At 64.2% G+C, this 56,688-nt stretch carries 53 protein-coding genes and 1 tRNA gene (2 of these 54 cut by a window edge); 38 read left to right on the forward strand and 16 right to left on the reverse strand.

Annotation, left to right across the window (positions count from 1 at the left end; all coding sequences use genetic code 11):
* From ALVIN_RS07075 to ALVIN_RS07110, 8 genes are all read left to right on the forward strand, one after another.
* Positions 1–199: the 3' portion of an ABC transporter permease gene (locus ALVIN_RS07075; RefSeq protein WP_012970640.1), read on the forward strand. The gene continues 779 nt to the left of window position 1, outside the view; 199 of the gene's 978 nt are visible here — the last part of the coding sequence; its start codon lies off the left edge, out of view; its stop codon occupies positions 197–199.
* A gap of 13 nt (positions 200–212) precedes the next feature.
* A complete protein-coding gene (locus ALVIN_RS07080) occupies positions 213–1,625 on the forward strand; it encodes an ABC transporter permease (RefSeq protein WP_012970641.1) in 1,413 nt (470 codons plus the stop codon).
* A gap of 4 nt (positions 1,626–1,629) precedes the next feature.
* On the forward strand, positions 1,630–3,732 hold the full coding sequence (locus ALVIN_RS07085) for an ABC transporter ATP-binding protein (protein ID WP_012970642.1): 2,103 nt from the start codon (positions 1,630–1,632) through the stop codon (positions 3,730–3,732).
* Positions 3,733–3,808: 76 nt separating this feature from the next.
* Positions 3,809–4,018, forward strand: a complete 210-nt coding sequence (locus ALVIN_RS07090; RefSeq protein ID WP_012970643.1) for a DUF2061 domain-containing protein — start codon at positions 3,809–3,811, stop codon at positions 4,016–4,018.
* 43 nt (positions 4,019–4,061) lie between these two features.
* A complete protein-coding gene (locus tag ALVIN_RS07095; RefSeq protein ID WP_012970644.1) occupies positions 4,062–4,544 on the forward strand; it encodes a Dps family protein in 483 nt (160 codons plus the stop codon).
* A 754-nt stretch (positions 4,545–5,298) separates the two neighbouring features.
* A complete protein-coding gene (locus ALVIN_RS07100) occupies positions 5,299–5,511 on the forward strand; it encodes a cold-shock protein (RefSeq protein WP_012970645.1) in 213 nt (70 codons plus the stop codon).
* Positions 5,512–5,653: 142 nt separating this feature from the next.
* The gene (locus ALVIN_RS07105) at positions 5,654–8,230 is read left to right on the forward strand and encodes a DNA translocase FtsK (protein WP_012970646.1); all 2,577 of its coding nucleotides are present in this window, start codon (positions 5,654–5,656) and stop codon (positions 8,228–8,230) included.
* A gap of 70 nt (positions 8,231–8,300) precedes the next feature.
* Positions 8,301–8,960, forward strand: coding sequence for a LolA family protein (locus tag ALVIN_RS07110; protein ID WP_012970647.1), 660 nt, complete (start codon positions 8,301–8,303; stop codon positions 8,958–8,960).
* A gap of 36 nt (positions 8,961–8,996) precedes the next feature.
* On the opposite strand, the gene ALVIN_RS07115 is transcribed toward ALVIN_RS07110, so the two are convergent.
* On the reverse strand, positions 8,997–10,703 hold the full coding sequence (locus ALVIN_RS07115) for an FAD-dependent oxidoreductase (RefSeq protein ID WP_012970648.1): 1,707 nt from the start codon (positions 10,701–10,703) through the stop codon (positions 8,997–8,999).
* A gap of 179 nt (positions 10,704–10,882) precedes the next feature.
* Here ALVIN_RS07115 and ALVIN_RS07120 point away from each other — a divergent pair, with 179 nt between their 5' ends.
* Entirely contained in the window at positions 10,883–11,992 is a 1,110-nt protein-coding gene (locus ALVIN_RS07120; protein WP_012970649.1) for a glycosyltransferase, read from the forward strand.
* 68 nt (positions 11,993–12,060) lie between these two features.
* Positions 12,061–13,059, forward strand: a complete 999-nt coding sequence (gene cobD / locus ALVIN_RS07125) for a threonine-phosphate decarboxylase CobD (RefSeq protein ID WP_012970650.1) — start codon at positions 12,061–12,063, stop codon at positions 13,057–13,059.
* Between the two features lie 119 nt (positions 13,060–13,178).
* On the opposite strand, the gene ALVIN_RS07130 is transcribed toward cobD, so the two are convergent.
* Positions 13,179–13,610 carry a hypothetical protein gene (locus tag ALVIN_RS07130; protein ID WP_043795561.1) on the reverse strand — a complete coding sequence of 144 codons (432 nt, stop codon included), beginning with the start codon at positions 13,608–13,610 and terminating at the stop codon, positions 13,179–13,181.
* Between the two features lie 115 nt (positions 13,611–13,725).
* Positions 13,726–14,397 (reverse strand): DUF599 domain-containing protein, encoded by a 672-nt coding sequence (locus tag ALVIN_RS07135; protein ID WP_012970652.1) that lies wholly within the window; start codon positions 14,395–14,397, stop codon positions 13,726–13,728.
* Positions 14,398–14,811: 414 nt separating this feature from the next.
* Here ALVIN_RS07135 and iscB point away from each other — a divergent pair, with 414 nt between their 5' ends.
* The 7 genes from iscB to ALVIN_RS07170 all read left to right on the forward strand — a co-directional run bounded on the left by iscB (position 14,812) and on the right by ALVIN_RS07170 (position 22,675).
* Complete coding sequence (iscB, locus tag ALVIN_RS07145) at positions 14,812–16,161, forward strand: RNA-guided endonuclease IscB (protein ID WP_012970653.1); 1,350 nt, start codon at positions 14,812–14,814, stop codon at positions 16,159–16,161.
* A 141-nt stretch (positions 16,162–16,302) separates the two neighbouring features.
* The gene (locus ALVIN_RS07150) at positions 16,303–16,572 is read left to right on the forward strand and encodes a type II toxin-antitoxin system RelE/ParE family toxin (protein ID WP_012970654.1); all 270 of its coding nucleotides are present in this window, start codon (positions 16,303–16,305) and stop codon (positions 16,570–16,572) included.
* A gap of 10 nt (positions 16,573–16,582) precedes the next feature.
* Complete coding sequence (locus ALVIN_RS07155; RefSeq protein WP_012970655.1) at positions 16,583–16,915, forward strand: HigA family addiction module antitoxin; 333 nt, start codon at positions 16,583–16,585, stop codon at positions 16,913–16,915.
* 232 nt (positions 16,916–17,147) lie between these two features.
* The gene (locus ALVIN_RS07160; RefSeq protein WP_012970656.1) at positions 17,148–18,737 is read left to right on the forward strand and encodes a hypothetical protein; all 1,590 of its coding nucleotides are present in this window, start codon (positions 17,148–17,150) and stop codon (positions 18,735–18,737) included.
* Between the two features lie 3 nt (positions 18,738–18,740).
* On the forward strand, positions 18,741–19,766 hold the full coding sequence (locus ALVIN_RS07165) for an Rpn family recombination-promoting nuclease/putative transposase (protein WP_012970657.1): 1,026 nt from the start codon (positions 18,741–18,743) through the stop codon (positions 19,764–19,766).
* 47 nt (positions 19,767–19,813) lie between these two features.
* Positions 19,814–21,112: a hypothetical protein gene (locus tag ALVIN_RS17805; RefSeq protein WP_012970658.1), complete on the forward strand. Its 1,299-nt coding sequence runs from the start codon at positions 19,814–19,816 to the stop codon at positions 21,110–21,112.
* 69 nt (positions 21,113–21,181) lie between these two features.
* Positions 21,182–22,675: an AAA family ATPase gene (locus tag ALVIN_RS07170; protein ID WP_012970659.1), complete on the forward strand. Its 1,494-nt coding sequence runs from the start codon at positions 21,182–21,184 to the stop codon at positions 22,673–22,675.
* Between the two features lie 84 nt (positions 22,676–22,759).
* Here ALVIN_RS07170 and ALVIN_RS07175 read toward each other — a convergent pair whose 3' ends face one another.
* Positions 22,760–23,263 carry a hydrogenase maturation protease gene (locus tag ALVIN_RS07175; RefSeq protein ID WP_223295276.1) on the reverse strand — a complete coding sequence of 168 codons (504 nt, stop codon included), beginning with the start codon at positions 23,261–23,263 and terminating at the stop codon, positions 22,760–22,762.
* Positions 23,264–23,515: 252 nt separating this feature from the next.
* Between ALVIN_RS07175 and ALVIN_RS07180 the strand changes: the two genes are divergently transcribed.
* The 10 genes from ALVIN_RS07180 (at position 23,516) to ALVIN_RS17040 (ending at position 34,706) form a co-directional block, all read left to right on the forward strand.
* Positions 23,516–24,478 (forward strand): cytochrome c3 family protein, encoded by a 963-nt coding sequence (locus ALVIN_RS07180; protein WP_012970661.1) that lies wholly within the window; start codon positions 23,516–23,518, stop codon positions 24,476–24,478.
* Positions 24,475–25,122 (forward strand): cytochrome b/b6 domain-containing protein, encoded by a 648-nt coding sequence (locus ALVIN_RS07185; RefSeq protein WP_012970662.1) that lies wholly within the window; start codon positions 24,475–24,477, stop codon positions 25,120–25,122. Before ALVIN_RS07180 ends, ALVIN_RS07185 begins: the two co-directional genes overlap by 4 nt.
* Positions 25,119–27,317 carry a multiheme c-type cytochrome gene (locus ALVIN_RS07190; RefSeq protein WP_012970663.1) on the forward strand — a complete coding sequence of 733 codons (2,199 nt, stop codon included), beginning with the start codon at positions 25,119–25,121 and terminating at the stop codon, positions 27,315–27,317. The genes ALVIN_RS07185 and ALVIN_RS07190 overlap by 4 nt, the downstream gene beginning before the upstream one ends.
* A complete protein-coding gene (locus ALVIN_RS07195; RefSeq protein WP_012970664.1) occupies positions 27,314–28,153 on the forward strand; it encodes an MBL fold metallo-hydrolase in 840 nt (279 codons plus the stop codon). Before ALVIN_RS07190 ends, ALVIN_RS07195 begins: the two co-directional genes overlap by 4 nt.
* A gap of 98 nt (positions 28,154–28,251) precedes the next feature.
* A complete protein-coding gene (locus ALVIN_RS07200; RefSeq protein ID WP_012970665.1) occupies positions 28,252–29,211 on the forward strand; it encodes an HlyD family secretion protein in 960 nt (319 codons plus the stop codon).
* Complete coding sequence (locus ALVIN_RS07205) at positions 29,208–30,146, forward strand: ABC transporter ATP-binding protein (RefSeq protein WP_012970666.1); 939 nt, start codon at positions 29,208–29,210, stop codon at positions 30,144–30,146. Before ALVIN_RS07200 ends, ALVIN_RS07205 begins: the two co-directional genes overlap by 4 nt.
* Positions 30,143–31,246 (forward strand): ABC transporter permease, encoded by a 1,104-nt coding sequence (locus ALVIN_RS07210; protein ID WP_012970667.1) that lies wholly within the window; start codon positions 30,143–30,145, stop codon positions 31,244–31,246. Before ALVIN_RS07205 ends, ALVIN_RS07210 begins: the two co-directional genes overlap by 4 nt.
* Before the next feature lie 534 nt (positions 31,247–31,780).
* The gene (locus ALVIN_RS07215) at positions 31,781–32,860 is read left to right on the forward strand and encodes a DUF262 domain-containing protein (protein ID WP_012970668.1); all 1,080 of its coding nucleotides are present in this window, start codon (positions 31,781–31,783) and stop codon (positions 32,858–32,860) included.
* Positions 32,857–33,588 carry an MAE_28990/MAE_18760 family HEPN-like nuclease gene (locus tag ALVIN_RS07220; RefSeq protein WP_012970669.1) on the forward strand — a complete coding sequence of 244 codons (732 nt, stop codon included), beginning with the start codon at positions 32,857–32,859 and terminating at the stop codon, positions 33,586–33,588. The genes ALVIN_RS07215 and ALVIN_RS07220 overlap by 4 nt, the downstream gene beginning before the upstream one ends.
* On the forward strand, positions 33,588–34,706 hold the full coding sequence (locus ALVIN_RS17040) for a DNA cytosine methyltransferase (RefSeq protein WP_012970670.1): 1,119 nt from the start codon (positions 33,588–33,590) through the stop codon (positions 34,704–34,706). The genes ALVIN_RS07220 and ALVIN_RS17040 overlap by 1 nt, the downstream gene beginning before the upstream one ends.
* A gap of 251 nt (positions 34,707–34,957) precedes the next feature.
* On the opposite strand, the gene ALVIN_RS07225 is transcribed toward ALVIN_RS17040, so the two are convergent.
* From ALVIN_RS07225 to ALVIN_RS07240, 4 genes are read right to left on the reverse strand one after another with little or no spacing between them, the layout of a single operon-like run.
* Entirely contained in the window at positions 34,958–35,851 is an 894-nt protein-coding gene (locus ALVIN_RS07225) for an efflux RND transporter periplasmic adaptor subunit (protein WP_012970671.1), read from the reverse strand.
* Positions 35,848–36,057, reverse strand: coding sequence for a DUF1656 domain-containing protein (locus ALVIN_RS07230; RefSeq protein WP_012970672.1), 210 nt, complete (start codon positions 36,055–36,057; stop codon positions 35,848–35,850). The genes ALVIN_RS07225 and ALVIN_RS07230 overlap by 4 nt, the downstream gene beginning before the upstream one ends.
* Positions 36,054–38,072, reverse strand: coding sequence for an FUSC family protein (locus tag ALVIN_RS07235; protein ID WP_012970673.1), 2,019 nt, complete (start codon positions 38,070–38,072; stop codon positions 36,054–36,056). Before ALVIN_RS07235 ends, ALVIN_RS07230 begins: the two co-directional genes overlap by 4 nt.
* A 1-nt stretch (position 38,073) precedes the next feature.
* Positions 38,074–38,535, reverse strand: a complete 462-nt coding sequence (locus ALVIN_RS07240; RefSeq protein ID WP_012970674.1) for a MarR family winged helix-turn-helix transcriptional regulator — start codon at positions 38,533–38,535, stop codon at positions 38,074–38,076.
* Between the two features lie 312 nt (positions 38,536–38,847).
* Here ALVIN_RS07240 and ALVIN_RS07245 point away from each other — a divergent pair, with 312 nt between their 5' ends.
* Positions 38,848–39,897 (forward strand): NAD(P)-dependent alcohol dehydrogenase, encoded by a 1,050-nt coding sequence (locus ALVIN_RS07245; protein WP_012970675.1) that lies wholly within the window; start codon positions 38,848–38,850, stop codon positions 39,895–39,897.
* 74 nt (positions 39,898–39,971) lie between these two features.
* Here the strand turns inward: ALVIN_RS07245 and ALVIN_RS07250 are convergent, their stop codons facing one another.
* Positions 39,972–40,568 (reverse strand): YceI family protein, encoded by a 597-nt coding sequence (locus ALVIN_RS07250; RefSeq protein WP_012970676.1) that lies wholly within the window; start codon positions 40,566–40,568, stop codon positions 39,972–39,974.
* A gap of 222 nt (positions 40,569–40,790) precedes the next feature.
* Here ALVIN_RS07250 and ALVIN_RS07255 point away from each other — a divergent pair, with 222 nt between their 5' ends.
* Positions 40,791–41,360, forward strand: a complete 570-nt coding sequence (locus ALVIN_RS07255; RefSeq protein WP_012970677.1) for a nucleoside deaminase — start codon at positions 40,791–40,793, stop codon at positions 41,358–41,360.
* Positions 41,361–41,383: 23 nt separating this feature from the next.
* Here ALVIN_RS07255 and ALVIN_RS07260 read toward each other — a convergent pair whose 3' ends face one another.
* Positions 41,384–41,803, reverse strand: coding sequence for a hypothetical protein (locus ALVIN_RS07260; RefSeq protein ID WP_012970678.1), 420 nt, complete (start codon positions 41,801–41,803; stop codon positions 41,384–41,386).
* Positions 41,804–41,893: 90 nt separating this feature from the next.
* On the opposite strand from ALVIN_RS07260, the gene ALVIN_RS07265 reads away from it, so the two are divergent.
* From ALVIN_RS07265 to ALVIN_RS07295, 7 genes are all read left to right on the forward strand, one after another.
* Positions 41,894–42,565, forward strand: a complete 672-nt coding sequence (locus ALVIN_RS07265) for an ankyrin repeat domain-containing protein (RefSeq protein WP_012970679.1) — start codon at positions 41,894–41,896, stop codon at positions 42,563–42,565.
* An 18-nt stretch (positions 42,566–42,583) separates the two neighbouring features.
* Complete coding sequence (locus ALVIN_RS07270) at positions 42,584–42,877, forward strand: hypothetical protein (RefSeq protein WP_012970680.1); 294 nt, start codon at positions 42,584–42,586, stop codon at positions 42,875–42,877.
* A 45-nt stretch (positions 42,878–42,922) separates the two neighbouring features.
* Entirely contained in the window at positions 42,923–43,666 is a 744-nt protein-coding gene (locus ALVIN_RS07275; protein ID WP_012970681.1) for a UDP-2,3-diacylglucosamine diphosphatase, read from the forward strand.
* A gap of 55 nt (positions 43,667–43,721) precedes the next feature.
* Positions 43,722–44,273 (forward strand): DUF2760 domain-containing protein, encoded by a 552-nt coding sequence (locus ALVIN_RS07280; protein ID WP_012970682.1) that lies wholly within the window; start codon positions 43,722–43,724, stop codon positions 44,271–44,273.
* Positions 44,270–46,114: an Hsp70 family protein gene (locus ALVIN_RS07285; RefSeq protein ID WP_012970683.1), complete on the forward strand. Its 1,845-nt coding sequence runs from the start codon at positions 44,270–44,272 to the stop codon at positions 46,112–46,114. Before ALVIN_RS07280 ends, ALVIN_RS07285 begins: the two co-directional genes overlap by 4 nt.
* Positions 46,115–46,241: 127 nt before the next feature.
* Complete coding sequence (glgA, locus tag ALVIN_RS07290; RefSeq protein ID WP_223295277.1) at positions 46,242–48,365, forward strand: glycogen synthase GlgA; 2,124 nt, start codon at positions 46,242–46,244, stop codon at positions 48,363–48,365.
* A 76-nt stretch (positions 48,366–48,441) separates the two neighbouring features.
* Positions 48,442–49,710 carry an alpha-amylase family glycosyl hydrolase gene (locus tag ALVIN_RS07295; protein ID WP_012970685.1) on the forward strand — a complete coding sequence of 423 codons (1,269 nt, stop codon included), beginning with the start codon at positions 48,442–48,444 and terminating at the stop codon, positions 49,708–49,710.
* Between the two features lie 45 nt (positions 49,711–49,755).
* On the opposite strand, the gene ALVIN_RS07300 is transcribed toward ALVIN_RS07295, so the two are convergent.
* From ALVIN_RS07300 to ALVIN_RS07315, 4 genes are all read right to left on the reverse strand, one after another.
* Positions 49,756–52,362, reverse strand: a complete 2,607-nt coding sequence (locus tag ALVIN_RS07300; protein WP_012970686.1) for a DUF349 domain-containing protein — start codon at positions 52,360–52,362, stop codon at positions 49,756–49,758.
* Between the two features lie 98 nt (positions 52,363–52,460).
* Positions 52,461–53,093, reverse strand: a complete 633-nt coding sequence (locus ALVIN_RS07305) for an MBL fold metallo-hydrolase (RefSeq protein WP_012970687.1) — start codon at positions 53,091–53,093, stop codon at positions 52,461–52,463.
* A 10-nt stretch (positions 53,094–53,103) separates the two neighbouring features.
* Entirely contained in the window at positions 53,104–53,340 is a 237-nt protein-coding gene (locus tag ALVIN_RS07310; RefSeq protein ID WP_012970688.1) for a YdcH family protein, read from the reverse strand.
* A gap of 185 nt (positions 53,341–53,525) precedes the next feature.
* Entirely contained in the window at positions 53,526–54,041 is a 516-nt protein-coding gene (locus tag ALVIN_RS07315) for an OmpH family outer membrane protein (RefSeq protein ID WP_012970689.1), read from the reverse strand.
* 195 nt (positions 54,042–54,236) lie between these two features.
* Between ALVIN_RS07315 and ALVIN_RS07320 the strand changes: the two genes are divergently transcribed.
* Complete coding sequence (locus ALVIN_RS07320; protein ID WP_012970690.1) at positions 54,237–54,776, forward strand: DUF2058 domain-containing protein; 540 nt, start codon at positions 54,237–54,239, stop codon at positions 54,774–54,776.
* On the forward strand, positions 54,770–55,582 hold the full coding sequence (locus ALVIN_RS07325) for a TatD family hydrolase (RefSeq protein ID WP_012970691.1): 813 nt from the start codon (positions 54,770–54,772) through the stop codon (positions 55,580–55,582). Before ALVIN_RS07320 ends, ALVIN_RS07325 begins: the two co-directional genes overlap by 7 nt.
* A 1-nt stretch (position 55,583) precedes the next feature.
* Here ALVIN_RS07325 and ALVIN_RS07330 read toward each other — a convergent pair.
* A tRNA-Arg gene (locus ALVIN_RS07330) sits at positions 55,584–55,660 on the reverse strand.
* Between the two features lie 147 nt (positions 55,661–55,807).
* Positions 55,808–56,688 carry the end of a UvrD-helicase domain-containing protein gene (locus tag ALVIN_RS07335; RefSeq protein ID WP_012970692.1) on the reverse strand. Its footprint extends 1,129 nt past the window's final position, so the window shows 881 of its 2,010 coding nt (coding positions 1,130–2,010); its start codon lies beyond the right edge, outside the window — the gene reads right to left on this strand; its stop codon occupies positions 55,808–55,810.

Raw genomic sequence — 56,688 nt, forward strand, 5'->3', positions numbered from 1 at the left:
GCTGTTCATGGGCAGTCTGATCACCGAGTCCTTCTTCGGCATTCCGGGGCTTGGCAGCTATACCATCGATGCCATCAGCAATCAGGATTTCGCCATCGTGCGCGCCATGGTCTTCCTCGGCGCCGTGCTCTACATCCTTGGTCTGATCCTGACCGACATCTCCTATACCCTGGTCGACCCGCGCGTCAGATTGCAATGAGGAGGCCCGCGTCGTGCCATTGATCCCCGTCGTCCTCTGGACCGATGCCCTGGTCTTCCTGCTGCTGGCCGTGACGGCGCTGTTCGCCGTCTGGGCGGCGCGTCACGAGCATCTGCGCGCACCCTGGCGCCGGGTGGTGCGCTCGCGCATCGGGGTCGCGACCCTGGTGGTGCTGCTGGCTTATGCCGTGGTCGGGCTGCTGGATACCGTGCATCTGCGGCTCAAGCTCGACCGGGCGGACGCGTCTGGCGAGGTGCGTCATGCGCCCGAAGTGCTGAGTCTGCTGGATCTCGCCCTGAGCGGTCTGCGCGAACGGCAGGAGAAAACCTATTCGGCGCCTTTCGCCACCCATCTGCATACCAAGGAGGCGCTCGATCAGCCCGACGGCACGGTGATCCGCGACTATCCGCGTCTGCAACATGGCGGGGCGCATCTGGCCGATCCCGAGCGCGACCGCGCCTGGGACATTGCCTGGCGTTCACTGATCGGACTGATCAAGGGGCTGAGCCTCTGGGCGCTACTCGCCGCCGGCCTGGTCTGGTGGCTGGCGCGTCGTCACGGGCAGCCGTTCGACGCCGTCCGCGACCGCATTCTCCGGGGGCAGACCCAGATCCCCTGGCGCACCGTCCTCGGCACCCTGGCCTTGGTTCTGATTCTGGCCTTCGTCATCGGCGAGCTGGCGCTCAAATACCATGTGCTCGGCACCGACAAGGTCGGTGAGGACGTGCTCTATCAGGCGTTGAAGAGCATCCGCACCGGACTGCTGATCGGCACCCTGACCACGCTCATCATGCTCCCGGCCGCCATCCTGCTCGGCATCATGGCCGGCTATTTCCGGGGCTGGGTCGACGACGTGATCCAGTATCTCTACACCACGCTCAACTCGATTCCGGGCGTGCTCCTGATCGCGGCCACCATCCTCATGCTCCAGGTCTACATGAGCAACCACGCCGACGAGTTCGCGAGCCTGGTCGAGCGCGCCGATCTGCGCCTGCTGTTCCTGTGTCTGATCCTGGGCGTGACCAGTTGGACCGGACTCTGCCGTCTGCTGCGCGGCGAGGCGCTCAAGCTGCGCGAGATCGACTACGTCCAGGCCGCGCAGGCGCTCGGCGTCGGCCACTTCACCATCATCGCCCGCCACATCCTGCCCAATGTCATGCACATCGTCCTCATCACCCTGGTGCTCGACTTCAGTGGGCTGGTGCTGGCCGAGGCGGTGCTCTCCTATGTCAACATCGGCGTCGATCCGACCATGAATTCCTGGGGCAACATGATCAACAGTGCGCGACTGGAGCTGGCGCGCGATCCGATCGTCTGGTGGTCGCTGGCGGCGGCGTTCCTGTTCATGTTCACCCTGGTGCTGGCGGCGAATCTGTTCGCCGATGTGGTCCGGGATGCCTTCGATCCGCGCTTGAGAGGGGTTTGAGCCGATGACCGAACCGCTCCTGCACGTCACGGGGCTGACGACCGAGCTGGGTGATCCGGCCCGGCCCGCGCGCGTGGTCGATGGACTGACGCTCGACATCCGTAGCGGCGAGACCTTCGCCCTGCTCGGCGAGTCGGGCTGCGGCAAATCGATGACGGCGCTGTCGCTGATGCGTCTGCTGCCGCCGTCCGGGCGGATCACGGCCGGTTCGGCGCAGCTCGGCGGAACCGAACTCCTGACCCTGACCGAAGCCGAGATGCGCCAGATGCGCGGCGGCCGGATGGCGATGATCTTCCAGGAGCCGCAGACCTCGCTCAATCCGGTGCTGACCGTCGGCACCCAGATCGGCGAGGCGGTGCGGCTGCATCAGGGGGAGACGCGCCAACGGCTCGGGGCCGAGCGGGCCGTCGAACTCCTGCGCGCCGTCGGCATCCCCGACCCCGAGCAGCGGCTGAACGAGTATCCGCATCAGCTCTCGGGCGGGATGAAACAGCGCGTCATGATCGCCATGGCCCTGGCCGGCGATCCGCGACTCCTGATCGCCGACGAGCCGACCACGGCGCTCGATGTCACCATCCAGGCGCAGGTGCTGCGGTTGCTGAAGGCCGTGCAGTCCGCGAACGGACTGGCGGTGCTCCTGATCACCCATGATCTGGGCGTGGTCGCCGAGACGGCCGAGCGGCTGGCCGTGATGTATGCCGGTCAGATCGTCGAGACTGCGCCCGTGGCTGAGTTCTTCGCCCAGCCGCTGCATCCCTATAGCCGTCATCTGCTGGAGAGTCTGCCCGATGCCGGCAAGCGTGGCAGACGGCTGGCCGTGATTCCAGGCCGCGTGCCGCCGCTGGATACGCCGTTCCAGGGCTGCCGCTTTGTCGAGCGCTGTCCGGCGGCCATCGAGCGCTGTCGTCTGGAGGCGCCCGAGTGGCGCGCGTTCAGCGATGAGCGTGGGGTACGCTGTCATCTCGCCGAGCCGGATGCGGCCGGAGTCTCAAGTCGTCCGGTTTCCGATCGGACGGATTCGCCGACACCCGAGCCGCTGTCCCCGACCAGTGATCCGAACTCGCCGCCCAGCGACACCCCGACCGAGACCGCTCAAGTCCCGCTCCTGACCATGCGCGGTCTCCAGGTCCATTTCCCTATCCACCAGGGCGTGCTGCGCCGCGTCGTGGGCCATGTCCGCGCGGTCGACGGCATCTCGCTCGATCTCTATGCCGGACGCACGCTGGCCCTGGTCGGCGAGTCCGGCTGCGGCAAGACCACGGCCGGCAAGGGCCTGCTGCAACTCGTGCCGCCGACCGGCGGCTCGGTGCGCTATCGCGGCCAGGAACTCATCGGTCTGAGCCATCGGCGCCTGCGTCCCTTCCGCAAGGACTTGCAGATCGTCTTCCAGGATCCCTTCGCCTCGATGAACCCGCGTATGCTGGTCGGCGACATCCTCGGCGAGGGACTCCAGGCACTGCGCCTCGCCCCCAAGCGGGCGGAGCGGATGCGCCGGGTCGCCGAACTGCTCGAACTGGTCGGCCTGGATCCCGAATCGGCCAACCGCTATCCGCACGAGTTCTCGGGCGGGCAGCGTCAGCGTCTCTGCATCGCCCGCGCCCTGGCCGTCGAGCCGCGCATCCTTGTCTGCGACGAGCCGACCAGCGCGCTCGACGTCTCGGTCCAGGCACAGATCCTCAACCTGCTCAAGGATCTTCAGGAACGACTCGGACTGGCCTATCTCTTCATCACCCACGACCTCTCGGTCGTGTCCTATCTGGCTCACGAAGTCGCCGTGATGTATCTGGGCCGAGTGGTCGAGCACGGTCAGGTCGACGAGGTACTCGACGATCCGCGTCATCCCTACACCCGCGCGCTGCTCTCGGCCGTGCCCGTGGTCGACCCTGAGCAGCGCCGCCAGGTCATCCGGCTCGAAGGCGACATGCCCTCGCCACGCCATCCGCCGTCGGGCTGCCACTTCCATCCGCGCTGTCCAGAGGTGATCGAAGTCTGTCGCCATCACTACCCGGTCGAGACCCGGCTTGGCGCCACGCGCCGGGTGTGTTGTCATGGTGTCGATGTCGGAGTCTCGACGCGGATGGTCGCCGATAGCGAAGTCCAATCGTGATCGTAGCATCAATCGATTTTGCTTTTCATTGTCCGCGTCCTAGACTGTCTCCCAACACACACGGGAGGAAGCTTCCATGACCAAGACCCTGACCTTCGGCGTCGTTCACATGACCGTAGCCTTCACCGTCGCCTATCTCATGACCGGAAGCGTCGTCATCGGCGGCGCCCTGGCCCTGGTGGAGCCGGCGGTCAACACGGTCGCCTATTTCTTCCACGAAAAGACCTGGGACTGGGTGCGTGCGAGCCGCCGCCCATCTGAAGCGACCGAGCCGTTCGCCGCCTGATCCCGCGTCCCGAATCCATGACTCAACCAAGGAGAGCACGACCATGACCAAGCCCATGCCCATCGACATCGGTATCTCGGACGCCAACCGTGCCGCCATCGCCGAGGGGCTGTCCAAGCTCCTGGCCGACAGCTACACCCTCTATCTCAAGACGCACAACTATCACTGGAACGTCACGGGGCCGATGTTCAACACGCTCCATCTGATGTTCGAGACCCAGTACAACGAGCTGGCGCTGGCCGTGGACCTGATCGCCGAGCGTATCCGTGCCCTGGGGCATCCGGCGCCCGGCTCCTACAAGGCCTATGCCGCCCTCACCGAGATCCCGGAAGAGGACGATGCGCCCGACGCCGAGGAGATGATCCGCCGGCTCGTGGCCGGACAGGAGACCGTGGTGCGCACGGCCCGCTCGGTCTTCCCCGCCGTCGAGGAGGCTCGCGACGAACCGAGCGCCGATCTGCTGACCCAGCGCATGCAGATCCACGAAAAGAACGCCTGGATGCTGCGTAGCCTGCTCGGTTCCTGATCCATCCGGATACGCCCGGCGCTGTTTTTCGGCTTGCGCTTTCGTCGCACTCGACGTATGTTTCGGCGCCATGTCGCAGTCAGGGCGCCGGGCGGCATCCACCGGACATTACCTGACTGATTCGTTTTAAATTCGACGGTGCTCAGAGATCGATCTTTGCTCCCGCGAATTCTAGGGTATAATCCACCGCTAAATTATGAACGAGCACAGGACTGTGTCGAAGCGCGATAATCGGATCATCGGCCGGATAGTGTTTGTCAGTCGATCTGATTTGAACTCCAATGGTACAAGTCGTCATCGACCTGCCGATAGCTGATTTAATGACTCCGTTATGACCGCTTGAACCCCTCGTCGACTGCCATGAATGGCCTCCCCGCTTGATTCGAATGACTTCCTCGATATCGGTATCATCCCGCCGTCACAGACATGCGTCGCTCGCGACCGCAGCGGCCCGCGCGCCGTTTCAGCTCGGTATTGCAGCGCCTGACGAGCCGGGAGCTGGTGTTTCCAGGTGTGAATCCAATCGACCCGCTGGGGGGATCTCGCGCAACTGATACGACGAACAGGATATCGACAGTCTTTCGATCGTCGAGCGATCGAGAGCAGGTACAGAATCGGGTGAAGCTCCGGTAATCCGGGAGACGTCCGATGAAAGATTCCGCTCCAACGCGAGTGGTCGTGACACCGTCTTCTAGGTGATGACGGGTCATTCAATACCAACCCTGGTTGGTGCGTTTTTATCGATGAGGTTGTTATGGCAGGCGAATTGATTTCTGGAACCGTCAAGTGGTTCAACGACGAAAAAGGCTATGGTTTCATTGAGCGCGAGGGTGGCAAGGACGTCTTCGTCCATTACAGCGCGATCAATGGCGCCGGCCGCAAGACGCTGGCCGAAGGTCAGCAGGTGACCATGGAGGTCACGCAAGGCCCCAAGGGTCCCCAGGCCGAGAACGTGACGCCGAACTAAGGCGCCGCGCGATCTGATCCTGCCGAGCCACCTCGTCCGGGGTGGCTCGCACGCTATCCCGTCCGCGCGCGCCGCTATCGGCGAAACCGCGCGAAAAATCCCCCGTAAGGCTATAATGCGCTGGAACATTTTGGAGAGGCGCATGGGACAGGCAACACGCTACGGGCAATTGACGTTCACCGATCATGTTGAGCGCGCACTGCGCGAGGGGAGTCTGTGGGCGCTCATGTGCGCCTCCATCTATCTTGCGCTCTCGCTGATCAGCTATTCGCCCCAGGATCCGGGCTGGTCGTATATCGGGAACGATCCGCAGGTGGCCAACGCTGGTGGTCGCACGGGCGCCTGGTTCGCCGACGCGGCACTCTATCTCTTCGGCTATCTCGCCTATCTGCTCCCCTTCATGATCGCCTGGAGCGCCTGGCTGCTGTTTCGCGGGCGGAGCGAGGAGACGGAAGCCAAGACCTGGCTGCTTTCGCTGCGCTGGGTCGGCTTCCTGGTCACGATGGCGGCCGGCTGCGGCTTCGCCTCGGTCAATATGGCCGTCACGGGCGACTATCTGCCCAACGGAGCGGGTGGCGGGGTCGGGCTGCTGGTCAGTGGGCGCATGCTCGAGTCCTTCGGCATCATGGGCGCCAATCTGCTGCTGCTCGGATCACTCTTCGTCAGTCTGACGCTCTTTTTCGGCCTCTCCTGGCTCAAGTTGATCGATGCGACCGGGGCGGTGACGCTCCAGACGTATGAGATCTTCTGGCGGTTCCTGAGCCGCTGGCTCCTGGGGCGGCCTGGACATCGACCGGAAGCCCGCTCGTCGGCCGAACGCTACCCAGCGGGCCTGCCGCGCGCACTCAGCCTGCTCGATCCGGACGCGGCCCGGTCCATGCTGGACGAGACGCCGCGTCGGGCGCGGACGCGGCGTCCGCCGAAACGTCTGCCGCCTGAGGTCCAGGCGCTGCTGACCGATCCGCCATCCGCGTTCGAGGTCTCCGATCCGCCGCCCAAGCCGCGGGAGCTCCTTCAGCCGAAGGGGCGTCCTCAGGACGAGGTGCCTCGCGATCAGGGTGCCGTCCGGCGTGAGCCGAGTATCGGCAGGGCGCCGCTCCCCATGCCGACCGAACCCGAGCCGGAGACGAAACGCCCCGCCGAGGAGAAGCGCGGATTCTTCCAGAAGCTGACGCGCGTCGGTGGTGCGTCCAGCGCCTCCCGCGATGCTTTCAAACCGCGCCCGCCCCTGAATCTGCTCGAAGCACCGCGCAAGAGCGGTCGTGGCTACTCGGAGGAACAGATCGAGGAGCTCTCGCGTCAGGTCGAGAACAATCTGGCCGATTTCGGCGTCGACGCCCAGGTGGTTGCGGTCTATCCCGGCCCGGTGGTCACGCTGTTCGAGCTGCAACTGGCACCCGGCATCAAGGCGAGCAAGATCACGGGGCTGGCGCGCGATCTGGCCCGCGCTCTGACCGTGGTCAGCGTGCGCGTGGTCGAGATCATCCCCGGCAAACCCTTCATCGGCATCGAGATCCCCAACCGCGAGCGCGAGACGGTATTCCTGCGCGAGATCCTCGACTCACCGTCCTACCAGGACACCAGCTCGCCGCTCACCATCGGGCTGGGCACCAACATCTCCGGCCTGCCGGTGGTCGCGGATCTGGCGCGGATGCCCCATGCCCTGATCGCCGGCACCACCGGCTCGGGCAAGTCGGTCGCGATCAACGTCATGATCCTGAGCCTGCTCTACAAGTCCGGGCCGGAGGACGTGCGCCTGATCATGGTCGATCCGAAGATGCTCGAACTCTCGGTCTACGAGGGCATCCCGCATCTGTTGACGCCGGTCGTCACCGACATGAAGGAAGCCGCCAACGCGCTGCGCTGGTGCGTCGGCGAAATGGAGCGGCGTTATCGGCTCATGGCCAAGCTCGGAGTACGCAACATCGGCGGCTACAACCGTCAGGTCGCCGAGGCTGAGGCGGCCGGCAGGCCGATCCCGGACCCGACCATCAAGCCCGAGGATCTGCTGGCCTATGGCGGCGAGGTGCCGCATCTCCAGCATCTGCCCTATATCGTCGTCATCATCGACGAGCTGGCCGACATGATGATGGTGGTCGGCAAGAAGGTCGAGGAACTCATCGCCCGTCTGGCGCAAAAGGCGCGCGCCTCAGGCATCCATCTGCTGCTCGCCACTCAGCGCCCCTCGGTCGACGTGCTCACCGGTCTGATCAAGGCCAACATCCCGACGCGCGTCGCCTTCCAGGTCTCCTCGCGCATCGACTCGCGCACCATCCTCGATCAGATGGGCGCTGAGCAGTTGCTCGGGCATGGCGACATGCTCTATCTGCCGCCCGGCGGCAACATCCCGCATCGCGTGCATGGCGCCTTCGTCGACGATCATGAAGTCCATCGCGTGGTCGAGTTCCTCAAGGAGCAGTACGGCGAACCGGACTACATCCATGACGTGCTGCGCGAGCCGACCGAGATGCTGCCCGGTATCGATCCCGAACCGCGCGGCGGCGATACCGAGGATACGGACCCGCTGTTCGATGAGGCGGTGCAGTTCGTGGTCGAGAGTCGCCGCGCCTCGATCTCGGGGGTGCAGCGCAAGCTCAAGATCGGCTACAACCGCGCCGCGCGCATGGTCGAGGAGATGGAGCGCATCGGCATCGTCGGCCCGGCCGAGACCAACGGCAATCGCGAGGTACTGGCACCGCCGCCACGCGACGAAGACTGAACGAACGTCGGATCTTTGCGCCGCCCGCCCGGTCTAACCGGCCTCCAATCACATCCAGGTATCTCGATCCATGCTGTCCCTGTCTCGTTTCGACTTCAGGCGCCCGCGCGCCCTCCATTGGCTGATCCCGGCGCTGTTCGCACTCTGCTGCTCGAACAGCGTTTTTGCCGCCGAGGGCGCGCAGCGGGTCGACGACTATCTCAAGGGCCTGAACAGTCTCAAGGCCGACTTCGAACAGTTCACCTTCAACGCCGAGCGTACCCAAATGATGGAGCGGCGCGGCACCCTCTATCTCCAGCGCCCCGGCCGCTTCCGCTGGGAGTACGAAGGCCCCGACAAACAGATCATCATCGCCGACAGTCAGCGGGTCTATATGCATGACGTCGAGCTGAAGCAGGTCTCGCATCAGAGCCAGACCAAGGCCCTGCGCGGCACGCCGGCACTCCTGCTGTCCAATACCGATCCGATCGAGCAGCATTTCGAGGTGCGCCCGATCGAGAGTACCGATGGGCGCGACTGGGTGGAATTGATTCCGAAGGACGCCGAGACGGACGTGGTGCGCATCGAGCTGGGCTTCGGCCGGGATACGCTCGACAGCCTGATCATGGAGGACAGTTTCGGCCAGGAGACCCGGCTCAACTTCACGGGCGCGCAGCGCAACGTCTCGCTCAAGCCGGATCTGTTCAAGATCGATCAGCGCGCCGTCGACGACTTCCTGCCCTTCGATTGAGCCGGTGTCGGGCGCTTCGGGCGCCCGCGCCCTCGGCTATTTCTCGCGCGGATAGGGCCAGGCCATGACGCCGCCTTCCATCACCCTGACGTTGCGCCAGCCGTGCGCCTGAAGGATGGCGGCCGACTCATAACCGCGCAGTGAGATCTTGCAGTAGAGGATGATCTCGCGGTCCTTGTCTTCGGGCAGTTCGTTCAAGCGTCCGCGCAGTGCGCCCTGCGGGATCAGGGTCTCGCCGATGCCGAGCCGCATCTCCTCGAACTCCTGTGGACTGCGGGTGTCGATGATGAAGCAGTCGGCGCCCGAGTCGACCCGCTGTTTGACCTCGGCGGCCGAGACCCCGTGCATGAGACCGCGCAGTTTGTTCTCCAGCACATGGGCCGAGACGATGACATGGTCGAGCGCCAGCGAGTAGGGCGGGGCATAGGGCAGGTCGGCGTTGCCCAGATCCTCGACCGTCAGTCCGCCGCGAATGGCCATGGCCACGGTGGCGACGCGCTTGCTGGCGTCTCCAGGGCCGATACACTGGAAGCCCAGCACGCGCCCGCTCCCGCGCTCGGCGACCATCAGGCTGATCAACAGCTTGCCGTGCATGTAGCCGGGGATGTCGAGTCCGGCGACCGTGGCGGTCTCGATGTCGAAGTCGAGCGCGCGCGCCTGACGGGCGCTCAGGCCGGTGATGCCGACCGTGTAGTCGAAGATCTTGCAGATGCCGGTATGGGTGATGCCGGGGAAGGTCGCCGTTTCGGGCTGGATCAGGTTCCGGCCGATGACCCGGCCTTGCAGGTTGGCGATGTCGCCATAGGGCGCGCGCACCTTGCGGCCGGTGATGAGACTGGTGCACTCCACACAGTCGCCGGCGGCATAGATGTCGGGATCGGAGGTGCGCATGTATTCATCGACCGCGATGCCGCCCTGTTCGCCGATCGTCAGCCCAGCGGCTTGAGCCAGTGCGATGTTCGGGCGCACGCCCACGGCGACCACGGCCAGCTCGCAGGGCAGTTCGGTGCCGTTGTCGAGCTTGACGGCGGTCAGTCGCCCGTGTTCACCCAGGAAGGCAGCGACCCCATTGCCCGTGATGATGTCGGCGCCGTTGGCGCGCACATGGTTGGCCACCAGACGCGCCAGATCCGGATCCAGGAAGGGGAGGATGCAATCGGTCTTCTCGATGACCGTGATCTGGATACCGGCCAGATGCAGCGCCTCGCAGACCTCGAAGCCGATCAGACCACCGCCGACCACCACGGCGCGGCGTACCTGGCCCTGGTCACGGATGGCGCGCAGTTGGTCGGCGTCGCCGAGCGAGTGCAGGGTGTGGATGCCTGCCAGATCGGTTCCAGGCACCTGGGGGAAGAGCGGCGTGGCGCCGGTGGCGATCACCAGGCGATCGTAGGGGATGACGCGCGTCTCACCACTCGGCAGATGACGGCAGGTCACGGTCTTGGCCGCGCGGTCGATGGCGACGGCCTCGGTCAGGACCAGCGCCTCGATGCGCTTGGCCTTCTCGAAGAAATTCGGATCGCGCACGATCCCGGCCGGGGTGCAGATGAGCTGGTTGCGATCGTCGAAGACGCCGCCGATATAGTAGGGATAGCCGCAGGAGGCCATCGAGAGATCCGGGTCTTTCTGGATCAGGGTGATGGAGGCGTGCTCGTCGAGACGGCGCGCCCGCGCGGCGGCCTTGGGACCGGCGGCCGAGCCGCCGATGACGACGATCTTGAGCGGAGCGGATGAGGATGACATAGCGGAATCCTTGAGTCGGATCGAATAAGATGTCGCGTCCTGGGATAGAGCCAGTTCCATGACATCGCGTGTCGAGTGTCTGAGTGTGCCCCAAAGCTGTTACAAGCGAGTTGAAGATCCTCAAGTCGGTCCTTGGGTGAGCGACATCAACCCGTTCGTCAAATACGAGTCCAATCATCATGCCTATCGAACTGCTCTGGCTGCTCCCGCCCTGGGCGCTGGCCTTCGTTTTTCTCGGTCGGATGCGCCGCTGTCCGCCGTTGCCTGAGCGGCTCGACGAGCGGCGTGTCTCGGTCATCGTCCCGGCGCGTAACGAGGAGACGCGGCTGCCGCCGCTGCTGGCCTCGCTGCGCGTTCAGGATCATCCCGATTTCGAGGTCATCCTGGTCGATGACAATTCCAGCGACCGCACCGCTGAACTGGGGCGCGCGGCCGGTGTCACGACCCTGAGTCTGACCGAGCCGGAACCGGGCTGGATCGGCAAGCCGCATGCCTGCTGGGCCGGGGCGCGCGCGGCGAGCGGTGAGGTGCTGGTCTTCCTCGATGCCGACACCGAACTCGAACCCGGCGGTCTGCGGCGTATCGTCGCCACCCAGGCGCGGCATGGCGGTCTGGTCTCGATCCAGCCCTACCACCGGATGCGTCGTGTTTATGAGCGGCTCTCGGCCGGCTTCTCGCTGATCATGATGGGCGGCATCCGCTCGTTCACGCTGCTGGGCGACCGGCTGGAACCCAATGGGGCGTTCGGACCCTGCATGGTCTGTTCGCGCGAAGACTATTTCCGCACCGGCGGTCATCGTCTGGTGCGCGAGGAGATCATCGACGATGTGGCGCTGGCGCGCGAGATGGCGCTTCGTGGTGTGCCGACGCGCAACTTCATCGGCGAGGGGGTGATTGCCTTCCGGATGTATCCGGGCGGACTGCGCGATCTGGCCGATGGCTGGACCAAGAACTTCGCGCGCGGGGCCATGACCACCGACCTCGTGATGCTGCTCCTGATCACCGCCTGGATCGCGGGCGGCATGTCGGCCTTCGATGCCTTCCGCACCTGGCCGCACGATGGCTGGACCAACTGGACGCTGGCCGGAGGCATCGCCTATGGCGCCTATGTGCTCCAGATCCAGTGGCTGCTGCGGCGGCTGGGTAATTTCGGCTGGCTCACGGCGCTGAGCTATCCGGTCTCGCTGCTGTTCTTCATGGCGATCTTCACCCGCTCGCTCTATCGCACCCTGGTGTGCAACAGTGTGGACTGGAAGGGCCGTTCGATTCCGGTTCGCGCGACGGGCTGAAGATGAACGTCAGTGCTGTTCTTGAGACGGTTCCGGATGCCGCGCTCCGGGAGCTGTCCGCGCCGCCCGTGCATGGCGGACGACTGCGCGAGGCGGTCAGGCGCTTCGGGCGACCGCTGGAGGACTGGATCGATCTGTCGACCGGCATCAATCCCAACGGTTGGCCGGTGCCGGCCGTACCGCCCGGCGTCTGGGCGCGTCTGCCCGAGGACGACGATGGGCTGGAGATCGCCGCCGAGTGTTACTACGCCGCTTCGGGCGCGCTGCCGCTCGCCGGTTCACAGGCCGCGATCCAGTTGCTGCCGACCCTGCGTCCGCCCGGTCGGGTCGGGATTCCCGAGGTCGGCTATCGCGAACATGCCCACGCCTGGCATCGCGCCGGGCATCGTGTGATCAGTCTGCCCGACGGCGATCCGGGCGACTGGCTCGACGATGGCCCCGAGCACGAGCGGCTCGATGTGCTGGTGGTCATCAACCCTAACAACCCGACTGGACGACGCTGGCCGGTGGCGACCCTGCTCGACTGGCATGCGCGTCTGGCGGCGCGCGGCGGCTGGCTGGTGGTCGACGAGGCTTTCATGGACGCCACGCCCGACGAGAGTGTGCTGCCGTATCTGGGGCGGCCTGGATTGGTGGTGCTGCGTTCGCTCGGTAAGTTCTTCGGGCTGGCGGGGGCGCGGGTCGGGTTCCTGTTCGCCGAACCCGAATTGCGCGAGCGGGCCGCGCAGGCGCTCGGTCCCTGGACCCTGAGCGGTCCCTCGCGCTGGATCGCGCGGTCGGCGCTGGAGGATCTGGCGTGGCAGTCGGCGATGCGCGCCGCGTTGCCGTCAGCCTCGGAGCGGCTGGCCGAACTCCTGAGTCGTCAGGGTCTGACTCCGACGGGCGGAACCGCGCTTTTTCAATGGGTGCTGACACCACAGGCTGAGCACTTCCATGAGCGGCTGTGCGAACAGGGAATCCTCACTCGGCTTTTTGCGCAGCCGGCCAGTCTGCGGTTCGGCCTGCCGGGGTGCGAAGCGGAATGGGAGCGTCTGGAGCACGCGCTCGGGGCACTGGACGGACATTGATGGGAGTGCCCGAATGGCTGGCCGTTCCGGTGGCCGAAGTGAATCGTGGGTGTGAGTCGAGGGGCACGAAACGAATCGGGTGTCTCTGTTTCGTCGCTGATCCCCGGCTGGCCGAGCACTTACGGCGCTTGTCGACGACTGGGGTCGATCCGGACGCTCGGGCGGGCGTGGATCGCTGCGAGTTCGTCGATCCGGGCAGTCTGATTCCCTTTGCACCCCACACCGACGAGCCGCTGGATCGCCATCGTCTCGATGTCGCCTTGAGCCGGGGACGGCACGCCGCCGAGCGGGCGAAGCTCGCCGGCTGTTGCAAGCTGATCTGTCTGGGCATCGGTACCGACGACAGTCTGGATGACCGGCAACCGCTCGATACGTCGAGACCGACACGCCACGCCGCCTATGCCGGACTGCGCCGGATCGCCTGCTTCGAGATTGCCGCACTCACCGGCGCGCTGATCGCCGGCGCACAGATGGGACTTCAGACGTATCCAAGCGGCCGTCAGGCACAATTTGCCGCCAAGATGGCGCTCGCACTCAATCCGGGCGTCCATGACTGGCTCATCGATTCACCGAGTACGCTGCCCCAGCCGCTCAGGATCTCACCGACTCGCTCGATGACTTCATCGGTGACGGAGACGGGACATCCTTCGCCGAGCGTGGACTGCTCTAACGGCCGTTCGTTTGCGCTCGATCGGCCGCATAGAGGATGGGGATCAGAGCCAGACAGGCGAGCATCATGAAGTGCGGCCCGAAGAGCCAGAAGACCAGTGGGACACACAGATAATAGGCGCGCATCCCGATACTATAGAAACCACCCGCCCGATTGAGATGGCGGGCGACCTGTTCGGGACTCACGACCGCCGGACGGAGCGCGGGCGGCAGCGTGATCTGATAGCCGACGTGGTTGAAGAGCCGCACCGCCATGGCAAAGCTGAAGAAGGCCACGAAGAAATCGATCAGGAGTGCCAGCAGCTTGATGTCCCAGAGCTTTGGATCGACCTGACCGAAGAGACTCAAAGCCTGCCAGCTCGTGCTGATCTGGTCGGCCTTGCCGCTCAGGTTCAGCACTCCGATGATGAGCAGGATCGCGGTCGAGGCGAGAAAGGTTGCCGCCATGGTCGAGTTGCGCAGTGTCTGTACGGCCAGGATGCCCAATCCCGGATCGGCCATGATGTGCTGGACCCAGGCCCGCCGTGCCTCACGGTTGACCCCCTGGGTGCTGAACAGCGGGTCGAGCCAGGTTCGCCACGCCATCCAAAGATAGTAGAGCGCCAGCAACACGAGGCCGGCACTGACCCAGAACCACTCGTGGCTCGGCGGGTTCGGCCAATTCGACATCTCGACTGTTCCAAAAACCTAGACAAGGCTGATTATCTTACGCGATGCACGCCTTTCTATCAGGCTGTAATCAGACCCTGGCACTGTAGATCGGGGCGTCCGGGAGCAGGAGCAATCCGGATTGATGTCAACTACCCCCGCCTGAAGGCGGGGGCTTGTGAGGCGACTCACGAGCCGGGTTGACCAGGGACAGCGGTGAACATCCGCTCCGTTTGCAACAGGTCGTTGAGACCCACTCCGGGATGCTTCCTCAGTTCCGGACTCTGGAAGGTCGGGATCATGCAGGCGAAAGGCAAAGCGCCGAAGGTTCCGATCGCCGCCGCGAGGCGGGAGCCGGTTGCAGACATTCCCGAGGGGAGCGAGCCGCAAGGCTCCGTCACCAGGCCCGTAAGGGCAGACGTTTGGAACAGACCAATGGCGGTATTCGTACTCGACAAACAGAAACATCCGCTGATGCCGTGCACGGAGAAACGCGCGCGGCTGTTGCTGGAGCGCGGACGCGCGGTGGTGGTGCGTCTGGCCCCCTTCACCATTCGGCTGAAGGATCGAATCGGCGGCGCGGTTCAACCACTGCGCTTGAAGCTCGATCCGGGCAGTCGCGTCACGGGGCTGGCCATCGTTCGCGAATCCGAGACCGGCGATGCGGACACGGGCGCGGTCGAGCGCTTGGAGCATGGGCTGTGGCTTGGGGAACTGGCGCATCGCGGTCAGGCGATCCGGGAGGCGCTGACGCTGCGGCGTCACTATCGCCGGGCACGCCGGTCTCGGAAGACCCGCTACCGGGCGCCGCGTTTTCTGAATCGCCCCCGCCGTGAGGGCTGGTTGCCGCCGTCGTTACAGCATCGGCTCGACACGACGCTCAACTGGGTGGCGCGGCTGCGCCGGCTCGCCCCGATCACCGCCCTCAGTCAGGAACTGGTGCGTTTCGATACCCAGGCGCTCCAGAACCCGGAGATCTCCGGTGTGGAGTACCAACAGGGCGAACTGGCGGGCTACGAAGTGCGTGAATACCTGCTGGAGACATGGCACCGCACCTGCGCCTATTGTGGCGCGACGCACGTACCGCTGGAGATCGAGCACATCGTTCCACGCGCGCGGGGCGGCTCGGATCGGGTCTCGAACCTGACGCTCGCCTGCCGAGCCTGCAATCAGCGCAAGGCGAACCAGTCCATCGAGGACTTTCTGAAACGCCAACCGGCGCTCCTGCACCGGATCCAAGCCCAGGCCCAAGCGCCGCTTCAGGACGCCGCCGCCGTCAATGCCACGCGCTGGGCGCTGTTGAACGCGCTCCAGACCACGGGCCTCGCGGTCGAGACCGGCTCGGGCGGACGCACCAAGTTCAATCGCACGCGCCTGGACATCCCCAAAACCCATGCCCTCGATGCCGCCTGTGTCGGCGCCGTCGATCAGGTGCGCGACTGGAACCGCCCGGTCCTGGCCATCCGCGCCACCGGGCGCGGCGCTTACCGCCGCACGCGCACGTTCAACAACGGCTTCCCGCGCGGCTATCTGATGCGCCACAAGCGCGTCCACGGCTTCCAGACCGGCGATTGGGTGCGCGCCGAGGTGCCTAAGGGCAAGAAGGCCGGCGTGCATGTCGGGCGCGTGGCGGTGCGCCAAACGGGATCGTTCAACATCCAGGCCCAGGGCGGAACCGTTCAGGGGGTTTCTTACCGCCATTGCCGCGTCCTCCAGCGCGCTGACGGCTATGGCTACGCCTTCCAACCTAAACCAGATGCGGAGAAGGCGAGACGGGCGGCCTGACGGCGCTACGCGCCGCGCGCTATCCCTCCCCGCCCGGAAGGACGGGGTTTCTCGCGCAAAACTGATGAATTCCAGACCGCCGGCAGCAACCGCCCGGTCTTTTCGTTTGTCGGCTGTATCTTTTCGCGATACATTCCGGCCATGATCAAGCACTTCCGCCACGCAGGCTTGCGCCGGTTTTTCGAGACCGGATCGAAAGCCGGTATCCAGCCTCATCACGCACCGCGTCTGGCGCGTCAACTGGCTCGCCTCGATGCCGCTCATGCACCGGGCGACATGGACTATCCGGGCTGGCGACTCCATCCGCTGTCCGATGGCCGTTGGTCGGTGTGGGTCAACGGCAACTGGCGTCTGGTGTTTGAGTTCGACGGCGAAGACGCCGAACAGGTCGATTATCTGGACTATCACTGAGGTCAAAACCATGAAGCCTATGTTCAACCCTCCGCATCCGGGTGAGGCACTGCGCGAAGACGTGTTGCCGGCCTTGGGTCTGACCGTTTCGGAAGCCGCTCGCCAGCTCGGGATCTCGCGCGTGGCGCTGTCGCGCGTGCTGCACGGGCGCGCGGGGATCTCGGTCGATCTGGCACGCCGTCTGGAGGTCTGGCTGGCGACCGAGCACGGTGGGCCGACGGCTGAGAGCTTCCTGCGTGAGCAGGCGGCCTATGATTTGTGGCAGTTGAAGCAGTCGACACCACTCCCGACCGTGCAGCGCGCACGCGCCGGGGAAGGGATGACGGCGCCGGGACGGTTGTAGCCATCGAGTTCCCGCCGAATCTCCAGCTGCGACTCAGTCTGTCGCACCTCTGTCCTATACTCGTCCCCAAGTGGAGCCGGCTTCAGCCGGGGAGCACATCGACCGATGGTGTCGGGTTGTTTTGAGATGGGTTGCACGCTTTTTCGTTGACGATCCGCCTAAAATGGCGTGACCGTCATCGCCGGTGTCGCTCCACGACAGATACGTCAACACAACGATAAGGATGCACCCCATGAGTCACTCGAATCCCGCTTCCGAGCCTGAAAACAAGGATTTGAATCTCCACGCCCCGGAGGGGCAGGACGAGGCGTCCGCCGATCGTGTCGCCGATGAAGTCTTCGGCGGCGAGGCGAACGCCGAGCAGACCGGCGCGCTCATCACTCGCTTCGTGGCGTCCTATGAGCAGAACAAAGATCGGCAGGCGCTCGACGCTTGGCTGACGGCGGAGTTTCGTCAATATCCGACGCTGTGGCGCGACGAGGCCGAACTCGAATCCACCGCCCGTGAGATCATCGCCACGGTCGAGGCGTCCAGTGCGGCGCGGGCTTCGCTCCAAGCACATTTCGACCAGGGCAAGAGCCGCGAGAGCTGGCTGGCCAGGCGTATCGAGGAGGGTGCCGGGATCGCGGGTGTGGCTCAGGTGGGCGACTATGCCGGACGGATCGATCAGGCGCTTGGCGAGGCCAATCAGTGCTTCCGCGACGTGGTGACGACGCATGCAGGTCACATCAACCAAGGCGAGACGTTGCACGGTTTCATGGCCGAAGCCGAGGTCGCCAACCGCTTCAATCTCAATGCTCAGGCCAATCATTCCGGCGTCCGCGCCGAGGTCGTCGGGAGCACTGGCTACAACTCGCCGGATCTGGTGCTGCGCAACGCGAGCGGCGAGGTCATCCCCAACGTCCAGGTCAAGACCTACGGCAGTACCGACAATCTCATTCAGAACCTGCGCCGGCACGATTATCCGAAGGGCACGACGCTACTGGTGCACGAGGATCAGGTCGCGCGGGTGCAAAGCGAGTTTCCGGATCTGAAGGTGACGAGTACGCTGGAGGTCGATGGCGTCAAGGTGGCGATGCCGAGCCGCGAGGAGCTGGCGACCATGCGCTATGAGGCGCAGAAAAAGCAGGAGTTGCGCCAGTACGAATGGAACGATGTCAACCGGATCAACATCGTCAAGGGCATCGGCAAGCAGGCGCTCATCGGCGCGACCGTCGCGGCGGGGCTGCAAGGGGCGCGCATTCTCGGGCGGCGGGTCTGGAACCGGCTCCAGGGACGTGAGAATCCGTCGCCCAGTGAGGATCTGAAGGAGTTTTTCCAAAGTTCGATCAAGAGCGGTAAGCATGTCGGCGTGCAGGTCGCGGTGTCCGGGGCGGTCGTCGTTGCGGCCAAGAACGGGTTGCTGGGTGCGGTGCTCAAGGGCACTCCGGCGGGCCGGATCACGAGTGCGGTCTACATTGGTCTGGAGAACGCGAAGATCCTGTACAAGCTGGCCAAGGGGGAGTTGACCGGGCCGGAAGCGCTGGATGCGATGGGGACGGTCAGCAGCAGTGCGTTGGGCGGACTCGTCGGCGCGGGACTCGGGATGACCAAGGGGGCGGCGATCGGCGTGGTGTTCGGGCCTGTGGGGGCGATGGTCGGGGGCTTTGTCGGCGGTGTGGTGGGCGGCATGGCCGGCAGCACGATCGGCGATGCGCTCTATGCCGGTGGCAAGGTGCTGGTCAAGACGGCCGCGACCATGCTCAAGACGCTGACCGATGGACTCAAGGAGGCGGGCGCGGCCGTGCTCGGTAAGCTAAACCCATTGAAGTTGTTTGCATAATCCATGAACACGCACGATCCCAGTTACAAACTGCTGTTCTCGCATCCGCAGATGGTGCGCGATCTGCTGGTCGGGTTCGTCGATGAACCCTGGGTGGCGGATCTGGATCTCGACAGTCTGGAGCAGGTCAGTGGCAGCTATATCAGCGAGGATCTGCGCGAGCGCGAGGATGATCTGCTGTGGCGGGTGCGGCTACGCGACGGGGAGCGCGACCGCTGGCTGTATCTGTATCTGCTGCTGGAGTTTCAATCCAGCGTCGATGTGTTTATGGCGGTGCGGTTGCTGACCTATCTGGGGTTGCTGTATCAGGATCTGATCCGACAACGGGCGTTCACCGAGGCCGGGCGGCTGCCGCCGGTGCTGCCGATCGTGCTCTACAACGGCAAGCCGCGCTGGACGGCGGCGACGGAGTTGCTCGATCTGATCGAGCCGACGCCGGGGCGGTTGCGTGACTATGCGCCGCGTCTGCGCTATCTGTTGCTGGATGAGGGCGCGATTGACGAGAGTGCGCCCTGGGCGTTGCAAAATCTGGTGGCGGCGCTGTTTCGGCTGGAGAAAAGCCGGGGGCCGTTGCCGTTGCAGACGGCGATAGCGGCCTTGATCGACTGGCTCGATGCCCCGGAACAGGCCAGTCTGCGCCGCGCCTTTACCGTGTGGATCAAACGGGTGTTGATTCCGGGGCGGATGCCGGGCGTCAATCTGCCTGAGTTGGGCGACTTATTGGAGATCAAAACCATGTTGGCCGAAAGTGTGATCGAGTGGACGCAGGACTGGAAGCAGCAGGGGATTGAGGAAGGGCGTATACAAGGGCGCATGGAGGGACGCATGGAGGGGCGCATCGAGGGACGCATTCAAGGATTGATCGAAGGCGAATCCAGTTTGCTGGAGCGTTTATTGACCAAACGCTTTGGCCCGCTACCTGAAGATGTGCGCACTCGCTTGCAAGCGGCGAACAGCGAGCAGTTGCAGTGCTGGGCAGAACGAATTCTGGATGCTCGTCAGTTGCGCGATGTCTTTGCTGACGACTGAGTTTTATCGCAGGCTTGCTCCTACGTCTGAGCGTGGAGCTATCAAAAATGGGTGACGAGATGAAACTGATCAAGTTCGACCTTTCGATTGATGGCATCAAAGTCAAGGATATCAATGAACTGCGCGATCACTTTACGCCCGAGATTCTAGCTCACTATCGAAGTGGTGTTTTAGCTAAATGGCTGATGACGCGAAAATATCAGGATGAGCTGACGGCGCTGGCCTCACTGGAGGATGGCGATGATCACTCGCTTCTCAAGGCGTTGTGTCATGTGTTTCAGATCGATGCCGATGAGCGTGTGATTGCCGAAGCGTTGCGGGAGGTTCGTCCTGCCGCTGTGGTTGCAATGTCCGGCCAAGAAAGCAGTCGGCTCAAATTTGCTTTGTCAATCAATGGGAAGCGCGTAAGTCGGCTTGATGATTTGCGTGCTAATTTTACCATCGAAGTTCTCGACCATTATCGCAATGGTCTGTTGTCTGAATGGCTGCATTCACATGGTCTGACGCAAGAGTTGGCGGCTGTCAATGCGATTGATGAGTCAGAGGATCACTTGCTTGTCAAAAGCCTGAGTCGGATTTTCGCGGTCGAGGCCGATGATCGGCTGATTGCCGAGGCATTAAAAACAGGTGCGCAGATTATGCCGCTAGAGCCTTGCCCCGGTGCAACCTGGACTGAGAAATTGACTGGAATAGTTTTTGTTTGGATACCGCCTGGCTGTTGGTCGGCAAAGAAGAAATTTGTAAGCCTCAATAGCAAAAGCAATGAATACATTGCTGTTCGCATGAATGGCTTTTGGTTGAGTCAGCAGCCAATAACTAATGAGCAGCGGAATTTCTTAATGGAAGAGAATCACAAGCCAGTCAGTGATCCATCTTCTTTTTACGAAAACACTGAGTTAAGTGATCGGCAGAAATTTATTGGGATTTTAAATGTGCGCAATCCTAGCAAGAGTCGATTTCGCTTGCCGCGAATTGCTGAACTGATATATGCCATGAGTGGAGGCGCCAATTTCATTGGCGCAGATTTTGATGATCGTGATCCATTTGTGCGTGAAGGATCAAGCAATTTTGACAAGGAGCTATGCGGTCATCACCCCTGGAATTTATACTTGAATTTCAATAATCAACAGCATGCGTATACTGAATTTACGATGGAGGGTGAATTGGTTGCTTTCAAGCAAGGGGATTTTTTTATGGCAAGTGAAGGCAATGGTGATTATAGTGAAATTTTTGGAGATGTTTTCGGGGATATTTTTGGTGGCGGAAGGGGTATGAAGATCAATAATTTAAACGCCAGGGGCGAATCTAATTTGTTTAGAATTATTCGTGAGGCGTGTCTAAATTGATTGAGGTTGGCACGTGTATTTATGCATTTCGTCCTAAATTTTGATTGACACTTATTCTAACTCCATGACATGACTCAGAAACTCCAAGCCACCCTCCGCGCCCACGTCGAATCCCACTACCCAATCCTCTACCTCCTGACCTACGAGGAAGCCGAGGCCGACGCCCTGATCCGCGACCTCGCCGAGGATCGCAAGATCCTGGAATGGAACATGGCGCGCGGCCTGGTCGACTTCGCCACCAAGCGCCCGCAAACCGACTGGTGCGACCTGGCCACCGCGCTCGACACCCTGCTCGACTGGGACGACCTCAACCACCACGTCATCGTCATCCGCGACGCCCATCTCGGACTGCGCGATCAACCGCTGGCCGTCGCCCGACTCAAAGCCCTGGTCAACCGCCTCCTCGCCGACGACGAAGCCGTCGTCACCCTCTTCCTGCTGTCCTCCCAAGTCTTCCTGCCGCCCGAACTGGACAAATTCATCACCCTGTTCGAAATGCCGCTGCCCGACGAAACCACCATCCGCCAACTCGTCACCGACTACGTCCAAGCCTACGAACTGAACACCGACGCCGACACCATCGGCAAAATGGCCCTCGCCCTGCAAGGCCTGACCCGCTACGAAATCGGCCAGCTCATCAATCGCGGCTACCAGCGCGACGGCGACATCGGACTCGAAGACCTCGACCTCGTACTGACCGAAAAAGCCCAGATCATCCGCAAGAGCGGCACCCTCGAAATGCTCACCGTCAACGAGCGCCTGGAAAGCATCGGCGGACTCGGCCGCCTCAAACACTGGCTCAACCAAAAAGCCCAGGTCATGGCCGACTGGCCCGCCGCGCGCGCCTTCGGCGTCGAACCGCCCAAGGGCGTGATGATCGTCGGCATGCCCGGCTGCGGCAAATCCCTGACCGCCAAAGCCACCGCCGCCCTCTTCAACCTGCCGCTGCTCAAGCTCGACATGGGCTCGCTCATGGGCAAATACGTCGGCGAAAGCGAAGCCAACATGCGCCGCGCCATCCAGGTCGCCGAAGCCGTCAGCCCCTGCGTCCTCTGGGTCGACGAAGTCGAAAAAGCCTTCGTCGGCATCGGCGCCGGCGGCGACGGCTCCGAGGTCGCCACCCGACTGTTCGGCTACTTCCTGACCTGGATGCAGGACAAGACCAAACATGTGTTCGTCATCGCCACCGCCAACGACATCTCGGCCCTGCCGCCCGAACTGCTGCGCAAAGGCCGCTTCGACGAAATCTTCTACGTCGACTTCCCCAGCCGCGAAGAGCGCGCCGACATCTTCCGCGTCCACCTCCACAAGCGCGGCAAGCTCTCGGCCCAGATCCAGCTCGACCGACTGGCCCAGGCCACCGAGGGCTATTCGGGCGCCGACATCGAATCCGTGGTCAAGGAAGCCATCGAGCAAGCCTTCGTCGACGGGCGCTCGGCACTCGACAGCGACCGGCTGTTGCAGGTGATCGGCAACACCTACCCGCTGCGCGAAGTCATGAAGAAAAAGTTGAAGGAGTACGCCGAGCGCATCGCGGAGATGAAGATCAAACCGGCGTCTTGAGTCCCGATCCAAGAGCCGGCCGTTCGTTCCATGCCTGGAGCGGCAGACGAACTGGCCGGCCGGATGCCGTTCAACGCGCCGGCATCAATGGGAGTCGCCGTCTGATAGCGCTGCACCCCATCCGCTCAGGATCTCGCCAACGCGTTCGATCACGTCGGGAATCGCCGCCGCGACCGACGGCGACAGCTCCAGCCCCAGTTCCAGACATTCGGGCACGATGCCGACAAGGACGATCTCGGTCGGGCCATCGTCGAGCAACTGGAGCAGTGCCAGCAGATCCGACACGCCTAAATGATGCACCGAGAGCTTCGGACTCAGCGCGCGGCGGATGTCGGCATCGCGGAAGACGGCAATCCGGCCTGGCGGCGCGTCGAGTGCGATGGCATCGATCATCAGGATGCGCCGATGCTCGGCGAACAGCGGCAGCAGGTCCAGGCCCAGAGTGCCGCCGTCGATCAGCGTGACGGCCGGTTCGAGCCGGTAATCGCGTTCGAGCCGACGCAGCACATGGATACCCACGCCCTCATCGCCAAGCAACAGATTGCCGAGTCCAATCAGCAGAATGTCCGCGCCTAGATCATCGTTCACGTTCAATTCGGATTCCACTGTCACCTCCAATTTCAGAGCGTCCGCACACGCCGGCCAGAGTGCGCAGCCCGACGCTCCAGTTCGAGAGTACCACGGTCCGATGGGTCTTGATCCGCCCGTTTTCGACCTCGATCGGGTGCGAGCGGCGACCGGCGTCGTCCATAATCGGCGAATCGGATTGGCCAACGACAGGGCGTTTGGCTAAGGTGTCGGGAAGGGGACAGATGAAGCGAACAGGAGCGCTCCTTACTCATGAACGATCAAGATGTTTCGGCCCGATTCGGCGGCCTGCTCGCCCTGGGCCTGCTGCTGTTGAGCGTGCTGCCTGGAGCGATGCCGCAGGTCGAAGCCGCCATCCAGGGCCGGCTGGGCACCGACAACGCCGACTGTCTGCGCTGTCATCGCATGGAGACGCTGGGCTATCGCGACCCGCGCACAGGCGACTTGGTCGATCTGCACGTCGATGGCCGACAATTCGGACACTCGGCTCATGGCGAACTCCAGTGCATCGACTGCCACGAGGGCGACTTCGGCCAGTATCCGCATCCGGAGTCGGTGCTCGGGCAACGGCTCGACTGCGTCGGCTGTCATCAGGAACTGCACAAGGCGGACAAACGCGCCTACACCTTCAAGACCATCGACCAGGAATTCGCCCTCAGTATCCATGCCGTCTCGGACTCACCCAAGGCCGAGGGCTTCGACTGTCATCGCTGTCACGACCCGCATGCGTTCCGCAACTCCGAGGTCGGGCAGCCGATCGCCGAGATCGTGCGTGCGGGCAATGAACTCTGTCTGTCCTGTCACACCAAGATCCGCGACCCGCACAGCACCGCGCACCTGTGGCTACCGAAACGCGACAAGCATTGGGGATCGGTGCGCTGTCTCGACTGTCATACGCCCTTGACCGATCCGGGGCAGCCGGTCTCGCATCAGATTCTGGCCGCCAAAGACAGCAACTTCGACTGCGTCAGTTGTCACTCCAAGGAGGCGCGTCTGCTCGGACGGCTCTATCAGTACCGTTCCGAGACCGATCTGGCCGGCGGCGGCTGGCTGTCGAAGGCGGTCTTCAATGAAGCCTATGTCGTCGGCATGAGCCGCAGTCCGCTACTCGACGCGCTGGGTCTGGGTGTGATCGGTCTGACCCTGCTGGTGCTGATCGCGCACGGCTGGGGCCGCTATCGCGCCTATCGACGTCTACGGGAGGATCGGTCATGAGCGCACTCTATCTCTATCCGCGCTGGCTGCGCGCCTGGCACTGGGTCAATGCGCTGCTGTTCCTGGTGCTGATGTACACCGGCGCCAGCATGCACTTCGGCGAGGGCGGCTGGCTGATGCCGTTCGATCTGGCGGTCACGGTCCACAACACGGCGGGCATCCTGCTGACGCTGGGCTGGATCGGCTTCGTGGTGGGCAACCTGCGCACCGAGAACGGGCGGCACTACCGGATACACTTGTCGGGCTTCGTCGACCGCCTGGTCGTCCAGGGGCGCTATTACGCCCAGGGCATCTTCCGCAACGAACCGCATCCCTTCCATGTCAGCGTCGGGATGAAGTTCAACACCCTGCAACAGCTCAGCTATCTGGGCGTGATGTTCGGCCTGATGCCGCTCTTGATCCTGAGCGGCTGGGCGTTCCTGTTCTCGGTCTCGCTGCCCGAGACCCTGCTCGGTCTGCCGAGCGTCTGGCTGGTGGCCATGGCGCACCTGACGCTGGCCTATCTGCTGGTGCTGTTCCTGCTCGTGCACATGTACATCATCACCACCGGCGAAACCGTCACGACCAATCTGCGCGCCATGATCACCGGCTGGCACCGCGAGGACGAACCGGGTTCCGACCGGCGTGAGGAGGCCAAATCATGAACCCCATCGCCACACTGCTCGACCCCAGGACCAAACGCCGCCTGATCGTCGGCGCCGGCGTGTTCGGCGTTCTGGCGCTGGCCTATCGCTTCCTCTATCCGGTGGTCTTCGATGCCTATGTCGGCAAGACCAACGCGCCCCTGACCTATGAAAGCAGCCAGACGCTCACCGAAGCCGAATTCGAGGCAATGGCCCAGTCGCTGAGCGAGGAAGCACGCCGGCTCAAGGCCGAATCGGTCGTCGCTGAAGATCAAGACCCCTTCGCGCGTCAGGTCAAGGTCGAGATGCTGATGAACACCGAGTCGTTCATCCGCGACAGCCAGCCGAGCCACATCAAGTATTTCCGCGAGGCCGGCATCCGTCAGTACGAAGGCCCCAAGACCTGTCTGACCTGTCACGCCACCATCGAGGTCGATCATCCGGACGGCACCCGCTCGACGGTCGACACCCTCGACGATCTCGTCAACTCGGTGCATTTCAAGTTCCAGAGCAGCGCCGGCGGCTTCTCGACCTATGGCTATGACGGACGTCAGGTGAACGCCGGTCCGCACAAGATCCCGGTCGGCAAGATCGACCGCGCCTGCGGCATTCCGGGCAGCTTCACCTGGACCGGCTGGGCGGCGCTGGTCGCGAGCCGTCCCGAGCATGTCGAGGAAGGCGAGGTGGTGCTGCGCAGCGAGGGCTGCGGCCAGTGTCACATCGGCGGCAACTATCAGCCGGCGACCGAGAAGATGATGCCGGTCGGCGATGTACCGAGCATGGCCAAGGAAGGGATCGACTGTCTGATCTGTCATGCACGCGACTACGACATGAATCAGCGCGTCGTCATCCGCGACGAATACGGGTTGCGCTGGGATCAGGACCGCAGCCTGCGCGCGGCGCTCACCGTCGGCCCGATCAGCTCCGAGACCTGTCTGCGCTGTCATCAGCACAACATGGGCGGCGACGTCTACGAGCACAATGCTGCTGCCCAGTCGCTCGGCTACAAGCACCAGCGTCTGCTGCATCGCGGAGCCAAGCGCGGCAATCCCTTCAGTCCCGAGGACGACGCCCACGCCGCCGCCGGCATCCAGTGCACCGACTGCCATCGCCCCGAGGGCCACAAGATTCCGCGCGGGCGTATGGGGGTGGATCTGGTCGCCAACGATCTGCCGGACAAGGAGGTCTCGTGCGAAACCTGTCACACGCGAGCGCCCCACAACAACTCCAGGGACAAGGCACTGCTCAACGGCCATATCGCGCGGCTCGCCTGCGAGACCTGTCATATCCCGCGCCTGGAAGACAACAACGTGGTGCTGCGCGACTGGGTGCATCCGACCTGGGACGCGGAAGAGGGGATCTGGGAGCCGACCGATGTCTATCGTTCGGGCGAACCGGGCAAGGGGTTCACCTACCTCTGGTTCAACGGCAACGGCACCTTCCTGGCCAATGCGCTGGGCAACAATCCGAACGGTGCCGACACCTATGATCCGCTGATGCAGCAGATCGCGCGGATCGACGACCCGGAGATCATCGCCGCCGTGCGCGCCAAGGCGACGGAACTCAAAGCGCAGTATCCCGACATCGATGTCGAGCGCTATGTCCGGATGGCCACGGACCCGCTGTCGCAGCTCACGCCCGAGATGCTCGAACGGCGCCGTGCCATGATCCAGGCCAACCTGCGCGCGGCCATGAACGATGGGGAGAGCCGGATCTATCCGTTCAAGCTCTTCAACGCCATGATGTACGAGGACATGTCCAACCAGGGACCGTTCGGGGCCATGATCCTGCCGTTCGACTACAGCACCTACTATGAGACGGGCGACACCCAGGCTGCCGTCAAGCGTGCCATCCAGGATCCGATCGTCCGGCGCATGTATCAGGAGCCGTTCAAGCTCTACATGATGGACGAGTTCATGGCCTATTTCGGCGTCAGCGGCGGCTGGAAGACGATCTATCCGCTCGTCGACGGTCAGCTCGTCAACGTCGAACCGCACTGGATGCGCCAGATGGGCACGCTCATGGTCAACCACGGCATCCAGCGCCAGGGGCACGACTGCGCCGACTGTCACGCGCCCAACGGTATCATGGATTTCAAACTGCTCGGCTACACGCCCGAACGGATCGCCGAACTCCAGGATCCGGAGCTGCTCAGACAGCCGCCGGTAAACGAGACGATGGCAAACGCCGAGACACCGGCTCCGTCCGTGCCATGATCCGGAACCTGACCATCACGCAACTGGCGGAAAACGCGGCCAGCTCGCCTGGGTTGCTCGGTGAGCATGGCGCGTCCTTCTTCATTGAGGCCGACGCGCACTGTCTGCTGCTCGACACCGGGCAGGGGCTGACGCTGCGGCACAATGCCGCACGGCTCGGAATCGCGCTCGAACGGGTGACGGCGGTCGCGCTCAGTCATGGCCATTACGACCACACCGGCGGGCTGGAGACGGTGATCGAATGCACCGGCGGTGCGATCGATCTCTATCTGCATCCCGAGGCGCTGGCGCCCAAGTTCAACCGCGATGGCCGCTCAATCGGATCGCCGACCACGGATCTGGAGGTGCTGCGACCGCGCGTGCGGCGGCTCATCGCCGATACTGGGCCGATCGAGATCCGACCCGGCATCCAGCTCAGCGGCGAGATCCCGCGCCGCCATGCCATCGAAGATACGGGCGGCCCTTTCTATCGCGACGCCGCGCGCACCGAGATCGACGATCTGCCCGACGATCAGGCGCTCATCATCAACACCCTAGCGGGACTGGTGGTAGTGCTCGGCTGCGGTCATTCCGGGCTGATCAACACGCTCGATCATGTCCGCACGCTCGCGCCCGGACGCCCGATCCACGCCATTCTGGGCGGAACCCATCTGCTGCGCGCCGGCACCGAGCGTCTGGACTTCACCGTCGGCGCACTCGCCGGATTTGGGATCGACTATCTGGCCCCCAACCACTGCACCGGATTGGCGGCCACCTGCCTGCTGCGCCGGAGCTTCCCGGATCAGTTCCACGAGTCCCCCACAGGCACCGTGCATCGATTCGGAGCGGCCGCCTGATCGTTTCGAACTGAAGCCTTCGAGACGCCGATTCCGCCACATGCGTCACGCCGGTACATGGGTATATTGACGGGCCGCCACGAGGAGGCCGAGGCTCCATGAGAAAGACACTGGCATCGATCGCACTGATCGGTCTCGCCGGCTGCGGCCAGGAGCCGAACACGGCCGTCGGCACGCTCGAATGGGACCGGATCGAGCTGATCGCCGAGCTGTCCGAGCCGATCGTCGAGATCCAACACCGCGAGGGCGATCGGCTCGCCGAGGGCGAGATCATCCTGAGGCTCGATCCGCGCCGGGCGCAGGCGCGTCTGGACGCGGCACGGGCCACCCGCGAGCAGGCCGAGGCCCGCTTGGCCGAGCTTGAGCGCGGACCCCGTGCCGAGCGCATCGCCGAGGCACGGGCCAGACTGAGCGGCGCCCGGGACGACCTGGCGGTACGCGAGCGCGAGTTCGAACGGCTCGCGGCCCTGCTGAATCGCAAGCTCTCCAGCCCCGAGTCGGTGGACGCCGCCCGCCGTCTGCGCGACCAGGCGCGCAGCGAGCAAGACCGCGCCGGCGCCGCGCTCGCCGAGCTGGAGCACGGCACCACCGCCGAGGAGCTGGCTCAGGCTAGGGCTGCACTCGCCCAAGCGCAGGCCAGCGAACGCGAGCGGGAACTCGACCTGGAACGCCTGACCGTCCGCTCGCCACGCGACGGACGGCTCGACGACCTGCCTTACCGTCTCGGCGAACAGCCGGCTGTCGGCAAGGTCGTCGCCCTGATGCTCGCCGGGTCCACCCCCTATGCCCGGGTCTACGTGCCCGAGGCGATCCGCGTCCGGGTCACGCCCGGCACCGGCGCCCGCATCGCGGTCGACGGTCTCGACACCCCCTTCGCCGGACGGGTGCGCAAGGTGCTCGCCGATCCGGCCTTCACACCCTACTACGCGCTCACCGAGCGCGATCGCGGACGACTGACCTATCTCGCCGAGATCGACCTCCAGGACGCGCCCGAATCGCTGCCGGCCGGGGTTCCGCTGGTCGCCCGCTTCCAGCTCGATACCCTGAGCGCGCCATGAGCGGCTACTACGCCATCGAGTCCCACGGACTGACCCGCCGCTTCGGCGACTTCACCGCCGTGGACCACATCGATCTGCGCATCCCGCGCGCCCAGATCTACGGCTTCCTCGGACCGAACGGATCGGGCAAGTCGACGACCATCCGCATGCTCTGCGGTCTGCTCACTCCCTCGGAAGGCGAGGCGCGGGTGCTGGGGCATCCGGTCCCGGGCGACGCCGACGCGCTCAAGCAGCAGATCGGTTACATGACCCAGCGCTTCTCTCTCTACGAGGATCTGGATGTCCAGGAGAATCTGGACTTCATCGCCGACATCTACTGTCTGCCCCGCAAGACGCGCCGCGCGCGGATCGAGGCCCAGCTGGAGCGCTACAACCTGATCGGGCAGCGCCGCCAGCGCGCCGGCACCCTGAGCGGCGGCCAGAAGCAGCGTCTCGCGCTTGCCGCCGCCACCCTGCATGCGCCGCCGCTGCTCTTCCTCGACGAGCCGACCAGCGCGGTCGATCCGCAGAGCCGGCGCGACTTCTGGGAGACGCTCTTTGCGCTGGTCGCCGAGGGCACCACCATCCTGGTCTCGACCCACTATATGGACGAGGCTGAGCGCTGTCACCGTCTGGCGATCCTGCAGCGCGGCCGCATCGTCGCTGACGGCACCCCGACCCAGCTCTATGCCGACATGGACGCACGGGTGGTGGAGGTGGAGACGGACGCGCCCGGACCCGCGCGCGCGGCGCTGGGCGGACTGGCGCCCATCCTCAGCGTCACCCAGCTCGGGGTGCGGTTGCGGGTGCTGGTCGCCAGGGCGGTCGAGGACGCACCCGAGCTGGTGCGCTCGGCGCTGGTGGCCGCCGGCGTCGAGGCCAGGGTCCAGCCGGTCCATCCGAGCCTGGAGGACGTCTTCGTCCTCGCGACCGATTCAGACGGAGTCAGGTCATGAGTCGCTGTCTCACCCGACTGAGCGCGATCCTCTTCAAGGAGGTGCGGCAGCTGCGCCGTGACCGTCTCACCTTCGGCATGATCGTCGGCATCCCGCTGATCCAGCTGATGCTGTTCGGCTACGCCATCAACACCGACGTGCGCCACCTGCCGGCCGGGGTGGCCGATCAGGCCCAGACCTCGCTGTCACGGGCGCTGATCGCCGACAGTCAGGCGACCCAGGTGGTGGACATCCATCGAGCGGTGAGCAGACCCGAGGAACTGGAGCGGCTGCTGCGGCGCGGTGAGATCGCGGTCGGCCTCCACATCCCGCCCGACTTCGGGCGCCGGTTGCAGGATCCGGAGCGCCCGGCCGCCCAGCTGCTGGCCGACGGCACCGATCCGGTCGTCCTGATGGCGGCCCGTCAGCTCGCTCAGATCTCGCTCGACTACGGCACGGCGCCGGAGCGGCCGAGCGGGGAGCCGGTCTTTGAGGTCCGCAGCTTCTACAACCCGGAGCGGCGCTCGGCGCTCAACATCGTGCCCGGTCTGATCGGCGTCATCCTGACCCTGACGATGGTGCTCTTCACCGCAGTCGCCATCGTCCGTGAGGCCGAGCGCGGCAACCTGGAGCTGTTGATCAACACTCCGGTGCGCAGCCTCGAGCTGATGATCGGCAAGATCATCCCCTACGTGCTCATCGGGCTGGTGCAGGTGAGCATCATCCTGGCCCTCGGGATGCTGCTGTTCGGGGTGCCGGTGCGGGGCGCGCTCTATCAGGTCTATCTCGCGGCGCTGCTCTTCATCGCCGCCAACCTGACCCTGGGGCTGGTCATCTCCACCGCCGCCAAGACCCAGTTCCAGGCGATGCAGATGACTTTCTTCATCTTTCTGCCCTCGATCCTGCTCTCGGGGTTCATGTTCCCCTTCGCCGGGATGCCCAAGGCCGCCCAGTATTTGTCCGAGCTGCTGCCGCTGACCCATTTCATCCGGATGATCCGGGGGATCATGCTGCGCGGGGCCAGCTTGGCGGATATGCCGGGGGAGGTGCTGGCGCTGGTCGTCTTTGCGGGGGTGACGTTGACGCTGGCGGTGTCGAGATTCAGTAAAACTCTGGATTGATGGGGGTTTTTGGTCCAAACCGTTTGGAGTGGTTGGAGCGTGTTCATGCGCTGGTGATTTACATCACCATCTTGTGGCCGGACTCGGTGCCCCTCTGCTGCTGCATCACTGTTGCTCGGCCTCTGAATGCCATCAGCGCCATCATTCTTTTTGGGAATTGGGCGCGCACATATTGTACATACAGCGCCTAATGTAGATAACGAGCCGGTTGAATCTGACGGCTGCATCTAATCCCTGACATCCCAGGCGGGGCAGTTCTGTCGAAAAGGAATTCTTGCTATCCTGTTAACAGAAAAACATGCTCTTAGCGTTCCATGACTAACCAAAAGCAGAAGCGGCGAGCCTCGACCACGGGCACGCTCGTAGGCACACGATTCCAACCGGGCATGCTCGACGCATGGAGGAGGAATCAAGACGATATTCCGACTCGCCCTGAAGCGATCAGGCGCTTAGTCGAACTAGGCATGTCAGCCTGCTTCGCGCCCCCCCCCCGCGGACACAATGCAGTAAGGATTGAGAATCAATGGTTGCCCCATGAAGAAGCCGAAAGAGATTGTCCCTAAATCCAAAGCAGAGAAGGAAGCGGCCGAGGATCAGATCCTTGAACTGTCCAAGCGGATAGAGTTCTATCTCACCGAGTACTCGGTCGAATTGCTTGCCAAAAAGATGCATGAAGGCGAATTCTTCGTGCCACCCTATCAGCGCGAGTTCACCTGGGAGCCTGAACGTAAGTCAAAGTTTATCGAATCTCTGCTGATCGGTTTACCCATCCCTTTCCTCTTCTTCTGGGAGAGACCGAAAGACGGAAAGCTCGAGATCGTGGATGGCTCACAGCGCCTGCGGACGATTGAAGAGTTCATCCTGGGAGAGTTTCGGCTCGGGGAGCTGGAGAGCTTGACTGCCGTCTCTGGGTTCACATTCTCAGACCTCCCCGAATCTAGACGAAGGAAGATCAAGAACCGATCGATCCGTGGCATAGTCCTGAACGAAAACGCCGACGAACAAGCTCGCTTCGACATGTTCGAGCGCATCAATACGGGCAGCAAGATCGCGAATGAAGCAGAGGTGCGTCGTGGTGCGCTCGGGGGACCTTTTATGGACCTCATCATCGAGCTTTCCTCACACTCGAAGTTCGTCGCTTTGGCTCCTGTACCACAGAAATCTGTCGATAAGAGGGAACGAGAGGAACTGGTTGCTCGTTTCTTCGCCTACAGCGATGGACTCAACGGCTATCGCGACCGCCCCGCGGAGTTCGTTTTTAAATACGTTAAGAGGATGAACGACGAGGTCGCTTCCGCCTCCGCCAAGATCGAACACTATCGCAGCCGATTCCTGGAAATGATCGACTTCGTCGACCGTGTCTTCCCTCACGGGTTTAGGCGAACCCCCAGAGGCAAAGCCAGTCCTCGCGCTCGGTTCGAGGCTATTGCAGTCGGATCCAGACTGGCCTTGGATGCCCGTCCTGAGTTGGTCGAGCAGGAATCGATCGACGTCGAGCCATGGCTGGATAGCGAGGATTTCAAGAAGGTCACGGGCTCCGACGGAGCAAATGCCATCGCACGCTTGATAGGCCGCATTAATTTCGTCAAAGCAAAACTCTTGGCGAACGCATGAGCGCTCTGACAACTGCCTTCCAGGAACGCAAAGCGGAAGTTGAGGCATACCTGGAGTTTCTTTCGGACATGGAGGAACAAACTAAGAAAGGTCCGCCGCGTTTCGAGGGAGCCCAGCGGCCAATCACCGTCGAGCAACAAAGAATCCTCTATTCGACCGTCTACCTGCAACTGTATAATCTCGTGGAAGCGACGATATCTTTATGTATTCATGAGGTTACAGAGGCAACGAGAAGCAATGCGCAGTGGACGCCGAGTGATTTGAACGATGATCTTCGCCGCGAATGGGTGCGTGCTGTCGCGCGCACCCACGAGGCATTGAGTCCTGATAATCGATTGAATCATGCGCTTCAGCTCTGCAATCACTTGGCCTCGGCTCTACCGGTGGACCGTTTCGATATGGATAAGGGAGGTGGAGGTAATTGGGACGATTCTGCGATAGAGCGCATGACCAAGCGTCTTGGCTTCGAGCTTCACGTTGCTAAGAAGATCTACGCAGCGATCAAGAAACCTATTCGAGATGACATGGGGTCTTTGGCTTTGGTGAAGAACCTCCGCAATCGCTTGGCGCACGGATCCATCTCTTTTGTGGAATGCTCAGAGAATGAAACTTTTTCTGGGATTAAGAGCTTGGCGAATAACACCTTGCGTTATCTGGAGGCTGTGGTTGGCTGTTTCGAAAAATACCTGGAAGGATACGAATACCTCCTTCCTGAGCGGCGTCCATAATGAATAAGTGCCTCAAAAATCTTCAGGAAATAACCTTCAATATCAAAGCTGTAGATTTATTCTGCGGGGTTGGAGGGTTGACCCATGGTTTGTCGCGTGGCGGCATTCAAGTCATGGCTGGCATCGACATTGACGCCAGTTGCCGTTATCCCTACGAAGCCAATAATCCAGCTCGATTTATCGAGCATGATGTCGGAACACTGCCCCCCGATCTGATCACGCCTTACTATGAAAATGCCGACTACACCTTGCTCGCCGGATGTGCGCCCTGTCAGCCATTCTCGTCCTATAGCCGTAGTGGGCGTAATCGGGAGTATGAATCGCAATGGCCGCTCGTCTCCTCTTTCGGTAAATTGGCAGAAGCGATTCGGCCCGACCTGATAACCATGGAGAACGTGCCTCAGTTGGCAGATCATCCAGTTTTCGATGAGTTGCTCGCGAGCCTCTCCGGTTACGAGACTTGGTGGCAGATCGTCGAATGTTCAAAGCTGGGGATTCCCCAGACCCGCAAGCGTTTAGTACTGCTCGCATCTCGCCTAGGTAAGGATTCTTTAGAGCTGATTGAAGAATCCAACCAGGAAACAACCGTCCGCCAGACCATAGGAATGCTCCCTGCCATTGATGCCGGCGAAATCCACCCAGAAGACGAGCTGCACATGGCATCCTCGTTGAGTCCTATGAATCTGGCTCGAATCAAGAAATCGCGCCCCGGTGGAACTTGGCGCGATTGGCCAGATGAACTGAAGGCTGCTTGTCATCGCAAGTCCAGTGGTGCTACGTATCCCAGTGTCTACGGACGTATGGAGTGGGATCGACCGGCTCCGACGATCACGACTCAGTGCTTCGGCTATGGGAATGGGCGATTTGGGCATCCAGAACAGCATCGCGCAATTTCTCTGCGCGAGGCGGCCATGCTGCAAACCTTTCCGGCGGACTATTCGTTTGCTCCCGCTGGAACCAGGTTCAAGTTCAACAGGATGGGTCGTTTGATCGGCAACGCGGTTCCCGTTCGGCTGGGAGAGGCGATTGCCCAATCTCTAGTCGCTCATGTTCGCGTCTGCTCATCTCGGTCTCCAGGCACTGGAGCCGAGCAACTACCAACGACTCAGCTTCATTGAGTGGTAGGTGTACCCAGAGGCGAAGCACGCTCCATCCCTTAGCCGCGAGTCTGGCGTTCGCATCAGTGTATCGTGTTCGATTTGTCCTGATCTTGTTCTCCCAACACTCTCGATTGGACCGCGACGAGCCGCTGGAGAACCTCACGGGCGAGAACTCCTGCGCGGTATATGATCCACGGGACTCAGCGCGATGCTTGTCTCGGCCCATTGGTGGAAGTCTAGAGGTTCCCAGCGAGCGGAATGAAACGGTCTCATTCTGCACCCACCCCAGGCAGAATGGTCACAGTAGCGGTGCGGCCGACGATCAAACGGATGTCCGGCGGGACGGCATCCAGAGTCACACGCACGGGAACCCTTTGGGCCAGACGCACCCAACTGACGGTCGGCGTCACATTGGGCAGCAAATTGGCACTCGTCACCCGATCGCGGTCTTCGATGCCGGAGGCGATGCTCTGCACATGGCCGCTGATGACCTGCTCCTCGCCCATCAGCTTGACCAGGGCAGACTGGCCGACGCGGATGTCGTGCAGCTTGGTCTCCTCGAAATAGCCCTCGACCCGAAAGGAGTCGGCCGCGATGAGTGCCAGGACAGGCTTTCCGACGGTGACGGCATCACCGACCTGTAGCATCAGATCCGAGAGAATGCCATCGGCGGGCGCGACGACCAGGGTGCGCTCAAGATCGAGTGAGGCCAGATCGCGCGCGACCAGAGCCTGTGCAACCTCGGCCCCGGCCAGCTCCACCTTGGATTGCCATTGCTCGCGAACCTCCTTGGCGACCAGCTCGCCCATCGCCTGATTGCGCTGCGCATCGCGCTGGGTCTGGGCCAGGGTGGCGCGCTTGGCGGTGAGCACCGCCTCGGCCTGACGCAGGGCGAGCACATAGCGCGCCTGATCGATGCGAAAGAGCGGCTGCCCGCGCTTGACGGACTGATGATCGTCCACCGCCACCTCGGTGACGATTCCCGACACATCGGGAGCGACCTCGATGATGTCGGCGCGTACCCGTCCCTCCGGGGTCCAGGGCTCGACCTGGTAGTAGACCCACACCCGCCATCCCGCCACGGCAGCAACGCCGACCAGCGTGAGTGTGAGCACCGGGCGGAGGATCTTCGCCACGGCGGTCTTGATGGATCGGTCGTTCATGAGCGTGCATACTCCGGCAGATTGAGCACCAGTGCCCAGCAGATGACGAACACCGCCGTCTCGAACAGGGCCGGATGCCAGACGTGGCGATAGACCTTCAGCCAGACCAGAAGACGATGCACCACGAGCGTCAGGACGAACGCCAGAACGGCGGTGACCAGAAAGGCGTGCAGATAGACGCCGAAGAGGTTGGTTTCGCCGCTCATGCCCTGGCTTCCTGGGTCGTCATGGGTACGGGTGTGTCTGGAAAGAGGCTGCGCCGCAGCCCAAGGAGGGCGCTGACCTCGCGGGCGTTCGTCTCGGCGGGATTCGTCCCCAGGCGGTAGATCGTCCGATCGAGCAGCGGGAGCAAGTCGGCCTCGGCGTCCGGGCCGCGCTGCCTGTCGGCGCGTGCACGATAGTGGGCGGCGAGCGCCTGCAACAGCGGCTCGAGCGTGCTGTCGTTCCGCGCAGACAGGCGAGCGCGAAGCCCGCGCAGCGCGACCAGATCCATCCCCGCCCGCAGCTCGCTCAGGATGCTCACACCGGCCAGCGCCGGGTCTTTGCTGGCGGCGAGCTTCGGGGCCAGCAGTCCCAGCCGGTCGGTCATGCGCGAGGCGAAGGCGAGCGGTTCGCGCTCACCCCGGCCCTCAGCCAGACGGGCCAGGGCGTCCCATGTCTGGCGCAGCAGCCGTCGGGCGCTGGTCTCCACACCCATGGAACGCAGTCCGCGCGTCACGGAGAGCGCGACCAGCAACCCGACGAAGGGCGCCAGATTGACGTTGAGAAAATCCGCGAAGGTCCAGGTCAGCCGGTCCTGGAGCGCCAGGCTGTTGATGAAGTTGATGTTCACCGACAGGGAGAGCAGGGCGTGCTGGGGCGACACCATGAGCATCCCGAGTCCGACCAGAGTCGGGGCGAGGACAAGCGCCAGCGGCACGAAGTCGTGGACGCGCGGCAGCAGCACGAACAGGTAGACGGCAGCCAGGGGCACGGCCAGCAGCAGGCTGATCCCGAAGGCCCGCATGGCCGGCGCCGGGTCGTCCATGGTCGCAAAGAGGCAGCAGAGGACCGCAGCGAGGACGGCGGCGCCGTCTCCCGCCGACCAGCCGCCGAGAATCCATAGGGCGCAACAGATCAGGATGGAGAGTGTCGCCGCCCCGCCCGAGCGCCAGGCTAGACCAGGATCCCGGTGCAGCGGTCGCTCCTCGGCGCGCGCGACCACCTCGGCCAGAGGCGACGGGAGTGCTCGCTCGGGCGCATGCAGGTGGGCGAGGAGCTGCCGTGACGCGTCCAGTGCCTCGATCAGATCCAGCAGCCGTGACAGCAGGCTCAGTTGGTGGAGTCCGGTCCAGTCGCGGCGGTCGACGCAGGCGGCCTGTCGCCGCAGACGCTGCAAGAGGGGCTGTGGGTCCATTCCGGGACTGGCGACCCAGTCGGCCACCTCCGCCAGCGCCGCCGCCGTTTCGGCATCCGGCGCGCCGCGCAGTGCCCGCAGGGCGGCCAGACGGTCGGAGAGACTGGCCAAGAGCGGGATCAACCGCAGGAGGCGCTCTTGCAGTGCCTGCACCACGGCGGTGGTCTCGCGCAGGCGCGAGGTGTCATAGGGCAGGTGGGTTGCAAGCTGGCGGATCTCGCTCGCCGCTCCGGCGAGCCGGCTACGGTCGCGCTCGAGGGTTTCCGCGCTCCCGCCGCGCAGCAGATCCAGCGCCCACTGGTCGGCCTCCGTCAGCCAGGCGTCGAGTCGTGCGCGCACCACCGTGCCGACGGGACGCGGAAACCAGAGGCTGTGCACCAGGGTGGCGCAGACGATCCCGAGGCCGATCTCCTGGACGCGGGCGAGTGCCACGTCGAAGATCGCCGCAGGCTGGAGCACGCCCGGGAAGCCGATGATGGCGGCGGTATAGCTGGCCAGCATCATGATGTAGCTGCGCGGAGAACGGTCGAGCACCGCTACCGCCAGACAGACGCCCACCCACAGCGCCAGCGAGAGCAGGGCTGGCGCATTCACCAAATGGGGCACCAGCACGACCGACGCTGCGGCGCCGAGTCCTGTCCCCAGCAACCGATAGATGGCCTTGGAGCGCACCGCACCGGCGATGGGGTGGCTCACGATATAGACCGTGATGACCGCCCAGTAGGGCTTCGGCAAACCGATCGCCAGACTGATGTAGAGGGCGAGCATGGCCGCCGCGAAGCTGGCGAACGCAAAGTGGAGACGGTCGCGGGTGGCTTGCGTCATCTCAGTCCGCCGTCTCCTTGTCGAGCGTCTCCAGACCCGACTCCAATGCCCCCAGTCCGCTGAGGACGCCGTTCAGCGCCTCATCGGAGAGCGGGGCCAGGAGCTGTCCACGCCAGCCCTGGAGGACTGTCTCGACCCGCGCCGCGAGCGCCTCGCCCGCCGCCGTCAGGTGCAGCGTCTTTGCCCGCCGATCCTGTTGGTCGTCGCGCCGCTCGACCAGCCCCTGGGCACAGAGCTGATCGAGCAGGCGCACCAGCGAGGGGCCTTGGATGCCGATCTCCTCGGCCAGATGATGCTGGCGCACGCCACCGCCGCAACGGGCGATGTGCAGCACGGGTACGGCCTGGGCCTCGGAGAGTCCATAAGTCGCTAAAGCGCGGTCGGCCGCCTTGCGGTAGAGGCGCGCGACGCGCAGCAGGCGAGCGGTGAGGGTTCGTTCCTGGATCTGGCGGGAATGGTTCATGGGTCAGGATACCGAGCAGAGGCGTGCAAGCAATATAGTTAGCTAGCTAACTATATTCAAGCTGCGCTGCGCTGAAAAGCCAAGCACGCGCCCGGCTCATCTCGGCCTACCGGCCCATCCCGTTGATCGGCTCGCTCAGGCGCCCCATCTCAATGCCGATATAGAGACCGAGCAATGGCTCCTCGGGGCATCCGAACAGGCATGGTGACTCTGAGGCGACCGGATAGTTCTTGGCGTCGTAGCGGAACGGCGCTCCGCCCGGCGAAGACCGGCAACCCACTTCCAACCCACTGACGAAATAGGCTAGATACGATGAAAACCATTGGCTACGCGGCCCATTCGGCCGACGCGAAGCTCGTTCCCTATCACTTCGAGCGCCGGGAGCTGCGCCTGAACGATGTCGCCATCGACATCCGGTACTGCGGCGTCTGTCACTCCGACCTGCATACCGTGAATGGCGATTGGGGGCCGCAGCCCTATCCTGTGGTACCGGGCCATGAGATCGTCGGCGTCGTCAGCGCCGTGGGGCCCGAGGTCAAGCATTACAAAGTGGGCGATCGCGTGGCGGTCGGCTGCATGGTCGACAGCTGTCAGGAGTGCGATCAATGCCATAACCACGAAGAGCAGTACTGCCGTAACGGCATGACGCCAACTTACGGAGCACCGGATCGCCTCAGCGGCGAGATCACCCAGGGCGGCTATTCCAAGCACATCGTGGTGCGCGAGGAGTTCGTGCTGCGCATCCCCGACAGCCTCGATCTCTCCAGGTCCGCGCCGATCCTGTGCGCCGGCATCACCACCTTCTCGCCGCTTCGCACCTGGAACGTCGGCGAGGGGACGCGCGTCGGCGTCATCGGGCTCGGCGGGCTCGGACACATGGCCGTCAAGCTCGCGGCGGCGATGGGGGCGGAGGTCACCGTGATCAGCCGCTCGACGAAAAAGGAGGCGGAAGCCAAGGCCAGCGGCGCCCGTGGCCTTCTCGCTTCCACCGACCAGGCGGCCATGCAGGCCGCCGCCAACACGTTCGACCTCATCATCGATACCGTGCCCGTGAAACACGACCTGAACCTCTATGTGCCGCTGCTGGACGTCGATGGCACACTGGTGATCGTCGGTCAGATCGGTCCGATGGAAGAGCCCATGACCATGCCGCTGGTCTTCGGTCGTCGCCGCGTGGCCGGTTCACTGATCGGCGGCATCGCCGAGACTCAGGAGGTGCTGGATTTCTGTGCCGAGCATCAGATCTATCCGGAATGTCAAATGATCAAGATGGACGAGATCAACGACGCTTTCGAGCACTTGGCACAGGGTGACTTCGCGCATCGCATCGTCATCGACATGGCCTCGCTCAGCGTCGATTAGCACGCCTCTTGGGCATCTTCAGGACTCCATCTGTGCTCGACCTGGATGGTTTGACCCTCCGTAACACGGTGGGGTCAGTCGTTCGCGGTCTGGGTGAAGGTGACGACGAACACTACGGGCACCGCCTCGCTGATGCTCGGCAGTCCCGCGATCGCGCGCAGTTTCTCGACACTTTCACTCAACCCGAACTTGGAGGCCTCGATCAGCAGCGGCTCGGTGCCCGCCACCATCAGGGTATCGGCATCGAGCCGGCCGACCATCATCGATAGGGTCAGTGTCTGACTCTGGCCATGCAGAGTCAGTTGACCCTCGGCGGCCATGCGCTGGATCTGGCCGACGGGGAGCGATTCCAACGCCTTGGGATCGATGCGCGCCTTGAGTTCGGCGTCCTTGTAACTGGCGGTGTCGAACAGAATCTCGCGCATCCGCTCGTTGCGAATCGGCACCAGAGTCTCGACACTGTCGAGCATCAGGGTGACGACCACCTGGCCGGTTGCGTCGATCTGTCCGCGCATCTCCTTGAAATGGTTGTTCTCGGGGATGTTCGTTGACTTGATGGTGACATAGGTCACGGCCGAGCGTTCGGGGTCGAGGGTCCAGTCGGCCAGGACCGGCGAGGCACCCAGGACGAGCGCTCCGGTCAGAGCGATGGAGAGAATCGAGTCGCGCATCACAGCCTCCAGATTCAAAGGTCGATGTTGAACATACTCGACCGGCCGGGTGGGGCGGGTTCAGGGAAACCGCGATCGAACCACGCCCGCCGCCGATCTGCGTGAACGGCTGCGCTCTAACATGGAACTGAAATCCTCGGATACAAGGCGCGCGGCCGGATGGTCGATCCTCGGCTTGAACGGCCAGGCCGCACTGACACACAGCAGGCGATGGAGCAGGAGATGACACAGAAGAACGCTATCCGGATCGAACTCCCGGCTTGGATTGAGGCGTTGCTCGCCACACGCGAGACAGGCGATCTCGACGACACCGGACGCATGGCGCTGGTGCTGGATCTGGCGCGCGAAAATATTCGTGCCGGCGCGGATGGCCCCTTCTCGGCGGCCATCTTCGAGCGCCGGAGCGGTCGACTGATCGCCGCCGGAGTCAATCGGGTGGTCAGTTCCGGCTGCTCGATCGCCCATGCCGAGATGGTCGCCATCGGCATCGCCCAGCAGCGGCTCGGGAGCTTCGATCTGCGTCAGGCCGTTCCGGGCGGCTGTGTGCTCTTCACCAGCGCCGAACCCTGTGCCATGTGCATGGGGGCCATTCCCTGGTCCGGAATCGAGCGCGTGGTCATCGGCGCGCGTGACAGCGACGTGCGCGCGATCGGCTTCGACGAAGGGCACAAACCGGCTGACTGGATCGCGGGTTATGCGCAGCGCGGCATCGAGGTGACGCGGGATCTGTTGCGCGCCGAGTCGGCGCAGATCCTGTGGGACTATGCCCAGGCGGGCGGTGCGATCTACTGAGGCGGGGAACGCGAGGCGACGGCCTATCGCGACGGCTCACGGCTTGGGTCGAGTTCCGGTTCAGCCGGCAGGATGATCATCCGCTCCACATCGGCGAGCCGGATCGTGCGCCCGTCGAGCGTCTGAAACTGCCGCCCCTCGACCGAGCCGCGTCTGGATTCGTAGAGCGTGATCCGGCCGGTATTGGCATTGATGACCTGGACCTGCACGACCTCCTGATCCTCGAACCAGCCCTGGGCCAGATAGAGCGCGCTGCCCACGGCCATGATGGCGATCAGCAGCGAGGCGGCCAGACGCATCGTCTGCCAGGAGGAATCCGACCCGTGTGGCCGATCCGGCCCGGGCATGGCGCCGGATTCGATACGATTGGCCCGCCAACGCACCCGCAGCACGCCATAGGCGCCGAGTAAAACGGCCAGTGTGAGGAGTAACTTTCCGATCATGTGTGAACTCTACCATGCCCCGGTGGTTTTCACGCCGGACGCGGTTTAAGATCCCGAGCATCGATTGGATCCGCTGCGTCGTTCGCCGTCATGTCCCGTCCAGTGCTCGTGCTGCTCTGTCTGTCCGTGTTTCTGCTCGCCGCCTGTAGCGAGCCGGCGCGACCGACCGTGAATCTCCATCGGGCCGTCGCTATCGGCGACCTGGATCAGGTCAAGCGTCACGTCTACTGGGACACCGACGTCGATCAGCCGGACGCCCAGGGCGATTATCCGCTGCATGTGGCCGCGCGTCAGGGCAGCGTCAATATCACCCGCGTCCTGCTGGAGGCCGGGGCCGATCCGTCCGTGCGCGACGCGGCGGGCGCGACGCCCCTGCAAACGGCGCTGCTGACGGGCAAGACCCAGGTGGCCAAAGCCCTGATCGCGCATGGCGTACCGCTGGAGCCTCAGGCCCTGCTGCTGGAACTGGCGGACGCCGGGATCTCGGATCGCGACAGCTTCGAGCTGTTGTTGCGCCAGGGGGCCGGGCTGGACCGGATCGGTCCGGACGGCGACACGGCTCTGACGCTGGCGATCAGGCGCGGGCATCTGGAGACGGTCGCACGGCTCATCCTGCTGGGCGCCGATGTCAACCAGCCCGATGCCCAGGGCCGGGCGCCGCTGGATGTCGCCCTGGAGCACGCCGACGGACGACACGGCGACCGCACCCAAATCGTCGAGCGGCTGCAACGCCATGGTGCGCTTGCAACCAAAACACACTGAACACACGAGTATTGCCGCATGGCCGAAAAGATCGAAGACCTGACCGTCACCTATGTCGAGGACGGGATCGAAACCGTCAAGGAACTCGACAAGGTGGTTCTGTCGAAGGGAAGCTGGACCACCATTCTCTTCCGCTATCGCGAATGGGACCGCGCCAAGGAGGTCTATAGCCCGGATCGCTACACCATCCGGCGCTATCAGAAGCGCAACGGCGAATATCGCCAGCAGTCCAAGTTCAACATCTCCAGCCGTGCTCAGGCTCAGGGTCTGATCGCGGCGCTGCAAGGCTGGCTGGAGCTGCCGGAGGACTGATTGGCGGATCGTCCCAGCGTTTCGATCGCCACGCCATCGCTCACCATGTCTGTGTCCCACGACGACGGCGAGTCGCTGTTCATCTCCGATCTGCATCTGACGCCCGATCAGCCGGCGACGCTGGACTGTTTTCTGCGTTTTCTCGCCGGACGGGCGCGCGCGGCGCGGCGGCTCTATATCCTGGGCGATCTGTTCGATGCCTGGATCGGCGATGACGACGATGCGCCGCTGCACCGGGCGGTGCGGTCCGCGCTGCGCGAGCTGACGGCGGCGGGCACCGAGTGCGCCATCCTGCACGGCAATCGCGACTTCCTCATCGGACGCGCCTTTCTGCGCGAGACCGGCTGCCGGTTGCGGCCCGATCCGTGCCTGATCCGGATCGATGGCGAGCCGACCCTGTTGATGCACGGCGACCGGCTCTGCACCGACGATCTGGCCTATCAGCGTTTTCGACGCCGGGTGCGCCATCCGCTGGTCAAGCGGCTCTTTCTCTGGAAATCGCTCGCCAGCCGTCGCGCCATCGCCGCCGATTACCGTCGCCGCAGTGCCGAGGCCAATTCAGCCAAGACGGCGACCATCATGGATGTCAACCAGCAGGCTGTCATCGACACGCTCCGGCGTCATGGTGCAACGCGGTTGATCCATGGTCACACGCATCGCCCGGCCGATCATGTGCACGAGGTCGATGGGCGAGCGGCGCAGCGTCTGGTGCTGGCCGAATGGCGCGACGGCGTGGGCGAGGCGCTGAGTCATTCGGCGTCGGGCTGGAGGCGTTTGGCCATCGAGTAATTGGCTCGTTCCCTGTTGAATCCCGTTCATTCGTCTCTTTATCGAGGAACCTCCCATGTCATCATCGGCGCCGTCCTTCTTTCGGCGGGTCTCCATCGCCTTTGGCAGTCTGCGTCGTGCGCTGAAAGATCCCGAGTTCGCGCGCGCGGTTTCGGCGCTCGCCACGGCGACACCCGTGCATCCGGCGGTACGTCCGGCCGCGCCCGCCACCGTGCCGCTCGGTGAAGCCGCTCCTGATTCGGCCCTGCTGCTGCTCGGTCTGCTGCAAAAGGAGGGGCGTCTGGTCGACTTCCTGCAAGAGGAGATCCAGGGCTATTCGGACGAAGAGATCGGGCGCGGAGCGCGCGTGGTGCATCAGGGCTGTCGCAAGGTGCTCCGGGACTATCTGAGCCTCGCCCCGGTGCGCGACGAGCCGGAGGGCAGTCGCGTGACCCTGGCGCCTGGATTCGACGCCGCCGCCATCCGTCCGACCGGCAATCTGGTCGGCGATCCGCCCTTCAGCGGTACGCTCGCCCATCGCGGCTGGCGCGTGACCGAGACCCGTCTGCCCAAGCTCACCAGCGGTCATGATCCGCGCATCATTGCGGCGGCGGAGGTGGAGCTGTGAGCGGTTCGCGTTACGCCATCGGCATCGATCTTGGCACCACCCATTGCGCCCTGTCCTGGGTCGACTCCGAGCGCAGTGAGGGCGAGCGTATCGTCCAGGACAGGCTGCCGGTTCCGCAGTTGGTCTCGCCCGGCGCGGTCGAGTCGCGTCCGCTGCTGCCGTCCTTTCTCTATCTGCCGCACGCCGATGAGTTCCGCGCCAATGATCTGGGCCTGCCCTGGCAGTCCGACCCGACCCGGATCGTCGGCGAGCTGGCGCGCAACCAGGGCGTGATGACCCCGATCCGGCTGGTCTCCAGCGCCAAGAGTTGGCTCTGTCATCCCGACATCGACCGTCAGGCGCCGATCCTGCCGCCGGGCGTGCCCGACGAGATCCCGCAGATCTCGCCCTTCGACGCGACCATTCACTATCTGGCCCATCTGCGCAATGCCTGGAATGGCGCGCATCCCTATGAACCGCTCGACCGGCTCGAAGTCACGGTCACGGTGCCGGCCTCCTTCGACCCGGCGGCGCGCGAGCTGACCGCCGAAGCGGCCAAGGCGATCGGCATCAAGCATCTGGTGCTGCTGGAGGAGCCGCAGGCCGCGCTCTATAGCTGGGTCAACGACAGCCAGGGCGAATGGCGTCGACAGGTCCAGGTCGGCGACATCATCCTGGTGGTCGACGTCGGCGGCGGGACCACGGATCTGTCGCTGATCGCGGTGACTGAACATGAGGGCGCGCTCGAACTCAACCGGGTCGCGGTCGGCGAGCACATCCTGCTCGGCGGCGACAACATGGATCTGGCGTTGGCCTATGTGCTGCGTCACAAGCTCGCTGCCGGCGGTGTCGAACTCGATCGCTGGCAGTTGCAGGCGCTCACCCATGCCTGCCGTCAGGCCAAGGAAACGCTGCTGGCCGATGCCGGGCTGGAGCGCGTGCCCGTGGTGGTGCCGAGCCGTGGGTCGAAGCTGATCGGCGGCAGCATCCGCACCGAGCTGACGCGCGACGAGGTTCGCACCAGTCTGATCGAGGGTTTCTTCCCGGCGGTCGAGTCGGGTAGCCGTCCGACGACCCGCTCGCGCGGCGCGCTGACCAAGGTCGGTCTGCCCTATGCTCAGGATCCGGCCATCACCCGCCATCTGGCCGCCTTCCTCGGGCGTCAGGCGGGCGCGACCCAGGATCTGGCCGGCTTCGTCGATCAGCCCAAGGAGGCGAGTTTTCTGCGCCCGACGGCGGTGCTGTTCAACGGCGGCGTCTTCAAAGCCGAGCTGTTGCAGGAACGGGTGATGGACGTGCTCAACGGCTGGCTCGCCGCCGAGGACGCGCCGCCCGCACGCCGGCTGGAAGCGCGCGATCTGGATCTGGCCGTGGCTCGGGGCGCGGCCTTCTATGCCCATGCGCGTCGGCATGGCGGGGTGCGCATCCGGGGCGGCACCTCGCACACCTACTATGTCGGGGTCGAGAGCGCCATGCCCGCCGTCCCTGGGATGGAGCCGGAGATCCAGGCGCTGTGTCTGGTGCCCTTTGGTCTGGAGGAAGGTTCGGAGCCGGTCGCGCCGCCGCAGGAATTCGGTCTGGTGGTCGGCGAGCCGGTGCGCTTTCGCTTCTTCGGCTCCAGCGTGCGCCGTGAGGATCAGGTCGGCGACCTGCTCGAAGACTGGCACGAGGACGAACTGGCCGAGCTCGACGAGATCCAGACCACGCTCAACGCCGAGGACCGCAAGAAGGGCGAGGTGGTCGCGGTGCGGCTCCAGGCGGCCGTGACCGAGGTCGGCACCCTGGAACTGACCGCCATCCCCATCGATGGCGGCGACGAGCGCTGGAACGTGGCCTTCAATACGCGCGGTCAGCGGGCCTGACGCACGGTGTGGCGGATCAGTCCATGGGTCTCCGGGCCTGTGGACCCGCGATCCTTCGTCCCGACAATCCCGCGATTCCGGACGGCCCTTCATGGCAGAATGGGCCGATCCACATTCGTGTCACTCCATGACCGACCAAGCCGTAGGAATCGAGCGCATGGCCAAGAAGACCACTGGCACCCCACAGTCGCAGACCACGAGCACCACCAGGACCAGAGCGCCGGATAAGAAGACGCCCGAGCGCGCGCCCACGCCTGAAACCACGCCAACCGATCCGGCCATCGGCACCGTCCAGCCGGAATCCGCCGCCGTTCGGATCGGTGCGACCACGACTTCGGTCATCAAGAAGACGGCGACCCGCAAGACATCCAAGGTGTCCGACTCCAAGACGCCGCCCGTGCGCGCCGGGGCGGCCGAGCGGGCGTCTGAGGTGAAGGCTCCGGTACCCGTGGAGACCCTGGACGAGCCGCCCCCCATGCACACGGAGACGGCGGCGGAAACCGAGGCCGTATCGGCAACCATCGCGCCCGAGACGGAAACGCCCGTCGTCAATGCCACGGACGATCCGCCAGTCGGTTCAGAGACCGAGACCGAGGCCGAGCACATCACCAAACCCGAGCCGCGCCCCTTCTCGGAACTCGGTCATGCGCCCACGCACGCACTCATGCCGGCGTTCGGCTCGACGCCCGAGCCCGAATCGCCCACCGGGCACGAGGAGCCTTGGCACGCCCCCGAGCCGCAGTGGGAGCCGGCCGCGCCACCCGTCTGGCGCCCGAGTCTGTTCATCGTCCACATCACCCCCGAGCTGGCCACCGTGGCCAAGGTCGGCGGACTGGCGGACGTGGTCTTCGGGCTGACCCGCGAGCTGGCCATTCGCGGCAACCATGTCGAGATCATCCTGCCCAAGTACGCCTCGCTGCGCTACGACCAGATCTTCGAGTTGCATGAGGTCTACAAGGATCTGTGGGTGCCCTGGTACGAAGGGGCCATCCACTGCACCGTCTTCTTCGGCTTCGTGCACGGGCGCAAGTGCTTCTTCATCGAGCCGCATTCGGCGGACGATTTTTTCAATCGTCACAGCATCTACGGCTTCCGCGACGATGTGATGCGCTACGCGTTCTTCTCGCGCGCGGCCATCGAGTTCCTGTGGAAGGCGGGCAAGCATCCCGACATCATCCACTGTCACGACTGGCAGACGGCGCTGGTACCCGTGCACCTGTTCGAGCAGTATCAGGCGCTCGGCATGACCCATCCGCGCGTCTGCACCACCATCCACAACTTCGCCCACCAGGGCATCACCGGACCCGAGCTGCTGCGCGCCACCGGCCTGCACCGTCCCGAGCACTTCTTCTCGCACACCCGGCTCGGCGATCCTCGCTATCCTAATGCGCTCAATCTGCTCAAGGGCGGTATCGTCTATTCCAACTTCGTCACCACCGTCTCGCCGCGCTATGCCTTCGAGACCAAGGATCAGGGCCAGGGATTCGGTCTGGAGCCGGTGCTGCACACCCATCACATCAAGTACGGCGGCGTGGTCAACGGCATCGACTACGACGTCTGGAACCCCGAGGTCGACCGGCACATCCCGGTCCGCTACGGCATCGACAGCCTGGAGCGCAAGTACGACAACAAGCGCGCCCTGCGTCAGCGTCTGATGCTGGCCGACAACGAGAAGGCGATCGTCGCCTTCATCGGCCGGCTCGATCCGCAGAAGGGGCTGGAACTGGTACGTCACGCCATCTTCAACACCCTGGAGCGCGGCGCCCAGTTCGTGCTGCTCGGCTCCAGCCCCGACGATCGGATCAACGCCGATTTCTGGGGGCTCAAGCGCATGCTCAACGACAGTCCCGACTGCCATCTGGAGATCGGCTTCGATGAGGATCTGTCGCACCTGATCTATGCCGGGGCCGACATGATGCTGGTGCCGAGCCGCTTCGAGCCCTGCGGGCTGACCCAGCTCATCTCGCTGCGCTACGGCACCATCCCGGTGGTGCGCGCCGTCGGCGGACTGGCCGACACCGTGTTCGACAAGGATCACTCCAACCGTCCGCTGCACGAGCGCAACGGCTATGTCTTCAACGACTACGACCATCGCGGTCTGGAGTCGGCGCTCGGGCGCGCCATCGACTGCTACAACGACTACCCCGAGCACTTCCGCGAGTTGATGAAGAACGCCATGCGTTGCGATTATTCCTGGAACCAGCCCGGTCAGGACTATCTCAACATCTACGATTACATCCGCGATGCCTGAGCCTGCATCCAGTTTGGCCAATGCGGCTGAAGCCGCACCTACACCAAAACGATCAGCGTATTCCGGGCGTGGTTCAATGAAGATCTACAACGTATTTCCGAGGCTCGTGGGCCGTTTCGGGGAGTGGACGCCGCATCTGGAGCGGGCGGCGGCCATGGGCTTCGACTGGGTGTTCGTCAATCCGATCCAGAAGACCGGGCGCTCGGGCAGTCTGTATTCGACCGCTGACTATTTCACCGTCAACCCGGATTTCGTCGACCGACGCTCCAAGTTCGACGCCGACGCCCAGGTGCGCGCCATGATCGCCGAAGCCGAACGGCTGGGCATGTCGGTGATGATCGATCTGGTCATCAACCACTGCGCCGTCGATTCGGCGCTGGTCAAGGAACATCCGGAGTGGTTCGTGCGCGAGGGCAGCAAGATCGCCAATCCCTTCTGCGTCGAGGCCGACGGCACCAAGGTCGTCTGGTACGACCTGGCGCAGTTCGATCACGAGCATTCGTCGGATCGCAAAGGGCTGGAAGACTTTCTGCACCGCGTCATCGCCCATCTGGCCGATCTCGGGTTCAAGGGGTTTCGCTGTGACGCGGCCTATCAGCTCCCGACCGAGCTCTGGAAGCGCCTGATCTCACGCGCGCGCAAGGCCGATCCGGACCTCGTCTTCGTCGCCGAGACTCTGGGCTGCTCGCCCGAGCAGGCGCGCTCGACGGCGGGTGCCGGCTTCGATGCCATCTTCAACAGCTCCAAATGGTGGGATTTCGACGGGAGCTGGTTGTTGGAACAGTACGATCTGACGCGCCAGGTGGCGCCCTCGATCAGCTTTCCCGAGAGCCACGACACCGAGCGGCTGTTCCTGGAGTCGGGCCAGAATCCCAATGCCCTGCGCCAGCGCTATCTGTTCGCCGCGCTGTTCTCGACCGGGGTGATGATCCCGATCGGATTCGAATACGGCTTCAGCACCCGGCTCGACGTGGTCAACACCCAGCCGGATCAATGGGAGGGGATCAACGTCGATCTGACCCACGAGATCGCCCAGATCAACCGGATCAAGGATCGCTATCCGGTGTTCCGGAGCGAAGGGCCGATCGAGCGCATCGCGTGCTCGAATCCGGCCATCCTGCTGCTGCACAAGTCGCATCCCAAGGGCCGGGGCGAGGCATTGCTCGCCCTCAACAAAGACCCCTGGAACCGCCAGTATCTACGGATCGAGAATCTCTACCAGCACATCCGCGCGCCCGGCCCGCTGCGCGACGTCTCGCTCGAATGGGCCATGGATTTTCTGCCCACGCCCTTCGAGTTCGATCTGGCGCCGGGGATGGGGCGGGTGTTGGTGACGGAGAGCTGAGATGGCGGCCCGCCAGCGGGGCCGCCATCTCGCGATCAGGGCGGTTCAGGGGGCGTCGCACGAAGCCGGCGCCAGCGCGGCCTTGACGCGCTCAAAACGCCGTTCGAGCGCCGGATCACGCGGGGCGGGGCCAAGCAGATACCAGTCGTCGAGCAGCCGCAGACCGCTTTGGAGTGAATCCTCCTCGCCTTCGCTCAATCGCTCGGCCAGACGCGCGACCTGGAGCTCGAGCCGCTGCTGGGCGAATTCGGGAGGGGTCTCGGCACCGGCGGCGATCTCGAGCTGGAGGCAGAGCTGGGCGCGTCGCTGGCCATTGTCCGCGAACGACCGGCGCAGGCTGTCCAGTTCCGCCGCGTCGCCGACCGCCTTCAGGGCGCGATCGAAACGGGCTGTGATCGCGCGCTGAAGGCCCGGATCCGCCTGCGCGGGCAGATCCGCCCATTCACAGCGCAGCGCTTCGGCATCGAGTCCATCGCGCCGTCCCTCGATCAGTGCCAGCTCCAGGCGCTCGCAGAAGGCCGCCTGACGCTCCAGACGTTCGAGCGCGGCCAGCCGCAGGCTTTGCTCGGCCGTTTGCCGCCGGCGCTCCAGCGCCTCGCGACACGTCTGCCAGCGGCGTGCGATCTGGCCGGCCGCCTGCCGGGGCACCGGCCGTGACTCAGCCTCGCGCCAGCGTGCGATCAGGTCGCGCTGGGCCGCGGCCAAGTGCTTGGGGTCGTGCTCGCCGGCCGCGAGACGTTCGGCCTCCTCGCACAACGCTTCGCGCAGAACCAGATGTTCGGCCAGCTCCTGGGCCTGGGCCTGCTGGCGCACGGCGCGACGCTCGAAGACGGCATCACAGGCGGCACGGAACTCACGCCAGAGGCGGTTCTCATCTTTCTGGCGCGCCGGCACCGTGGTGTGCCACTCGCGTTGCAGAGCCTTGGTCTGCTCGATGGCCGATTCCAGATCCGGGGTCTCGGCCAGGGCCTGGACGCGCGCGATGAGATCGCGTTTCAGGGCTTGATTGCGCTGGCGCTCGGCGTCCAGATGGCGATCGAGAAGGCGCAGCGACTGGTGGAAGCGGCGTTCGAGCGCCTTGCGCACGCGCCCTTCGGTCGGGCCGATGGCCGCCCAGGACTGACGCATCTCGCGCTCGGCATGCAGTGTCTTCTTCCAGTCCACGCGCTCCCAGTCGACCTGGGCGACGAAGGCTTCGAGCTGCGTGCAAAGCTGTTCGCGGGCCAGACGATTGCTCTCGCGCTCGGCGGCCTGGGCCTCGATGAAGGGGCGGCAGCGTTCGTAGACGCGCTCGGAAGCGCTGTGGAAGCGATCCCAAAGGGCTTGATTGGCCGGTGAGCCGGCCTTGTCGAGTCCCTTCCAGTCCATCTGGAGTGCGTGCAGCCGCTCGGTGAGCGCGGCCGGCGGCAGAGTCTCCGCGTCGAGCAGCGATTCCATCTCGGCGCAGAGCATCTCGCGGTGCTGGTCGGCGCCCCAGCGGCGCCATTGCTGGAGTTCGCGCAGACGCGGTGCCAGAGCGCGCAGACGGCGGTTGAAGTCGTCCGCCTGACTGGGGTCGATGCCGCTCGACTGGATGAGTTCGAGCGCCGACAGCAGGCTCTGATGCAGGGGATCGGCCTGCTTGAGTTCGCCCTCGGCCAGATGGGCGTCCAGCTCGGCGAGCCGCTCGGGGAATTGACGCAGACGCTGCTCGGCGTGCTTGCGCTGGGTGCGCAGACGCGACTCCAGGCGCTCGGCCAGCGGCGGGAAGGCCAAAGCCGGTTCGGAATCGGGCCAGCGGGCCGCCAGCGCGCGCCCCTGATCGAGCAGACGGCGCACCTGTCTGTGGTCGAGCGGCTTGGAGGCGCCGAGCAATTCGGTGAGCTGGGCGATCGTCTTCTCCAGGCGTTCGCGTTCGCGCGGGTCGGAGGGACGCGCGAGCGGTTCGGCGGCGGGTGGCTCGACAGGACGGGCGCTGGTCTCGTGCGCGTGGCTCTCGGATGCGGCCTGGGACGAACTCGGTTCGGCCGGCTGTGACTCGGCATGCTGGATCTCGGCGGCACGCGCCTTGGCTTCGGCCTGTCGCTTGGCCTGCTCCTGGAGGTGGGCGGCATGGGCGTCGAGGAAACGCGCGCGTTCGCGCTCGAAACGGGCCTGATATTCCGGCTCGGCCTCGTCCTGGAGCGCGCTCCATTGCCGGTCGAGATGGTCGAGCAGGGCGCGATCCTGGTTCCAGTTGGCCAGCCGGCCGAGACGCTCGACCTGGGCGCAGAGTTCCTCGCATCGCGCGCGCACGATCTGCGGACGTTCCTCGCGTTCGGCGATCAGACGCAGCTTCTCGCGCGCCATGCGGTAGACGCGCTTGTCTCTCTTGCCGATGCGCCGCGCGACTTCTTCGAGCGCGGCTCTGTCGTCGAGCCGTTCGAGCGCGCGCGCGCGATGGGCGGCCAGCGCGTCATGGATGGCGCACTCGACCAGCACGGCCGGATCATCGAGCTGTTCGATGGCCGCGAGACGCTGGGCCGGATCAGGATGCAGGCGGGCCTTCTCGGGCAGGGTTTCAGGGAGGCGGATCTGCGGCACCGGGGCGGCCGGTGCCGCCTTGACCTTGGACGTGTCCGGGGTCTCGTCGGCGTTCGCCTTGCGCCGTTTGAGCAATCGCTGGAATAGCATGAGATTCTGCTCCGAGAATTCGTGCCCAAGCCAAGTCCGGTGGGCTGGGCGTCGTCATGTTGCGCCGGCGGGTCGAGTCCCAGGCACGCTGGAAGCTGTCAGCCGCCGACGAAGGGGTTGCTGCGCCGCTCCTTACCGAAGGTCGACATGGGGCCATGACCGGGGATGAAACGCACGGCGTCGCCGAGTGGAAAGAGCCGGTGACGGATCGAGTCGAGAAGCTGGCGATGGTTGCCGCGCGGAAAGTCGGTGCGCCCGATCGAGCCGCGAAAGAGCACGTCGCCGACCTGGGCCAGTTGCGATTCGGCCTGATGGAAGACGATGTGTCCGGGTGTGTGTCCGGGGCAATGGATGACTTCCAGGCTCTCATCGCCGACCGCGATCCGATCACCGTGTTGGAGCCAGCGATCCGGCTCGAAGACCGCGACCGGCGGGAAGCCGAACATTCGGCACTGCTCGGGTAGCGACTGGAACAGAAAGGCATCGTCCGGATGCGGACCCTCGATGGGGATGGCCAGACGTTGCGCCAGTTCGGCGCTGGCTCCGACATGATCCAAATGACCATGGGTCAGCAGAATGCGCTCGGGTTCCAGCTCGAGCTGGCTCAGAAGCGCCTCGATGCGATCCGGCTCACCGCCCGGATCGACGATGGCCGCGCGGCGCGTGCGTGCGCACCAGAGCAGGGTGCAGTTCTGCTGGAAGCCGGTGACGGGTAGGATCTGGAACTCCACGGTCGTTCTGTCAGGCCCGAATCATGTCGTAGAGCGCGTCCTTGAGATGCAGACGCTGTTTCTTCAGCTCCTCGATGGTCTCGTCGGCCACCGGGGAGCCCAGCTCCTCGATGTTGCGCACGCGCGCATCGAGGCTGTCGTATTCGTCCATGAGCCGTGCGAATTCCGGGTTGCCGGCGCGCAGCGCGGCGATCTTCTGTTCGAGATCGGGGAACTCATGACGCAGGTCGTGTGATTCACCAAGCATGGGGTCCGCTCCTCTGAGGCGGTCCGGCGCGGTCCGACCGCGCACGGTGGGGATAGGGGTGACTCCGAGACCAACCCCGAAGCCGATCCGGCCCTCGGACGAAGCGGGACGTCCGAGGCGACCGGAGTATACCCCAGTGGCGACAGGCTGAAACAGCCGGGCCGAGAGGTCCGGCCGATGCGCGGTCACTTGGTCTGGGAGTCCATCTGCTTGATGACATCGGCCGTGATGTCGAGCCCGCTGTCCATGTAGAGCAGTCCGCCGACGCTGCGCTCGAACACCATGCCGAGCTTCTTCTTCTTGGCGATGGTATTCAGCGCCTCACGCGCCGGCTCCAGAATCTCACGACCCTTTTCCTGCTGGGCCTTCATCAGCTCCTGCTGGATGGGCAGGGTCTTTTTCTGATAGGCCTCGATGCGCGCCTTGATCTCCTGCTCCTTCTTGGCGACCTGATCGTTGCTCATCAGCGGCTTGTCCTTGGCCAGGGCCTGCTGCATCTGGGCGATCTCGCGTTCCTCGTCGGCGAAGCCCTTGGTGCGCGGCTCGAAGTCCTCGCGTAGCTGTTTCTGCAAACGCTGGCCGAGCTTGCTCTCCTCCAGCACGCGTTGCATGTCGACGAAGCCGACACCGTCATTGGCCAGAGCCTGGATCGGCAGGCTCAGGGCAGCGATCAGCGCAGCGAACAGAAGCGGACGGGACATGGATGCACTCCAGTTTGGTTGGCGTATTCGTAGAGAATCGGTCCGGAGACCGGGAACCCGGATTGTAACCGTCGCCCGGTCCAGGCAAAACCACTGGCGATTTTCGCCCGATCGGGCTTGCCTCCAGCGGCGCGCTGGTAGATCCTCTCGCGATCCCGACTCTATACCATCGTTCGATCCCGGAGACCCTTCGCCGTGGGTAACTCATTACAAGAGCAGCTGCTCAAAGCGGGCCTGGTCAATGAGCAGAAGCTCAAGCAGACACGCTCGGACAAGCGCAAACAGGTCAAGCAGACCGGCCGCCAGCCCACCGCCGAGGAGCAGGCGGCACGTCAGGCCGCCGAACGCGCGCGCGCCGAAAAGCTGGCGCGCGACCGAGAACTCAATCGTCAGCGCCAGGAAGAGGCCGCGCGCCGCGCGGCCGAGAACGAAATCCGGCAGCTCATCCATACTCATCGCGTCGTGCGCGATGGCGGCGATCTGGCCTACAACTTCACCGACGGCACTGCGCTCAAGCGGCTCTATGTCAACAAGGATCAGCATGCCCGGCTGGTCGGCGGGCGTCTGGCCATCGTGCGTCAGGATACCTTCTACGAGCTGGTCCCGGCCGAGATCGCCGAGCGCGTCCAGGCGCGCGATGCCTCGCTGGTGCTGGTGCTCAATCGCGCCAGGGACGAGGCGAGCACCGACGATCCCTATGCCGAGTATCAGGTGCCGGACGATCTGATGTGGTAATCGACCGTCCGGCGACGACCGATGCGAGGCTGATCGACACCCACTGTCATATCGATGTCGCCGAGTTCGACGCCGATCGCGCGGTCGTGCTGGCGCGCGCGCGTGCGGCCGGGGTCGAGGCGCTGGTGATGCCCGCCATCGATGCCGGTGGCTGGGAGGCGCTGCTGGCGCTCTGTGGCTCCGCGCCGCCGGATGGGCCGGGACTGTATCCGGCGCTGGGTCTGCATCCGGTCTATCTGGATTCACATCGGGATGCCGATCTGGCGCGGCTCGAAACCCTGGTGGCTGAACGAGCCGTGATCGCGATCGGCGAGATCGGGTTGGACCATCATGTCGCGGGGCTCGATCCGGAGCGCCAGACGCGGCTTCTGGAGCGCCAGTTGGCGATCGCGCGCGCGGCGGATCTGCCCGTACTGCTCCATGTGCGCAAGGCGCACGATGAGATGCTGGCGCTCCTGCGCCGTCAGCCGGTGCCGGCGGGCGGCATCGCCCATGCTTTCAACGGCAGTCTTCAGCAGGCCCATCAGTATCTGGAGCTTGGATTCAAGCTGGGCTTCGGGGGGATGTTGACGTTCGAGCGTTCGCGCAAGCTCAGGCGGCTGGCCACTGAGCTGCCGCTCGACGCCCTGGTGCTGGAGACCGATGCGCCGGACATGACCGTCGCTTCGCATCAGGGTGAGCGCAACAGTCCGGAATATCTGCCCGAGGTGCTGGAGGCGCTGGCGCGTCTGCGTGATCTGGAGCCGTCCGAGGTGGCCGCGCGAACCACGGCCAATGCGTGCGAGGTCTTGCGAGGATTGAGGTGATTGGCGCGCCCGACAGGATTCGAACCTGTGACCCCAGCCTTCGGAGGGCTGTACTCTATCCATCTGAGCTACGGGCGCTTTGAACGGTGGCAGCTGGAGCTGCGTGTGGAGTAGGTCATCCACCCGACATTGGCATTCAGCGGTCGCGCATTATCACTCTTACGGCCCCATTCGTCAAAGGCCATCGAACCCAGACGGGCAAATCCGTTGGCTTCGACCGGGATTTCAGCCGGACGCCAGCATATTCCTGAGCGCGCTCAGATGCGCCCGGCCACGCGCCTTGCGATCCTCGGGACTGTCCTCGCGACGCTCACCGTCCCAGTCGAGCTGATCCTCGGGCAGTTCGCTCAGAAAGCGGCTCGGCTCGCCCTGGACCCATTCGCCATAGCGGCGTCGGCGGCGTGCGAGCGTGAAGGTGAGCGCCTCGCGTGCGCGCGTGATGCCGACATAGGCCAGTCGGCGTTCTTCCTCGATGCTGTCCTCTTCGATGCTGGTGCGATGCGGCAGCAGCTCCTCCTCCATGCCGACCAGGAACACCTGCGGGAACTCCAGCCCCTTGGCCGCGTGCAGTGTCATCAGATGCACCCGATCGCCGCCAGAGTCCTCATCCTGGCGGTCGAGCACGTCCATGAGCGCGAGATGATCGACCAGCTCGACGAGCGAGGTCTTCGGCGACTCGCCCTGACGCAGACGCCCGAGCCAGTCGAGCAGATCCTCGACGTTCTGATAGCGTCGCTCGGCGACCGGCTGGCTGGAGGCGTTCTCGCGCAGCCAGCCCTTGTAGCCGACGGCCTGGAGCAGCGCGCGCGCCGCGCCGACCGGATCGGCGCGTCCACGTTCACGGTGATCGGTGATGAGCTGGACGAAGGCGGCCAGCCGCTCACGCTGGCGCGGATTGAGATGCTCGGCCAAACCGGGATCGGTGCAGCCGGCGAGCAGGGTCAGACCCTGCCGGCGACTGTGATCGGCCAGCTGTTCGAGCGTGGTCGAGCCGATCTCGCGCCGGGGCGTGTTGACGATGCGCAGAAAGGCCGTATCGTCGGTCGGATTGGCCAGCAGGCGCAGATAGGCCATGGCGTCCTTGATCTCGGTACGCGCGAAGAAGG

Origin of the sequence: Allochromatium vinosum DSM 180, assembly GCF_000025485.1 — a bacterium.
GTDB lineage: Bacteria > Pseudomonadota > Gammaproteobacteria > Chromatiales > Chromatiaceae > Thermochromatium > Thermochromatium vinosum.

Bases quoted from the DNA above. Each gene is read 5' to 3' on its own strand.
- ALVIN_RS07085 (WP_012970642.1), top strand. From the start codon at position 1,630: ATGACCGAACCGCTCCTGCACGTCACGGGGCTGACGACCGAGCTGGGT.
- ALVIN_RS07090 (WP_012970643.1), top strand. From the start codon at position 3,809: ATGACCAAGACCCTGACCTTCGGCGTCGTTCACATGACCGTAGCCTTC.
- ALVIN_RS07095 (WP_012970644.1), top strand. From the start codon at position 4,062: ATGACCAAGCCCATGCCCATCGACATCGGTATCTCGGACGCCAACCGT.
- ALVIN_RS07100 (WP_012970645.1), top strand. From the start codon at position 5,299: ATGGCAGGCGAATTGATTTCTGGAACCGTCAAGTGGTTCAACGACGAA.
- ALVIN_RS07105 (WP_012970646.1), top strand. From the start codon at position 5,654: ATGGGACAGGCAACACGCTACGGGCAATTGACGTTCACCGATCATGTT.
- ALVIN_RS07110 (WP_012970647.1), top strand. From the start codon at position 8,301: ATGCTGTCCCTGTCTCGTTTCGACTTCAGGCGCCCGCGCGCCCTCCAT.
- ALVIN_RS07115 (WP_012970648.1), bottom strand. From the start codon at position 10,703: ATGTCATCCTCATCCGCTCCGCTCAAGATCGTCGTCATCGGCGGCTCG.
- ALVIN_RS07120 (WP_012970649.1), top strand. From the start codon at position 10,883: ATGCCTATCGAACTGCTCTGGCTGCTCCCGCCCTGGGCGCTGGCCTTC.
- ALVIN_RS07130 (WP_043795561.1), bottom strand. From the start codon at position 13,610: ATGGACGCCCGGATTGAGTGCGAGCGCCATCTTGGCGGCAAATTGTGC.
- ALVIN_RS07135 (WP_012970652.1), bottom strand. From the start codon at position 14,397: ATGTCGAATTGGCCGAACCCGCCGAGCCACGAGTGGTTCTGGGTCAGT.
- iscB (WP_012970653.1), top strand. From the start codon at position 14,812: ATGGCGGTATTCGTACTCGACAAACAGAAACATCCGCTGATGCCGTGC.
- ALVIN_RS07150 (WP_012970654.1), top strand. From the start codon at position 16,303: ATGATCAAGCACTTCCGCCACGCAGGCTTGCGCCGGTTTTTCGAGACC.
- ALVIN_RS07155 (WP_012970655.1), top strand. From the start codon at position 16,583: ATGAAGCCTATGTTCAACCCTCCGCATCCGGGTGAGGCACTGCGCGAA.
- ALVIN_RS07160 (WP_012970656.1), top strand. From the start codon at position 17,148: ATGAGTCACTCGAATCCCGCTTCCGAGCCTGAAAACAAGGATTTGAAT.
- ALVIN_RS07165 (WP_012970657.1), top strand. From the start codon at position 18,741: ATGAACACGCACGATCCCAGTTACAAACTGCTGTTCTCGCATCCGCAG.
- ALVIN_RS17805 (WP_012970658.1), top strand. From the start codon at position 19,814: ATGGGTGACGAGATGAAACTGATCAAGTTCGACCTTTCGATTGATGGC.
- ALVIN_RS07170 (WP_012970659.1), top strand. From the start codon at position 21,182: ATGACTCAGAAACTCCAAGCCACCCTCCGCGCCCACGTCGAATCCCAC.
- ALVIN_RS07180 (WP_012970661.1), top strand. From the start codon at position 23,516: ATGAACGATCAAGATGTTTCGGCCCGATTCGGCGGCCTGCTCGCCCTG.
- ALVIN_RS07185 (WP_012970662.1), top strand. From the start codon at position 24,475: ATGAGCGCACTCTATCTCTATCCGCGCTGGCTGCGCGCCTGGCACTGG.
- ALVIN_RS07190 (WP_012970663.1), top strand. From the start codon at position 25,119: ATGAACCCCATCGCCACACTGCTCGACCCCAGGACCAAACGCCGCCTG.
- ALVIN_RS07195 (WP_012970664.1), top strand. From the start codon at position 27,314: ATGATCCGGAACCTGACCATCACGCAACTGGCGGAAAACGCGGCCAGC.
- ALVIN_RS07200 (WP_012970665.1), top strand. From the start codon at position 28,252: ATGAGAAAGACACTGGCATCGATCGCACTGATCGGTCTCGCCGGCTGC.
- ALVIN_RS07205 (WP_012970666.1), top strand. From the start codon at position 29,208: ATGAGCGGCTACTACGCCATCGAGTCCCACGGACTGACCCGCCGCTTC.
- ALVIN_RS07210 (WP_012970667.1), top strand. From the start codon at position 30,143: ATGAGTCGCTGTCTCACCCGACTGAGCGCGATCCTCTTCAAGGAGGTG.
- ALVIN_RS07215 (WP_012970668.1), top strand. From the start codon at position 31,781: ATGAAGAAGCCGAAAGAGATTGTCCCTAAATCCAAAGCAGAGAAGGAA.
- ALVIN_RS07220 (WP_012970669.1), top strand. From the start codon at position 32,857: ATGAGCGCTCTGACAACTGCCTTCCAGGAACGCAAAGCGGAAGTTGAG.
- ALVIN_RS17040 (WP_012970670.1), top strand. From the start codon at position 33,588: ATGAATAAGTGCCTCAAAAATCTTCAGGAAATAACCTTCAATATCAAA.
- ALVIN_RS07225 (WP_012970671.1), bottom strand. From the start codon at position 35,851: ATGAACGACCGATCCATCAAGACCGCCGTGGCGAAGATCCTCCGCCCG.
- ALVIN_RS07230 (WP_012970672.1), bottom strand. From the start codon at position 36,057: ATGAGCGGCGAAACCAACCTCTTCGGCGTCTATCTGCACGCCTTTCTG.
- ALVIN_RS07235 (WP_012970673.1), bottom strand. From the start codon at position 38,072: ATGACGCAAGCCACCCGCGACCGTCTCCACTTTGCGTTCGCCAGCTTC.
- ALVIN_RS07240 (WP_012970674.1), bottom strand. From the start codon at position 38,535: ATGAACCATTCCCGCCAGATCCAGGAACGAACCCTCACCGCTCGCCTG.
- ALVIN_RS07245 (WP_012970675.1), top strand. From the start codon at position 38,848: ATGAAAACCATTGGCTACGCGGCCCATTCGGCCGACGCGAAGCTCGTT.
- ALVIN_RS07250 (WP_012970676.1), bottom strand. From the start codon at position 40,568: ATGCGCGACTCGATTCTCTCCATCGCTCTGACCGGAGCGCTCGTCCTG.
- ALVIN_RS07255 (WP_012970677.1), top strand. From the start codon at position 40,791: ATGACACAGAAGAACGCTATCCGGATCGAACTCCCGGCTTGGATTGAG.
- ALVIN_RS07260 (WP_012970678.1), bottom strand. From the start codon at position 41,803: ATGATCGGAAAGTTACTCCTCACACTGGCCGTTTTACTCGGCGCCTAT.
- ALVIN_RS07265 (WP_012970679.1), top strand. From the start codon at position 41,894: ATGTCCCGTCCAGTGCTCGTGCTGCTCTGTCTGTCCGTGTTTCTGCTC.
- ALVIN_RS07270 (WP_012970680.1), top strand. From the start codon at position 42,584: ATGGCCGAAAAGATCGAAGACCTGACCGTCACCTATGTCGAGGACGGG.
- ALVIN_RS07275 (WP_012970681.1), top strand. From the start codon at position 42,923: ATGTCTGTGTCCCACGACGACGGCGAGTCGCTGTTCATCTCCGATCTG.
- ALVIN_RS07280 (WP_012970682.1), top strand. From the start codon at position 43,722: ATGTCATCATCGGCGCCGTCCTTCTTTCGGCGGGTCTCCATCGCCTTT.
- glgA (WP_223295277.1), top strand. From the start codon at position 46,242: ATGACCGACCAAGCCGTAGGAATCGAGCGCATGGCCAAGAAGACCACT.
- ALVIN_RS07295 (WP_012970685.1), top strand. From the start codon at position 48,442: ATGAAGATCTACAACGTATTTCCGAGGCTCGTGGGCCGTTTCGGGGAG.
- ALVIN_RS07300 (WP_012970686.1), bottom strand. From the start codon at position 52,362: ATGCTATTCCAGCGATTGCTCAAACGGCGCAAGGCGAACGCCGACGAG.
- ALVIN_RS07310 (WP_012970688.1), bottom strand. From the start codon at position 53,340: ATGCTTGGTGAATCACACGACCTGCGTCATGAGTTCCCCGATCTCGAA.
- ALVIN_RS07315 (WP_012970689.1), bottom strand. From the start codon at position 54,041: ATGTCCCGTCCGCTTCTGTTCGCTGCGCTGATCGCTGCCCTGAGCCTG.